Below are 56,228 nucleotides of genomic sequence, written 5' to 3'. Positions count from 1 at the left end.
GCTTGGCCAAGATCTCGTAGTGGAACAGGGTATCGGAGAAGATGGTCGGGCTAGGCCAGAACCGAATTTCGGTGCCCGTCTGATCCGAGTTACCCACCACCGCCAGGGGCGCAACCGGGTCGCCAAGACTATAGGTCTGCTCGTAGACATGCCCCTGGCGACGAATGGTCAGCAACAGCTTGTCGGACAGGGCATTCACCACCGACACCCCCACCCCGTGCAGACCACCTGAGACCTTGTAGGAGTTGTCGTCGAACTTACCGCCGGCATGCAGCACCGTCATGATGACTTCGGCCGCTGAAACCCCTTCTTCCTCGTGAATATCCACCGGGATACCCCGGCCATTGTCACGCACCGAGACGGAGCCATCGGCATGAATGGTGACGCGAATGTCCGAGCAGTAGCCGGCCAGCGCCTCGTCGATGGAGTTGTCCACCACCTCAAATACCATGTGGTGCAGACCACTGCCGTCGTCCGTATCGCCTATGTACATCCCAGGACGCTTACGTACTGCGTCCAAACCCTTCAAAACCTTGATACTCGAAGAGTCGTAAGTGTTCTCACTCATCTCTTACTCTCTCGCTCTCGCGTGTTGGATATTCGGTGATCGTGCCCTGTTTCACGTGAAACAGACGACACGCCAATTCTGACATCATGTCAGCCAAGGGTGCTTCGTCGATGGCGGTGATAAACACCTGAGAAGCACATTGCTTTAACCGCTGCGCCAACCGGCGACGCTTGTCGCCGTCAAGCTCGGAGGCAAAATCATCAATCAGGAAGATACAGCGTCGCCCCCCGGCCTGATTGAAAAACAGTCCCTGCGCCAACCGCATGGCGCAGACCAGCAGCTTGAGCTGGCCACGGGACAACAGATCCTGCACCGGCACCCCATTGGCCTTGATGCGCAGATCCGCCTTGTGCGGGCCAAGCTGGGTATGCCCCATCAACTTGTCCCGTTCAAATCCTTCCGCCAACAGCTCCACCAAGGGCCGGTTGCGATCCCAGCCCGGGTAAAAGCCAATCTGCAGCTGATACTCGGGCAGAAACTCGGCGGCCAGCTCCTGCAGCAGTGGCAGCAGGGCATCACAATAGGTCTGACGCAGCGCACTCAGCTGCTCACCCAAGCGGGACAACTCCTGATCCCAGAACTGCAGCGGGCCATACTGGCCACTCTGCCGCAGCAACGCATTGCGCTGCTTGAGCAACCGTCGCACCTGCCCCCAGAGAGGAAAAAAGGCGTGCTCCACGTGAAACACGCCCCAGTCCAGATAGGCTCGACGCTGTTGCGGGCCACCGGTGAGCAGGTTGTATCCCTCGGGGTGGATCAGTTGCAGCGGCAACAACTCCGCCAACTGGGCCAGCCGCTCGGCACTCTGGCCATTGATGCGGATATCGCCCTCGCCCCCCTTGAGCTTCTGCATCCCCACCGCCAGGCTGTCATCGCCGGCGGCGAGTCTGGCAAACAGGGTGAACTGCTTCTCCCCCTGACGGATCACCCGGCCGGTCAAGTGAGTGCGAAACGAACGCCCCAGACCGAGATAGTGAATCGCTTCCAACAAGCTGGTCTTGCCGCTGCCATTGTCGCCCAGCAGCACGTTGAGCCCGGGACTGAGTGCCAGCTGGGCACTCTCTATGTTGCGAAAATCCCGGACCGTCAGACTCTGCAGGCTCATGCTTACAGCCGCATCGGCATCACAACGTAGAGGGCATCATCGTTGGCGACATCCTCCAGCAGCGCACTGCTGTTGGCATCGGAGAGGCTGAACTTGATCTGCTCGCATTTTAACGTATTCAGCACATCCAGCACATAGGAGACGTTGAAGCCGATCTCAAGCTCGGCCCCTTGGTACTGCACATCCACCAACTCCTCGGCCTCTTCCTGCTCAGGATTGTTGGCGGTAATGCGCAACAGGTTGTTCTGCAGGTTGAGGCGCACGCCGCGGAACTTCTCATTGGAGAGGATGGCGGCCCGGGCGAATGCCTGGCGCAGCGATTCCCGCTCGGCGATCACCAGCTTGTCACTCTGGCGCGGCAGTACCCGGCGGTAATCGGGGAAGCGGCCATCCACCAGCTTGGAGGTGAAGACAAAGCCTTCGGAGATGGCCCGCAGGTTGCTGTTGCCCATCTGCAGCCGGATGGGCTTGTCGTCGTTTTCCAGCAGCCGCACCAGCTCCAGCACCCCCTTGCGCGGCAGTATCAGCTGCTGCTCCGGCAGGGCCGCTGGCAACGCGCGCCGACAGGTGGCCAGGCGGTGGCCGTCGGTGGCCACGGTGCGCAGGTGCTGGCCCTGGGTCTCGAACAGCATGCCGTTGAGGTAATAGCGCACGTCCTGACTGGCCATGGAGAACTGGCTGGACTCGATGAGCCGCTTGAGCTCCTGCTGGCTGATATCGAACTCCAGATCAAACTGCCAGTCTTCGATGTTGGGAAACTCTTCCGCCGGCAGGGTCGACAGGGAGAAACGGCTGCGACCGGAACGCAGGATCAGACGCTCGCCTTCCAGCACGAAGGCGATCTCCGCCCCCTCCGGCAAGCCCCGACAGATATCCAGCAGCTTGCGGGCCGGAACCGTGGTGCGGCCGGGCTGCGCCGGATCCAGCAGCCGAACCCGGCCAATCATCTCCACTTCCAGATCGGTGCCGGTCATGGCCAGCTCATCTTCACTGACCTGCAGCAGCACATTGCCAAGGATCGGCAGAGTCGGACGCCCGCCGAGGGAACCTGAGACCAGCTGCAGCGGACGCAGCAGCGCATCACGATTGATCGAAAACTGCATGGGCTAGCTTCCTTAGGATGACAGGGTACGGATCAGGTTGGAGTAGTCTTCCTTGATGTCATGACTCTCCTCCCGCAGGGCGGCGATCTTGCGACAGGCGTGCAGCACTGTGGTGTGGTCGCGCCCGCCGAAGGCATCGCCGATCTCCGGCAGACTGTGGTTGGTCAGCTCCTTGGCCAGGGCCATGGCCAGCTGACGTGGACGGGCCACGGAGCGGGAACGGCGCTTGGATAACAGATCCGCCACCTTGATCTTGTAGTACTCCGCCACCGTCTTCTGGATGTTGTCGATGGTGACCAGCTTCTCCTGCAGGGCCAGCAGATCCCGCAGCGCCTCTCGCACGAAGTCGATGTTGATGGCCCGACCGGTAAAGTTGGCATTGGCGATGACCCGGTTCAGGGCCCCTTCCAGCTCACGGACGTTGGAGCGTAGCCGCTTGGCGATGAAGAAGGCCACCTCATCCGGCAGATGAATGCGGTTTTCTTCGGCCTTGCGCATCAGAATGGCGACCCGGGTCTCCAGCTCCGGCGGCTCTATGGCCACCGTCAGGCCCCAGCCGAAGCGGGACTTGAGCCGATCCTCCACCCCGTTGATCTCCTTGGGGTAGCGATCCGAGGTGAGGATGATCTGCTGATTACCTTCCAGCAGCGCATTGAAGGTATGGAAGAACTCCTCCTGGGAACGCTCCTTGTTGGCGAAGAACTGGATGTCATCGATCAGCAGGGCGTCCACGCTGCGGTAGTAGCGCTTGAACTCCTCGATGGCGTTGTTCTGCAGCGCCTTGACCATGTCCTGCACGAAACGCTCGGAGTGCATGTACACCACCTTGGCGTCTGTCTTGCGCGCCTTGATGGCATTGCCCACGGCATGCAGCAGGTGGGTCTTGCCCAGGCCGGTGCCACCGTAGAGAAACAGCGGGTTGTAGGCGCTGCCCGGATTGTCTGCCACCTGCCCGGCCGCCGCGCGGGCCAGCTGGTTGGACTTACCCTCGACGAAGTTGTCGAAGGTATAGTTGGGATTGGTGTTGCTCTTGTGATTGATCTCGGGCTTGTTCTGGCTTGCCGGCGTCTCCCAGGCGGGTACCGACGGCTGAGGTGCCACGGGGGCCGCCGGTTTATGCACAGCCTGGGCCAGGGTGGCGCGACTGCCGATATCGAAGCGCAGGGCCGGGGCATCGGATCCACAAAACTCGGCGATCAGGCCGTTGATCCTCAGCAGATACTTATCGCGAACCCAGTCCAGGATGAAGCGGTTGGGCGCGTAGAGTGTCAGGGCACTATCGCTGACTTCCGCCTGTAACGGCCGGATCCACATGCTGAATTCTCCCGAAGGCAACTCATCCTGCAGCCGGTTGAGACAGTGCTGCCATAGCGACGTTGTCACGATCCACTCCAATCAAAAAAGGCAAAAGCGAAGATCCGACATTCTACTTTTTTACCCCCTGGATCTCTAGCGAGAAAGCCGGGATCCGAGCAAATATGCGGCTTGACTTTGGCCTTTTTTGTGCATAAAGACCCGAGAAAGCCCCATATTACCCACAAGTTATCAACAATGCGTCGGCTGCCACGATCCGGATCACGATCCCGCGGATCCCTCGCCGGATCCTTGGGCTTGTCTCTGTCCGCCAGCAGGGTATAATCCAGCGCCCGCGTCCTTTATATAAGGATCCGGTCCAGCCATACCCCGTGATGGACGCCCTGTGCTGTCCGCCACAATTGACGGCCCATCGGAATCTGTATAGAATTCGCCCTCTTTTATTAGAGCGGCCTCACCGATTTCGGTGCCTCGATGGTGTGGCCACCCAAACTGTACAGTCGATAAGCGGATTAATGTTATGAAACGTACTTTTCAACCTTCAGTGCTGAAGCGCAAGCGCAACCACGGTTTCCGTTCCCGCATGGCCACCAAGAATGGCCGTCTGGTGCTGGCCCGTCGTCGTGCCAAGGGTCGTGCCCGCCTGACCACTGTGAATGGCTAAGCACACCTTCCCCCGGGAGTTACGTCTGTTAACTCCCGACCAATTCAAGCGTGTCTTCTCCGATCCCGTCCGGGCTGCTTCCCCCCACCTGACCTTGCTGGCTTGTGCCAACGAACTGGGACATCCTCGTCTCGGCCTCACCGTGCCCAAAAAAGCCCTCAAGCGTGCCGTCTGGCGCAATCGCGTCAAACGCCTGGTGCGGGAAAACTTCCGCCACACCCAACACGACCTGCCGGCCATCGACATCGTCGTCATTGCCAAGGCAGGCATCGGCGGCCTGAGCAATGCCGATCTCACCCAGCTGCTGGACAAGCTATGGCGCACCCTGTCACGCCGTTGCAATGGCTAGCCGTTAAGCTGATCCGCCTCTACCAGCTGGTGGTCAGCCCCTTGCTGGGCCCCCGCTGTCGCTTCCATCCCAGCTGTTCGACCTATATGGCCGAGGCGATCTGCCTGCACGGTCTCATAAAAGGCGTTTGGTTGGGGGGGAAACGTCTATTAAAATGTCACCCTTTACATCCAGGCGGCCATGACCCGGTTCCGCATCCCAAGCGAACACAACGAAGAAACTGACTATGGAATCCCAACGTAATTTACTTTTGATCGGCCTGTTGGTCGTCAGCTTTCTGCTGTGGCAGCAATGGCAGACAGACAAGCAACCTCAACCCGTCGCGACCCAAGCGGCTCAAAGCGGTTTCGTGCCGGAGGCCAGCCAGACGGCCGCCGCCACCGCCGATGTGCCCAATGGCCAGGATAGCGCCCAGGCTCGCAGCCTGATCAAGGTGAAATCCGATCTGCTGGAGCTGACCATAGATCCGCTGGGTGGCGACATCGTCGACGCCAAGCTGCTGGCCCAGGCCAAGACTCTGGATTCTGAAGAACCCTTTACCCTGCTGGAGCAAGGTCCGGCCCACCTGTACATCGCCCAGAGCGGCCTGATCGGCCCCAATGGTCCCGATGCCGACCAGGCTGGCCGCCCCCTGTATCAGGTATCCGGTGACAGCTTTGCCCTGGCCGACGGCAGCGATGAGCTGGTGGTGCCCATGAGCTACACCAACGCCCAGGGTGACCAGTTCACCAAGCGTTTCGTGCTCAAGCGCGGCAGCTATGCGGTGCAGGTGGAGTATCAGATCCAGAATCAGCAGGCTAGCCCGCTGCAAGTACAGTTCTATGGCCAGCTCAAGCAGAGCACCGCCACCCCCGAGGGTCAGCAGAGTGGCCACATGATGGCCTCTGCCTATCGCGGTGCCGCCTACTCCTCCGACGAGCAGCGCTACAAGAAGGTCACCTTCGATGAGATGACCGAGAAGAACCTGGCCGTCACCACTCCCGGTGGCTGGGTCGGCATGCTGCAACACTACTTCGTTACCGCCTGGGCCGGTCAGCCGGAGCAGAAGAACGAATTCTACAGCCGCTCCATCAATGGCCACAAAGAGGCCATCATCGGCCTCAAAGAGCCCATGGTGACGGTAGCTGCCAACGACAAGGCCGTGGTGGGCGCCACCCTGTGGGTCGGCCCCAAGCTGCAGGATGAGATGGCCACCGTGGCCAACCACCTGGATCTGACCGTGGACTACGGCTGGCTGTGGTTCATCGCCCAACCCCTGTTCAAGCTGCTGAAGTTCCTGCACAGCCTGGTGAGCAACTGGGGCGTGGCCATCATCCTCATCACCCTGATCGTCCGTGGCGGCATGTACCCCCTCACCAAGGCCCAGTACACCTCCATGGCCAAGATGAAGCTGCTGCAACCCAAACTGACCGCCCTGCGTGAGCGCTTCGGCGACGACCGCCAGAAAATGTCCCAGGCCATGATGGAGCTGTACAAGGAAGAGAAGGTCAACCCCCTGGGCGGCTGCTTCCCCATCCTGATCCAGATGCCCATCTTCATCGCCCTGTACTGGACCCTGATGGAGTCCGTGGAGCTGCGCCACGCGCCCTTCGCCCTGTGGATCACCGACCTGTCGGTGAAGGACCCCTACTATGTGCTGCCGCTGCTGATGGGTGCCTCCATGTGGTTCATCCAGAAGATGAGCCCCAGCACGGTCACCGATCCCATGCAGCAGAAGGTGATGCAGCTGATGCCCATCGTCTTCACCTTCATGTTCCTCTGGTTCCCCGCCGGTCTGACCCTGTACTGGCTGGTCTCCAACCTGGTGACCATCACCCAGCAGACCCTGATCTACCGTCAGCTGGAGAAGAAGGGTCTGCATACCCGCAAGAAATAATCGCCCCCGGCGAGACAGCAAAAGGCGGCCAGACGGTCGCCTTTTTTATTACAATGTCCCCCTGCCCCAGCAAGCGAGCCCAAGCGATGAACAACGACACCATAGTGGCCCAGGCCACGCCTCCCGGACGCGGCGGCGTCGGCATACTGCGCGTCTCAGGTCCCCAGGCCGAAACCGTGGCCCAAGCCCTGCTGGGCCGCCTGCCCAGGGTGCGCCAGGCCGAATACCTGCCCTTCATGGATGACGCCGGCCAGGTGTTGGATCAGGGCATCGCCCTGCTGTTCAAGGCCCCCAACAGCTTCACCGGCGAAGACGTGCTGGAGCTGCAGGGCCACGGCGGCCCCTTGGTGATGGACATGCTGCTCAAGCGCATCCTGCAGCTGCCGGGCCTGCGCACCGCCCGGCCCGGCGAGTTCTCCGAGCGGGCCTTCCTCAACGACAAGCTGGATCTGGCCCAGGCCGAGGCCATCGCCGATCTCATCGAGGCCACCAGCGAGCAGGCCGCCCGCTCGGCGCTGCACTCGCTGCAGGGCGCCTTCTCCACCCGCATCACCGAGCTGGTGGAGAGCCTGACCCGGCTGCGCATCTACGTGGAGGCCGCCATCGACTTTCCCGAGGAGGAGATCGACTTCCTGTCCGACGGCAAGATTGCCGGGGATCTCTACGCCGTGATGGCCCAGCTGGGGGCCGTGAAACAGGAAGCCCGCCAGGGCGCCCTGCTCAGAGAGGGCATGAAGGTGGTGATCGCCGGGCGACCCAATGCCGGCAAGTCCAGCCTGCTCAACGCCCTGGCCGGGCGCGAGTCGGCCATCGTCACCGAGATCGCCGGCACCACCCGGGACGTGCTGCGGGAGCACATCCACATCGACGGCATGCCGCTGCACATCATAGACACCGCCGGCCTGCGGGAGACCGAGGATGCGGTGGAGAAGATCGGCATAGAGCGGGCCTGGGCCGAAATCGCCCAGGCGGATCGGGTGCTGCTGATGGTGGATGGCACCCACACCGCCTCCGCCGATCCCCATGCCATCTGGCCCGAATTTATCGACCGGCTGCCGCCCCACATCGGCCTCACCGTCATCCGCAACAAGGCGGATCTCACCGGCGAGCCCCTGACCCCCAGCGAGGAGCACGGCGTGCCCGTCTACCGGCTGGCGGCCAAGACAGGCCTGGGGCTGGAGGCCCTGCGGGATCACCTCAAGCAGTGCATGGGTTACCAGGGCAATGTGGAGGGGGGCTTCATGGCCCGCCGCCGCCACCTGGAGGCCATCGATCAGGCCAGCGCCCACCTGGAGCTGGCCCGTGAACAGCTGGAGGTCTATGCCGCCGGCGAACTGGTGGCCGAGGAGCTGCGCCTGGCTCAGGAACACCTGAGCGAGATCACCGGCGCCTTCAGCTCCGACGATCTGTTGGGCCGCATCTTCAGCTCCTTCTGTATCGGCAAGTAACCCGGCGAAGACCCTGCCTGGCGGGCAGGGTTATTCACCAAGCCGCCTGACTCAGTTAGCCGTATCCCAGCCGGCGCCATCCAGCAGCATCTTGAGCAGCGGCGATTCAAAGTGCCGCTTGGCGGTGATGGCGTAGAAGTTCTCCACCACGCCGTCGAGCACGGCATAGCGCTGCAGCTTGCCGCTCTGCAGCTCATCCTGCACTACCACCTCGGGCACCACGGCCACGCCGCCGGAATCCCGGGCCAGTAGACGCAACATGGCCATGTCATCCACCTCGGCATGGGGTTTTAGCGGCACGCCCAGCTGCTCGCACAGCAGATCGAACTGGCTGCGAATGTCGCTGCTGGGGCCCGGCACGAGCAACTTCACGCCGGCCAGATCCTGCGGAAACCGGAAGCGGCTCGCCGCCGGCCCCACGGGCCCCACCAGGCAGACGCTCTGCTGGGCGATGCGCTGGCAGCGCCAGGCCATGGCCGAATCGGACGCCACAGGGCGGTTGGACAGGATCAGATCCAGCTTGTGTACCTTGAGCTGCTCCAGCAGCTCCGCCAGGCTGGCGGACTCAATCACCAGGGTGACGCCCTCCGCCCCGATGACAGGGCGCAGAAAATTTTCCTGGAAATTCCGAGACAGGGTCGCCACGGCACCGATGCGCAGCCGTTGCACCCGCTGCCGTTCACCACTGGCGACGGTGGCCAGCAGCTCACTACCCAGATTAAAAATGCTTTCCGCATACTGCAGCACCAGGTGCCCCACCTCGGTGAGGCGCAGAGTGCGGCCATCCCGCTTGAACAGCGGGTTGCCCAGCTGCTCCTCCAGCTGACGGATCTGGGAGGAGAGGGCCGACTGGGCGACATGCAGCTGCTGCGCCGCGCGGGTCAGGTGCCCCTCTTTGGCGACCACCCAGAAGTAATAGAGGTGATGGAAATTGAGGTTTCTCATGGTTTGTTCTTTTTTTTAGAACAGATAATTAAGATATATATATTTTACTAAATACTCCAAGCACAGCAACATGCGCCCCATCGACCACGCAACACCAAGCCATCTTGGGAGGCAAAGGAATGATGGGGCTACTCAACGGCTGGCTACTGCCAGCCTGCTACATGACAGGCTTTGCCCTGGCCTGCTTACTGCCGCGACAGCATTGGACGGTCGCCCGCATCACGGCCGGCCTTGGCCTGGCCAGCACCCTGGTCGCGGCCAGCGCCGCCGGGCTCGCCGCCGGGTTGGCAGACCGCCAGGTCGATAAGCCGGGCCTGACGGTGGCGCTGCTCATCGCCCTGCTTGGCTGGGTCATCGTCCGTTATTCGGCGCGCTATCTTGAGGGCGAAGCCCAGCAACCGCGCTTTGTGAAGGCCCTGCTGTTCACCCTGGCCTGTGTCAGCCTGCTGGTGGTCAGCCAGCACCTGGTGCTGCTGGTGCTGGGCTGGAGCTGCACCAGCCTGGGCCTGCATTACCTGCTGACCTTCTACCGGGAGCGCCGGACGGCCCAAGTCGTCGCCCACAAAAAATTCATCGTCAGCCGGCTGGCCGACCTCAGCCTGCTGGCGGCCCTGGTGCTGATCTACCAGGCCGCCGGCACCCTCAGCCTGAGGGGCTTGTCTGACTACCTGGCCCACCTGGACGCCCTGCCGGCGGGCCTGCACTGGGCCGCCGGCCTGTTTGCCCTGGCCGCCATCCTCAAATCGGCGCAGCTGCCGCTGCACGGCTGGTTGATCCAGGTGATGGAGGCTCCCACCCCGGTATCGGCCCTGCTGCACGCCGGAGTGGTCAACGTCGGTGGCTTTGTCCTGATCCGCCTGGCTGAGCTGCTGGCCCTGGCCCCCGCCAGTCAGATGCTGCTGGTGCTGGTGGGCAGTCTCACCGCCGTGCTGGCGAGCCTGGTGATGATGACGCGCATCAGCATCAAGGTGCGGCTGGCCTGGTCCACCTGCGCCCAGATGGGCTTCATGCTGGTGGAGGTGGGCCTGGGGCTCTACGAACTGGCGTTGCTGCACCTGGTGGCCCACTCCTTCTACAAGGCTCATGCCTTCCTGGCGGCCGGCGAAACGGTCTCCGAGACCAGGGCGCTGGCCTTGCTCGGCACCCAAGGCGCACGGCGCTCCCTGGTCCGCTACCTGCTCAGCCCCGTGGTGAGCGGCATGCTGGTGGCCGGCTCCCTCGCCGGCTGGCAATGGCTGTTGCCCGCCGCTGGGCTGACCCTGCCAACCGCCGCCGCCCTGGTGCTTGCCCTCGGCCTCGCCCCCCTGCTGTGGCTGGAGCAGGGCCGCTCGGCGGCCCTGGTGGCCCACGCCGGGCTGCGGGTGCTGCTGCTAATCCAGCTCTATTTCGTCTGGCACTGGCTGTTCGCCGGCCTGGCGCCGGCCGCCAGCGGCACGGCCCCCTGGCTGATGGCCTGGGTCTGCGTCGCCTTCGTACTGCTCTATGGCCTCCAGATCTGGCTGCGTCGGCACCCCCAGGGGCGGCTGGCCCAGCGACTCTACCCCTGGGCCTACTGCGGCTTTTACCTGGACGAGACCTTTACCCGACTCACCTTTGCCCTCTGGCCGGCCCGGCTGGGCAAGCTCCAGCCCACGATGCGCCCTGACACCACCCCACTGGGAGAGACGGTATGAACGCCCTGACCTGCCCCAAGCAGACCACCAAGGCATGGCTGGACCACGCCATCCGGGCCGCCTGTGACGGCATAGCGCCCAACTGGCCGCTGGATCGCCTGATTGCCGTCAACCCCTACTGGCAGCACACCCACAGCCCCTTTGCCGAGGTGGCGGCCAACCTGGCGCAGCTGGCCGGCTCGCCCATGACCCTGCCCCTGTCCTATTACCGCACCCGCTGGCAGAACGGCCAAATCCAGCCTGAGCACTTGGCCCGCGCCGTCGCGGAACAGGGTGGCGACATCACGCTGGCGGCCATGCTGGCCACCCTGCAGCAGGAGGATCAGGCGCCACTCGCGCCCCCCCTGCTGTGCGACGCCCTCGACCAGCAGCGGGATCTGCAGCATCAGCCCAGCTGGCGCCACACCATCACCCAGCAGATAGGCCAGTTCTGTGCCGCCTACTTCGATCAGGCCCAGGCCGACTGGCGGCCGGATCAGAACCAGAACCTCTACGCCAGCTGGCGCCACGGCCTCAGCCAGGATCACAGTGTGGCGCTGCTGATGAAGGCACCGGCCCTGCCCGGCAAGGCCGCGCAACTGGCCAGCTGCGCCGAGGCGCAAATCGAATCGGCACTCCAGCAGCTGGGCCTGGTGCCGGAAGACTGGGCCGCCTATCTGCAGGCCGTCATGCTGCGGGTGAGCGGCTGGGCCGCCTGGTGCGCCTATCGTCGCTGGCAGGCCAAGCTGGTAGGGTCGGATGAAAACAGCCTGGTGGACTTGCTCGCCATCCGCCTGAGCTGGGAGACCCTGCTCGATGACGGCGCGCGTCAGCGTGGCGCCGTCTGGCAGCAGTGGCAGCAGGCGTGGCGTCGCCATCTTGACTCGCCCCACCCCAGATCCCTGCAGCGCCTGGCCATCTGGCAGCGGGCCCATGAGCTCAGCTATCAGGCATCGCTGGTGCGCCAGCTGCTGGACCGCCCGGCCGACGCCGCCCCCCTGCCGCCGCCCAAGGTGCAGGCGGTGTTCTGTATCGATGTGCGCTCGGAACTCTTGCGGCGTCATCTGGAGGCACAATCCAGCACCATCCAGACCCTGGGATTTGCCGGCTTCTTCGGCCTGCCCATCCGCTACACCCCCTTGGGCACAGAGGCCAGCCGCCCCCAGCTGCCGGGCCTGCTGGCGCCGTCCCTGGCCATCAGCGACACCACAGGCTGCCGCCACACGGATGCGGCTGTGTCCCGTCGCCGACAAGGCGCCCTGCAGACGCTGTTCGGCTGGCGGCCGTGGCAGACCATGCCCGCCTCGGGTTTCACCCTGGTGGAGACACTAGGCCTGGGCTACGCCAGCAAGCTGATCAAGCGCAGCCTGCCCGCTACGGACTCGGCACCGGCGGAAAACCGCCTGGGGCTGACCGGCCATACCCCGCTGCGTCCCTCGCTGAAAACCGCCCTGGGCGCCGATCTCGCCGCGCAAACCGCTATCGCGGAACAGGTGCTGACCGGCATGGGGCTCAAGGCGGGGCTGGCGCCCCTGGTGCTGCTGGTGGGTCACGGCAGCCAGAACCGCAACAATCCGCAACGGGCGGGCCTGGACTGCGGCGCCTGCTGCGGCCAAACCGGCGAGGTGAACGCCCGCGCTCTGGCGGCCCTGCTGAACGATGACGAAGTCAGAGCCGCCCTGGCCGAACGGCAGATCCTGGTGCCCGCGAGCACCTGGTTTGTGGCCGCCCTGCACAACACCACCACGGATGAGGTGACCCTGTTCGATACCGATCTGCTGCCAGAGGGCCATCGGGGCCAGGTAGAGGAGGTGACCGGCCAGTTGGCCGCGGCCGGCCTCGCCGCCCGGCGGGAGCGCGCCCCCCGCCTGGGGCTGGCGGCTCTGTGCGACCAGCCGGCGAAACTCACCCGCACCATCAAGCAACGGGCCAACGACTGGGCACAAACCCGGCCGGAGTGGGGGCTGGCCAACAATGCGGCCTTCATCATAGCCCCGCGGGCCCGCACCCGCGGCCTCAACCTGGCGGGCCGCAGTTTTCTCCACGAATACGACCCCCGGCAGGATGAGGATGGCCGCTGGCTGACCCAGATCATGACGGCCCCCATGATAGTCGCCCATTGGATCAACCTGCAGTACTACGCCTCCACGGTAGACAACCACCGCTACGGCAGCGGCAACAAGACGCTGCATAACGTGGTGGGCGGACATCTGGGGGTGTTCGAAGGCAATGGCGGCGATCTGCGCATCGGCCTGGCATGGCAATCGGTGCACGATGGTCATGACTGGCAGCATGAGCCCCTGCGCCTCACTGTGGTGATCGATGCGCCCCGGGCCATCCTGAGCCGCATCATCCAGCAACACGAGAAGGTGCGGCAACTGCTGGATAACCAGTGGCTCTACCTGCTGCGGCTGGATGACGGCGGCGTGGAAACCTACCACCAGGGGCAGTGGCAGCCCTGGCAGGCGAACGACCCAAGGTACGCTTCATGAACACCCTCTTATTACAGGCCGAGCGCGCCGATCACCTGGCGCAGGCCGGCCACTTGCTCAAGGCCGGCCAGTTGGTGGCGGTACCGACAGAAACCGTCTACGGTCTGGCGGCCGATGCCAGCAACCCCGAGGCGGTGGCGGCGATCTTTGCCGCCAAGCAACGCCCCAGAAACCACCCCCTGATACTGCATATCGGCGATCTTCAGCAGCTGGATCAGTGGGTCAAGGCGGTGCCAGACTGGGTCGAACCCCTGGCACGCCAGTTCTGGCCTGGCCCCCTCACCCTGTTGCTGGACAAACACCCCAGGGTCTCCGACGTGGTGACCGGCGGCCTGCCCACCATAGGGGTGCGCATCCCCCAGCACCCCACCCTGCTGAGCCTGCTCAGGCAACATCAGCTGGCGGTAGCCGCCCCCTCGGCCAACCCCTACCAGAAGCTCAGCCCCACCCGGGCAGAGCATGTGATGGCCGGCCTCAATGGCAGGATTGCCGCCGTGCTGGACGGCGGCCCGTGCCAGGTGGGGACCGAATCCACCATTCTCAGGGTGACGCCCGAGGGAGCTGAGATACTGCGCGCCGGGCCTATCACCGCCAGCGCCCTGCAACGCCACCTGGCGGTCCCGGTGCGCGACTTCGCCCCCCACAGGGTGGCGGTCTCCGGCAATCACAAGGTGCATTACCGGCCAAACTGTCCGCTGAGTCTCCTCACCCGGGCCGAACTCCAGGCCCAATGGCCCAGGGTGGACGATACCACGGGTCTGCTGCTGCACGCCGCCGATTGGCCGGCCCAGGGCGGCCACAGGATCGCCATGCCCGCCGATCATCAGGGTTACCGCCAGGCGCTCTATGGGGCCCTCTATCGGCTGGATCAGACCCCGGGGGTGGCGCGCATCTGGGTGGAGGCGCCGCCTTCAGGGCCGGAATGGCTGGATATTTGGGATCGACTCCAGCGGGCCGCCGGCACCTAAGATTGAATCTGACAGCCAAGACGTCTCATACTGTCGGCACTGGCGACAACCTTTATCCACCCGTTGAGATGAGTTCATGACACAGATTACGATTACCGCGCCCGACGACTGGCATCTGCATTTTCGCGATGGCGACATGCTGGCAGAAACCGTGCCCGCCACCGCCCGCTGCTTCGGCCGGGCCATCGTCATGCCCAACCTGGTCCCTCCGGTGCGCACTGCGGCCGAGGCCATGGCCTACAAGGCGCGGATCCTGGCCGCCAGACCTGCAGGCTCAGGCTTTGAACCTCTGATGACCCTGTATTTAACCGACAACACCACCCCGGCCGACATTGCTGAAGCGGCCCGGTGTGGCGTCACCGCGGTGAAACTCTATCCGGCCGGCGCCACCACCAACTCGGATGCGGCGGTCACCCGTCTGGATGGCCTGTATCCGGTGCTGGAGGCCCTGGTGGAACACCGGATGCCATTGCTGGTACATGGCGAGGTCACCGAGTCCCACGTGGATATCTTTGACCGGGAGAAGGTGTTCATCGACCAGCGGCTGCGTCCCATCACGGAGCGCCTGCCGGAGTTACGCCTGGTGTTCGAACACATCACCACCCAGGATGCCGCTGACTTCGTCATGGCTGCGGGCGACAACATCGCCGCCACCATCACCCCCCAGCACCTGCTGTTAAACCGCAACGACATGCTGGTGGGCGGCATCCGGCCGCACAATTACTGCCTGCCGGTGTTGAAGCGCAACATCCACCAGCAGGCCCTGCGGGCCGCGGTGGCCAGCGGCTCGAAGAAATTCTTCCTGGGTAGCGACTCGGCCCCCCACCCCCAGTCAAAGAAAGAGTCCGCCTGCGGCTGTGCCGGCTGCTACAGCGCCTGGGCCGCCCTCGAGCTGTACGCGCAAGTCTTCGACGAGCTCCATGCCCTGGACAAGCTGGAAGGCTTTGCCAGCCAGCATGGTGCCGACTTCTATGGCCTGCCCCGCAATCAAGGCACTGTCACCCTGGAGAAAAAGCCCTGGCAGATCCCGGAGACCATCACCTTGCCCAACGGCAGCCCCATCATCCCCTTCATGGCGGGCGCCACCCTGCAGTGGCAGGTCACCGGGGTCAAGCTGCCCCAAGCCTGATCTGAAGCAGAATCCGGGAGCGGTGTGATCCACCGCTCCTGGTTGTACTCCCCCTCGACCGCCCTACCGCCTCCCCCGTACCGACGCAGGCCAATCCTTCGCCGTAGTGAGATATCAGCCACAGGTTTTTTGCCTCAGACGCGAGACCCTTTGCCTACCATTACTAAGCACCAGCACGGATTGGGAGAAAGGCATGACAGACGCGATGCAACCGGAAGGACGCCACCAGCAACGCCTGGCCGCCCTGACGCGAACCCTGACCCTGGCGGATCTGCCCCAGGAGGAGTACCAGAAGATCAGCCGCACCGCTCAGACCCTGTGCCAGGCCGAGTGTGCCTGGATCAGCCTGCTGGCCGAGGAGGGGGATCTGCTGGTGGTGGGCGAGGATCTGCCACCCGGTTCGCCGCCCCCCCTCTGCCAGCATCTGCTGGAAGAGGAGAGCCTCGCCCTGTGCCACGCCTGTGAGGATCCCGAGCTCAGACCCCACCCCTGGATGCAACGTCTGGGGGTGGTGGCCACCTGTCCGTTCCGCAACGCCGAAGGCCATCGCATCGGCCTGCTATGCGTCGGCCTCAAGGCCGGCGGCGAGCTCAGTGCCGATCAGAAGCTGGGGCTCACCGACCTGGCCAGCCTGTTGGAGGCGCAGCTGCTGTTGCGCTTTCTGGCCAGCTCCCATCCCCAGGCCCTGCGCCGTCTGATGCTGGCCCCGCAAACCGATCAGGATCCCTTGACCGGCCTGCCGAACAAGCAGGGCATCCTGGCCCTGCTGCACCACAGCCACACCCGCTGCCGGCTGGAGCAGCGCCCCTTTGCCTTGGCGCTGGTGGAGCTGGATCCCATCGCCACCGAGTCCCTCAGCGTGGAGGAGGCCCAGGGCATGCTGCAGGCCGCTGCGGCCCGGCTCAAGGCCACCCTGCGCACCGGCGATCTGCTGGGCCGCTGGCAACAGGATCGCCTGCTGGTGCTGCTGCCGGGCCTGGGAGTGGATGAACTGCTGGGGGTGGGTGACAAGCTGGTGCAGACCCTGTACGGCACCGTGGATCAGGCCGGGCAAAGTTATCAGCTCTCCGCCAGCCTGGGTCTGGTGGGGCTGCAGAGCCTGGAGGCCAGGCTGGATGCCGCCGCCCTGCTGCATGCGGCCGAAACCGCGCTGCAACAAGCCTGCGAGGCGGGCCGTAACCGCGCCCGACTAAGCCCGGTACAGCGGATCCACAGCCTGACGGATTAGTGCAGCAGGGGCTGCAGCTGGCCGGCCAAGGCATGGGCCTGCTGCAACCAGCCCTTCTGCAGGGCCCGCACCAGGGCCGGATAGCCATCCTCACTCAAGGGCTCCAGCTGGTTGAAGCGACCGCTATGTCGCTCCCCCTGGGGCCCTTGCAGCACCCAACGGCCAGCGATCACCGCCTGGCCATCGAAGCGCCCCTGAAAGGCATCGACAAACAGATTCAACCGCCACTGCTGGCCACTCTCCTGCGGCCCCTGCAACTGCACCTGGGGCAGGTCTTGCTCCAGCTTGGCCAGCAGCAGGGCACCCAGCTGACGATCCAGCGGCTCGGCCCAGCGGGCCTGATTGGCCAGGGTCAGCTGGATGTCATCCTGCTGAAAGGCGATGCCCGCCTGAGCCAGATAATCCGGCAGGGTCAGGCTCTGCACCTGCAGCAGGGGGCCCTGACGGGCCGGACTGCTGACCACCGGCTCACTGGGCAGGGTCAGGGCGTAATACTGGGGGCCAGGCTGGGCGGCACAGCCCACCAGCAGCCAGGGCAGCAAAAACCTAAGGCTGCGTCGCATCATTGGGCTCTCCTGGGTTGGGGATCCTGCCCCGGGTTCGGGGAGAAGATCAGGGCATTGGGCTGCTCGCTCAGGGTGCGGGCCACCGGCTTGAGCTCGTTGAGCAGGCGATTGAGGTTGTCTATGGTCTGATTGAGCTGCTGATAGGCCGGCGCCTCGGCGGAGAAGCCCGCCAGGGTCTGCTGCAGCTGCTGCATGGCCTTGAGGGTCTCATCCGGTAGCTGCTGGGTGGCCGGTTGACCCGCCAGCCGGTTGAGGGTCTGACTCAACTGGCCGATGGCCGCCACGCTCTGGCTGGATTGGCTCAGCAGCTCGTCCAGCTTGGTCAGCGTCTGCTCCACCGGCAGATCGTTGATCTTCTTCAGCACCGCCAGGCTCTGTTGCTCCAGGTTATACAGCCCGCCCTTGGCTGTGGGCAGCAGAGGGTAGCCATTGAAGGTGCCGAGCGACCGGGCCTGAGGTTGATCCGGATGGTAGGCCAACTCCACCACCATGCCGCCGGTGAGCAGGTTGCCGGTGCGCAGGCTGGCCCGCAGGCCACGCCTCACCTCGGCCCTCAGCACCTGCACCATGCGTTGCAGTGCCGCCTCGGAATCGATGCCGTTGATGCGCCCGGGCTCCAGTCGGATCAGCACCGCCACCTCCCGGGGAGCCTGCTCCATCAGCACCTGGTCCTCCTGCATGAAGGGCACCTGCAGTACCGAGCCCACCCGCACCCCGAGAAACTCTACCGGGGCCCCGATGTTCAGCCCCCGGATGGACTCGCCGAACTTGAGCACATAGTCCTGGTGAAAATTGAACTCCTGGGTGCGGCTGCTCTCCTCGTCGGCATACAGGTTGAATACTTCGCCGCTCTTCACCTTGCGCCCCAGAGGCCAGCCCTCCGGCACGTCGAAGGTCACGCCGCCACGCAACAGGCTCTCCAGGGTACCCGTCTCCAGGCTGATGCCCTCGGAGGAGGCGCTGACGCGCATGCCGTTATTGGTCCAGAAACGCACATTGCTGGTCACCAGCGCATCGTAAGGCGCATGGATGAACAGCTGGTATTCCAGGCGGCGGTGCTCGATGGAGAAGCTGGCCTTCTCCACCCGGCCCACGGTGAAACCGCGGTAGATGACGGGATCGCTGGCCACCAGACCACGGTTCTTCTCGCTGTAGAGCATCACCTTGATCCCCTGCTCCTCGGCGCGAGCCAGCGGTGGCTCATCCAGCACCTTGTAGCTGTCCGCCGCTTTGTCCGCCTTGCCCGGCAGCAGCTCTATGTAGGCGCCGGACAGCAAGGTGCCCAGCCCGGAGATACCCTGGCGACCGACCCTGGGTTTCACCACCCAGAACTGACTGTCCTGCTTGAGCATCTCCTCGGTATCCACCGCCATGCGGGCGGTGAGGATCACATGGCTGAGATCCTTGCTCATCTTCACCGTCTGCACAGTGCCCACATCCACGCTCAGGGCCTTGATCATGGTCTTGCCGGCCACTATGCCATCGGCATCCTTGATGTAGAGGGTGATCAGAGGCCCCTGATTGGTGAAGGAGACATAGAGCAGCCACAAGCCCACCAGTGCGGCAATGATGGGCACCAGCCAGATGGGCGACAGATGCCGGATGGCGCGCAGCTGCGCCTGGCTACCGAAAGACGAACCGATTTTCACTCGGGTTTCCTCACTGTGGATGGGGGCAGATCCCAGATCAGCCGTGAATCAAAGGCCATGGCGGAGAGCATGGTGATCAGCACCACGCCGGCAAAGGCCACCGCCGCATCGCCGGGGTAGATGGACATCAGCTTGCCCATGCGGATCAGGGCCGCCAGCACCGCCACCACGAACACATCCACCATGGACCAGCGACCGACAAATTCGGTCAGATGATACAGGCGGGTGCGGCCGCGCCTGTGGGTGGGGTTGCCGCTATGGGTGCTGTAACAGAGCCACAACAGGGCCAGTATCTTGGCAATGGGGATCATGATGCTGGCAAAGAAGATCACCATGGCCACCGGGTAATCCCCCATCTTCCACAGCACCACCACCCCCTGCAATATGGTGGAGTTCATCACGGAGCCGAGGGTCTCGGTGACCATCATGGGCAAGGCATTGGCCGGCACATAGAGGATGATGGCCGCCAGCAGCAGGGCGAAGCAGCGCTGCAGGCTCTGGGGCTGGCGGGCGTGCAAGCGGCTTTGGCAACGGGGGCAGTAGCCCCTATCCAGCGGCACGGTGGCATGGCAAAGGTGACACAGGGCCAGATCCAGCTCCCGGGCCGAACAGGGCGCTATGGGCTCTACCTGCAAGGGCACGGGCCCCACCAGCTGCTGCCACAGGCGATTGCGATCCAGGTGCATGAAACTCTTGAGGTAAGCCAGGCTGAAGGCCACGTAGCACCAGAAGCCGGAGCCCACCTGCACCTCCGCCAAGGCGGCGATCTTGATGAGGCTCACCAGGGTGCCCAGCATGAACACCTCCACCATGCCCCAGGGCTGCAACCAGAACAGCCAGCGCAGGGCCAGCCGGCTTAAGTCCAAGGGGCCATGCCAGCGCAGGCGCAGCATCACATAGCCCAGCAACAGCAGACAGCATAGCGGCAGCAGCTGCATCACCAGGTAAATCAGCATCCCCAGGCTGGCATAGTCCTCACTGAACAGGGTGGTGGCTGCCTGGTAGAGCAGTATCTTGTTACCCAAGCCCTGGGTGGAGACAGACAAGAAGGGTAACAGGTTGGCACACAGCAGCATGATGAGGCTGGTGAGGGCATACACCAGGGGACGCTGCTGGGCAAAACGGGGGCGGCTGGCTATCGGTTGGCCGCAACGGGGGCAGCAGGCCGCCTCCCCCTCCGCCAGGGACGGGATCTGCACCAGCCAGTCACAGCTGTGACAGGCCTGATAGTGTTCGCTGGATGCCACCTCGCTGGCGCACATGGACTCTCTTCCGTTACTTTTTCGCCGGTATCATCACCTGAGACGCAGGTGGAGACAATAGAAAACCCTTTGTGATTCAGCAGTTGGCAAGCGGGCCGCCATGGATAGAATGGCAGCAGGAATCGGCCATCTGGCCATCAGGGAAGAGTCTGTGTCATTTGACGCTTTCGCGCATTCACCAATCAGGACCGACAGATGAGAAGCATCCGTGTTGTAAGTACCCTGTTGATCACCAGCCTCGGGCTGGCCGGCTGTAGCACAGTGAACCCCTATACCGGCGAACAGCAAACGGCCAAGGCCACCACAGGCACCGCCATCGGCGCCGCCGCCGGCGCCCTGGTGGGCGTCCTCTCCTCCTCCAAGCACGATAGAGGCAAGGGTGCCCTGATCGGCGCCGCCGCCGGGGCCGCCGTGGGCGGTGGCGTGGGCTATTACATGGACCAACAGGAGGCCAAGCTGCGGCAACAGATGCAGGGCACCGGGGTCTCCGTCACCCGCCAGGGGGATCAAATTCTGCTGAACATGCCCAACAGCATCACCTTCGACAGCAGCTCCAGCCAGCTGAAGCCCGCCGGAGCCAATGCCCTCACCGGCGTGGCCCAGGTACTCAAGGAGTACCCGGAGACCCAGGTCAACGTGGTGGGCCATACCGACAGCACAGGGGGACGCGAGATGAACATGCGTCTGTCCCAGCAGCGGGCCGAATCTGTGGGCAGTGCCCTGATACTGCAAGGGGTCGCTCAGGGCCGCATCAGCATGGCCGGGGTTGGCCCGGATCAGCCGGTGGCCAGCAATGAGACGGTGGAAGGGCGCGCCCAGAATCGTCGGGTGACCCTGACCCTGTCCGCCCAATAAGCCCTAACCGGCCAGGGCCCGATACCGGTAGCCCTGGCCATAGACGGTCTCCACCGGCTCATCCGCCAGCTGCAACTGCCGCAGCTTCTTGCGCAGCCGCTTGATGTGGCTGTCCACGGTTCTGGGCTCCACCACCCGGTGATCCCGGTACAGCACACCGCTCAATGTCTCCCGACTGAAGATGACCCCGGACGTCTGATACAGGGTCAGCAGCAGGCGCCACTCCACCTCGGTGAGCCGCACCCTATGTTCACGCCACTGCACCTCCATGCGGATGCCATCCAGCACCAGGGGCGTCCCCCCGGAGACCGGCTTGCTGGTCACCGCCGGTAAACCACAACGATAGGGCACCCCCAGCGAGCGTAACTGCGCCAGTAACTCAGGGCAGTAGGCCTGTGCCTCCTCGGGCAACACCACCTGGCTCACATGCCGCTCCAGGCAGCAGCGCAGCAGGCTGTCCGCATCCGTCACGGTAACAGGCACCGGCCAGTCCGCCGGCCAATGCTCGGGCTCCTGGCTGCCCAACAAGAGGATCATCGGCTCGCCTCCTCCCGCCCCAGCAGGGGTAAACGTAACCGCCAGGCACGACGCCCCTCTCCTGCCTTGACACTCACCTGCCACCCCGCCGCCAACAAGGGAGCGAGACTGCCATTGAGGCGCTGATGCAGACGGGGAAACGCCAGCAACGACTGCCACTGCCCCGGGATGGCCTCACCCTGCCAGCACAGCCAGGCCCAGCGTTCGTTGGCCTCCAGCTCGAGCTGCAACAGGGGATAGCGCCTGGGATGCCGCAGCGTCTGCTGCCAGAGTCGCTCAAGTTGAGACTGCAATGCCGCCGGTTCACCCTGTACCCAGAGCCCGCTCTTCACTCGGCACTCCAGCTGGACACCCAACAGCGCGGCCTGTTGGCGCCGCTGGGCGGCAAAGTGTTGCAGCAGGCGGCTAAGATTGAACGGCTCTGCCGGTTCCCGCGCCACCGCGGGGGGCCGGCGGGCACGTTGCCGTGCTGGCCACCAGGCACCGAGGCCGGTTACGGCCACCAGCAGCCCCACCAGAGCGAGCAGGTGACCATATTTTAAAAACCAGGGATTCAGCAGTCGGTTTGCCAAAGATTCCGAGCTTAGAACCAAGCCGAGAGCGACCGAACAAAATAGCAACAGCATCAGCGCAAGACAAACGAACAAGGGGTTATCAAGCGTTTTTGACATAAAGGATAATTATTTGGCGAACCGATCGGACGGGATTGACAATATTTTGACTAAAGTATCACGGGGCTAACGCGCGATATTTTATAACAGGCAATTATTTGCAAGGTTGCGTAAAGATGCGTGTTGATTTCGTTTAAATAAGGCCTTTGTTTTTCGACCATTTAGGCAAAGGGATTGCTTTATATTCACCACATCAAGTTTCCTGTGGGTAAAATGGTCTCAATTATGTCTTTTTATTTACTGCTTCGCCAAACCGCCGTCAGTTTGACCCTCTGCTGCCTGGTGGCCTGTAGCGCCCAGACTGGTGCCCCGCCCACCAAGGATTCCGAGGTCAACCGCGAGCCCCTGCCCGCCACCCCGCTGAACAAGAAGATGGAGGATGCCACCGAGGACGATCCCTACTTTGCCATGTTGGAGCCCGAACCCGATCCGGCCCACACCCAGCCCACCGGCTCTCTGTTCAATGACGATATTCAGAACAGCATCTTCGACGAACAGACCCGGCTGCGAGTGGGGGACATCATTTCCATCAAACTCAAGGAAGCCACTTCGGCCACCAAGAAGCAGTCCAGCAGCCTGAGTAAATCCAACGCCTTCAATCTGGATCCCATCACGGTACCCGGCGGCAACCTCAAGCTGGCAGGCCGGGAGATCGAGCTGGGGCTGAACCAGAGCCAGGACTTCAGCGGCGACGGTGATGCCAGCCAGAGTAACAACTTCAGCGGGGAGATCAGCGTGGCGGTGATCCGGGTCATGCGCAATGGCAACCTGGTGGTGCGCGGTGATAAATGGATACTGATCAACAATGGCAAGGAATATATTCGTCTGACCGGTATTTTGCGGGCAAAAGATGTTGCCGACGACAATACCGTCTTATCGACCAAATTGGCCAACGCCCGAATGGAATACAGCGGCAATGGTGATTTGGCTAATGTTCAGGAACAGGGATGGTTGGTCAAGAAAATATCTGATCCCACCATATGGCCATTTTAAAAAATTACCCGTTCCGGTTAATTGGCTTGTTATTAGCCGTGTTGGGTCTGCCGGCCTGTCAAAGCCCAATCAAGCTGCAGCCGGCGGCGACAGCGCCGGCCATCACAGCCGTGGGCTATGCCTACCTGGATAACCAGCCCGGCCCCAGCGAGGGCGAACGCCGGCTGCAAGCCATGAACGCCAGCAAGCTACAGGCTTACCGGCAACTGACCGAGCAACTGTACGGTGTTGAGCTCAGCAGCCCGCAGCCAGACCAGCGCTGGCATGGCATCAGCCGCGGCACCATTGTGGGTGCGCAAGTCGTCCGCCAGGAGCAGGACGGTAATCTCTTCATCACGGAGCTGAAATTGGACAAGGCAGATTTCAATCGGTTGGCGGAGATGCCCGCCCCTATCAATCGCACCAAGTGGTGGGAGTAACCCCATGCAAAAATACCTGTTTCCCCTGATTTGGCTGCTGGTGCTGCTGGGCATGTTTGCCATGAGCCACTCGGCGAAGGCCGCCTGGTACTCAGGCACCGGCTCCGCCCCCATCGTCGATGACAATCTGGAGATGGCCCGCTACTTTGCCGCCCGTGCCGCCATCCATGATGCCGTGGCCAAGAGTGGTTACTCCCTGTCGGTGATGGATCAGGTCACCCCGGATACCCTCAAGTTCCAGCCCGGCTCCAAGTTCCGTTTCCTCAACGACAAGATGACCCTGATCGGCCAGCTGCCACCGGCCCTCAGTCAGCTGGAGCTGATTGAGGAGATCAGCCGGGATGAGCGGCTGGATGTGACCCTGCGCGTCAACCTGTGGCCCGGCGCCCCCGTCTGCCCTCGTCAGCCCTTCTACAGCAAGAGCCTGACCCTGGCGCGCCTGGTACTGCGAGATCCCGCCCAAGCCTCCCTCGGCCAGCTGTACAACCTGTCCGAAGCGGTGACCGATCGCCTCTATCGCCTGGCCCAGGCGGCCCAGGGGGATTTCATCGTCCGCGGTCTGCAGACAGAACCCCTGGCCATCGGCTTTGACGGCATCGACGCCGATGACCAGCAGGAGCTCACCTCCCTGGCCTATCGCACCAATAGCCAGTACCTGCTGGATGGCGAGATCACCGACATCTCCACCAGCAAACAGGAGAACCTGCTGAGCAGCGACCAGCTGGTGCGTCAGTTTGAACTTACCCTGCGTCTGATGGACGGCCTCACCGGCCAGCCTATCTCCATCCGCCACTATGACTTCCGCACCTTCTGGCCCTTCGGCCAGACGGAGGCCGTGTCGGTCACCAGTTCTGAATTCTGGGATTCGGCCTATGGCCTGGAGATACAGCGCCAGCTGCGCGAAGGGCTGCAGGATATCAGTAACGACCTCAAATGCGTCCAACCACGCGCCTTCATAGTGCGGGTGGATGGCCAGGACGTGATGGTTAACATCGGCAGCCGGCAGGGCATCAAGGTGGGGGATGCCTTCAGCATCCAGCAGACCCGCCGCCTGCGGGGTGCCGATGGCCACCTCTATCTCTCCCACCCCAGATCCAGCACCCAGCTGGTGGCCCAGGAGGTCTATCCCGACCACAGCCTGCTGACCACCCGGCAAGGCTTCCTGCCGGGCAACCTGCAGGATCAGGATCTGGTTCAACTGGATAACAGCAAGGAGTCAGCACCATGAACGGATACCGCGCCGTCGCCGCCAGCGGCACCACAACCCCAGTGACCAAGACCACCAGCACGTCGCAGGATCAGAGCCAGACCAGCGCGACGGCCACCGACAGCGACTTCTCCGATCTGCTGCAGGATCAGATGAGCAACCTGCTGGAAGCCAAACCGGTGGAGAAGACCCTCAGCGAAGACGACGACCCGCTGGAGCTAAGCAACATGGTGACCCAGTTTGGCCTGGATGGCTGGATGCCCACCAGCCTCTCCAGCTTCCTGGACAACGTGGCGGAACAGCAGGAAGCCAGCAAGACAGGCGAACAGAAGATTGCCGAGACGGTGGACAGCATCGACGACAACCTGTTTGTCGACAAGGAGGCCTCCTGGCTGGATGCCGTCGATGCCCTCAACCCGTTGCAACACATCCCCCTGGTGAGCGACTACTACCAGGAGATGACGGGTGACGAGATCGGTTACATGCCCAAGGTCGTCGGCGACACCCTGCTGAGCAGCCTCACAGGCGCGGGGGCCATCTATGGCCTGGCCACCGGCGTGCTGGATGTGGGGGTCAACGAGGCCACAGGTCAAAGCACCCTGGATGTGGTGAAGAGCAAGGTCGGTGACCTCCTCTCAAGCGACGACGGCACGAGTTCGGGGCAGTCCTAGGCAGAACAGGCTGGCCCCCAGCAGCAGGCCTGTGGTGACCCACAGGCACAGAGGCAGGCCGCCCAGGCCGAACAGCCAGCCGGAGAGCAATGTGCCCAGCAGGCGGCCCAGGGCGTTGGCCATGTAGTAGAAGCCCACATCCAGGGAGACGCCATCCGCCTTGGCATAGCTGACGATGAGGTAGCTGTGCAGGGAGGAGTTCACCGCGAACAGGGCGCCGAACACCGCCAGCCCCAGCAGCACCCAGGCCGCCGCCGGCAGACCGGCGGCCAGCCCCAAGGGGATCAGCAGGCTGACCAGGGTCAGGGCCAGGCCCCAACCCAGGGCCTGACCACCATCCGGCAAGCGGCCGCTGCGCTTGCCGGTCACCCGGGGCGCCAGGGCCTGCACCAGGCCGTAACCCATGACCCACAGGGCCATCACCCCCCCCACCTGCCAGACGCTCCAGCCCAGCTGACCGCTCAGAAACAGCGGCAAGGCCACCACGAACCAGACGTCCCTGGCGCCGAACAGCAGCAAGCGGGCCGCCGACAGCACATTGATGGCCGGGCTCTTGGAGAGCAGATCCTTGAACTTGGGCTTGCTCTTGGCCTTGCCCAGCTCCTGCTTCAGGGTCAGCAGGCTGATAAGCCCCACCGCCAGCAGACCGGCCAGCATGGCCCACATGGCCCCCTGAAAACCCCACAGCGCCAGCAGGGCGCCACCCAGAAAGAAGCCCAGCCCCTTCATGGCATTCTTCGAGCCGGTGAGCAGGGCCACCCAGCGGTAGAGGGCCCCCTGCGCCTCCGCCGGCACCAGCGTCTTGATGGCGCTCTTGGCACTCATCTTGTTGAGATCCTTGGCGATGCCCGACAGGGCCTGGGCAGCCATCACCCAGGGCACCGTCAGCCAGGCATCCGGCAGGGTCAGCATCCCCAAGGCCAGCAGCTGCAGCCCCAGCCCCAGCTGCATGGTGCGGTTGAGCCCCAACCGCGCCCCCAGCCAGCCGCCCAGCAGGTTGGTCACCACGCCGAACAGCTCGTAGAACAGGAACAGGCTGGCGATGGCCAGGGCCGAGTAGCCCAGCTGGTAGAAGTAGAGCACCACCAGCATGCGCAGGGCGCCGTCGGTGAGGGTGAAGGCCCAGTAGTTGGCGGTGATCAACAGGTACTGGCGCCCCCCCTGGCTGAGGCCGTGCCACCGGGCCAGCAGACTCATGCCTGGCCCACCAGACGGGCCAGCTCCACGGTGCGGTTGGCGTAGCCCCACTCGTTGTCGTACCAGGCATAGATCTTCACCTGGGTGCCACCGATCACCAGGGTGGAGAGGGCATCCACCACGCTGGAGCGGGGATCACCCTTGTAATCTATGGAGACCAATGGCCGGCTCTCGTAGCCCAGGATGCCCGCCAGGGGCCCCTCGGCCGCCGCCTGCAACAGGCCGTTGACCTCCTCCACCGTGGTGGACCGCGCCACCTCGAACACGCAGTCGGTGAGGGAGGCATTGGCCAGCGGCACCCGCACCGCATGGCCGTTGAGGCGGCCGGTCAGCTCGGGGAAGATGGCGGTGATGGCGGTGGCCGAGCCGGTGCTGGTGGGGATCAGACTCATGCCGCAGGCCCGCGCCCGGCGCAGATCCTTGTGGGGCGCATCCAGTATGGTCTGGGTGTTGGTGAGATCATGGATGGTGGTCATGGAGCCATGGCGGATGCCCAGCCCCTCGTGGATCACCTTGACCACGGGGGCCAGGCAGTTGGTGGTGCAGGAGGCGGCGGTGACGATGCGATGGCGGGCCGGCTCGAAACGCTCCTGGTTTACCCCCATCACCACGTTGAGGATATCGTCGCCCTTCACCGGGGCGCTCACCACCACCCGCTTCACCCCCTGATCCAGATAGGCCTGCAGCAGGGCCGGCTCCCGCATCACCCCGGAACACTCCAGCACCAGATCGCAGTCAGACCAGTCGGTGTCACCGATGGCCTTGTTACGGCTGACCTGGATGCTCTGCTGGCCTATGATCAGCCGCTCGCCATCGGCCCGCGCCTCGTGCTGCCAGCGGCCCTGCACCGAATCGAAGTTGAGCAGATGAGCCAGGGTGGCGGCATCACCTGCCGGATCATTGATCCGCACGAAGCGAAATTCCGGCCAGTCGAAGGCGGCGCGCAGGGCCAGGCGGCCGATCCGGCCGAAGCCGTTGATGCCAATATTGAGGGGCATGGGGGAGTCTCCTTGATGTGTCCCGAAGCAACGATTGCCAAGCGGTCTGTTACCAGGCCGCTTGAGATCCGGCCTCAGGCAAACCAGCTGCGCACCAGCTCAGGCGCCGGCACTGAGCCGAAGTGGATGATGCGGCCATCCAGCCCCACCCCCGGGGTCTTCATCACCCCGGCCAGAGCGATGCTCTTCATGTCGGTGACCTTCTCCAGGGCAATCTCCTCGCCCTGTTCGGCGGCCGCCTGGGCAATGAGCTCGGCGGTCTTCACGCAGTTGCTGCAACCCGAGCCATAGACTTTGAACTGTTTCATATCCTCTCCTTGTTGGATTTAACCCACGGCGTTCAGCAGCCAGCCCACCAGGGTGAAAGCCACCAGTATGTAAGCCAGCAACCAGGCCAGCAGACGCCACTGCATGACCTGTTTCAACATCACGAATTCCGGAATGCTCACCGCCACCGTGCTCATGCACAGCGCCAGGGTCGTGCCCAAGGGCAGCCCCTTGGCCAGCAGGCTCTCCATCACCGGGATCACCCCGGTGGCGTTGGCATACAGACCCGACCCCAGGGCCACGGCGGCGGGCACCGACCACCACTGGCCACCGCCCAGATGACGGTGGAAGAAATCCTCCGGCAGGTAGCCGTGCAACCCGGCCCCCAGGGCCACCCCCAGCAGCACCCAGGGCCAGACCCGCAGGAAGATGCTGAGGGTCTCCTGCTTGGCAAAGCCGTGGCGCTCCCGCCAGCCCAGCTGGATCGCCTCTCTGGCCTGGGTTTCTGCCACCGGCGCGGCCAGCACCTCCTGCACCAGGGGTTGCAGCCAGCGCTCGGCCTTCAGCCCATCCATCAGGAGCCCACCCAGCATGCCGGCCAGCAGGCCCACCACCACATAGGTCAGGGTCAGCTGCCAGCCGATGAGGCCCCACAGCAGCACCACCGCCACCTCGTTGATGAGGGGTGAGGTGATGAGGAAGGCCATGGTCACCCCCACCGGGATGCGGGCATAGGTGAAGCCGAGAAACAGCGGGATGCTGGAGCAGGAGCAAAACGGCGTGATGGCGCCGAACAGGCTGGCCAGGCCGTAGCCCAGCAGACGATGGCGCCGGGCCAGGGCATCCCGCACCCGCTCCACGTCCAGCCCGGCTCGCAGCCAGGCGATGACGTAAATCATCACCAGCAGCAGCACCAGTATCTTGCTGACATCCTCGACGAAGAAATGCAGCGCCAGGCCCAGGCGGCTGGCGGGCGCCAGCCCCAGGCCGCCATAGACCAGCCAATCTGCCAACCAGGTAAACAGCTGCAAGGGATTCATGATGACCTCTTATTCAAGCCTGTTGTGCCAACCACTGGCAATGCACCGGTAGGCTCAGGGCCTTGGGCCGCAGCGCCTTGACCGCCGCCACCGCCTCGGCTTCCGGCCAGCCCAGGGCCAGCAGCAGACGGGCGGCGATGAGACCGGTGCGGCCCGTGCCCCCCCGGCAGTGCAGCGCCAGCTTGCCACCGCCTTGCAGCAGGGCCAGGATCGCCGGTCCCTGCTGGGCCCAGGCGGTGGCAAAAGCCGCCTCGGGGGCATGGTCGTCCTCTATGGGCAAGTGGAACCAGGTCAGCCCCAAGGCCTGCACCTGATGGCCCAGCTCCCCGACCCCGTGCTGCACCAGCTCATCGGGCTCCATCAGGGTCAGCACCGCCTGGGCGCCCCAGGCCTTGACCTGCTGCAGGGCCGCCACCAGGGCCAGGCTCTGGGTGCCCGGACAGGGCATCAGCCCCAGGGCCCCGCCCTGGGCCAGGGGTAATTCGAACAAGGGATGGGAGGAGGACGACATATCAAGATTCCTGTTGTGGGGGAAACCAGTGACGGGTGCGGTTGGCCAGGGCCACCAGGGAGAGCATGACAGGCACCTCCACCAGCACGCCGACCACGGTGGCCAGCGCGGCCCCCGAATGCAGGCCAAACAGCGAGATGGCCACCGCCACCGCCAGTTCGAAGAAGTTGGAGGTGCCGATGAGGCAGGCCGGTGCAGCTATGGGGTGCGGCAGCCGCAGCCAGCGGGCGGCACCGTAGGCCAGGGCAAAGATGCCGTAGGACTGGATGATGAGGGGCACGGCGATCAGGGCGATGGCCAGGGGATTGTCCAGTATGACCCCGGCCTGGAAGCCGAACAGCAGCATCACGGTGGCCAGCAGCCCGACCATGGACCAGGGCTTGAGCCGTGCCACCCAGTGGGCCACCGCCGCCGTTCCGCCCCGGGCCAGCAGATGGCGGCGGGTCAGGATCCCGGCCACCAGGGGCAGCACCACATACAGCAGGGTGGACAGCAACAGGGTCTGCCAGGGCACCTGCAGATCCGTCACCCCCAGCAGCAGGCCGGCGATGGGGGCAAAGGCCACCACCATGATGAGGTCGTTGATGGCCACCTGCACCAGGGTGTAGTTGGGATCGCCACGGGTCAGCTGGCTCCAGACAAACACCATGGCGGTACAGGGGGCCACCCCCAGCAAGATCATGCCGGCGATGTACTGCTCGGCACTCTGGGCATCCACCCAGGGGGCGAACAGGTAGCGGAAGAACAGCCAGCCCAGCAGGGCCATGGTGAAGGGCTTGACCAGCCAGTTCACCACCAGGGTCAGCAGCAGCCCCTTGGGCCGCCGCCCCACCGCTTTAATCGCCGAGAATTCGATCTGCACCATCATGGGATAGATCATCAGCCAGATGAGCAGGGCCACCACCAGGTTGACGTGGGCCCACTCCAGGGCCGCCACCCCGGCAAACAGATCAGGCAAATAGCTGCCCAGCAGCACGCCGGCTCCCATGGCCAGCGCCACCCAGAGGCTCAGGCCCCGTTCAAACACCCCCAATGGACTGCTCATGCCGACTCCTTGCTCAGGTTAGATAGACCGCAGACTCCCTCCCGGGAGGGACGGTTCTGCATGGCGGCCAGCCGGCGGAGATCGCCGTGCTGGGGGCCGGGCAGCGCCTGGGCCGCCAGGCGCAAGACACTGTCGGCCCAGCTGGGCAGGCTGTCGTCCAGCCGATAGAAGATCCACTGCCCCTGGCGCCGGTCCTGTACCAGGCCGGCATGGCGCAGCTGCTTGAGGTGGCGGGAGATCTTGGGCTGCAGATCGTCCAGCGCCTCGGTCAGCTCGCAGACGCACAGCTCCCCCTCCTGCAACAGCAGCAGCATCAGGCGCAGTCGGGTCTCGTCCGCCAGGGCGCGAAACAGCTCGGCGGGGGCCAACTCCCGGCTGCTGGGCAGCGGGTCCGAGCCCACCACCTGCAGGAACAGCTCGATGCGGCTGCGGATGGCCTGCAGGCAGGCGACAAAGGGCGCCTCGCCGGGCTCGGCCTTGGGATCCGGCAGGTTCCAGTGCAGTACCCGCCCCTTATGGGGGATCTGCTGGCACTCCAGGCTCGCCTTGTCACACAGGGAGATGACGAAATCAAACCGCTGATCGGACACCGCATCCAGCCCCTTGCTGACCAGCCCCTCAGTGCCGATACCGGCCTGCCCCAGCACCGTCAGGGCTCGGGGATCCACGGATTCCGGCCGACTGCCGGCGCTGTACACCGCAAAGCGATCGCCGGCCAGCTGGCGCAGCAGCGCCTCGGCCAGGATGGAGCGGGCCGAGTTGGCGGTACAGAGGAACAGCACGCGGGATTGGCTCATGACACCTCCAGATTCACATATACGGATTAGCATATATGTAAGAAAAAAAAATGACCAGCCTTAGCCGGTCATCTTGCTCAGGCGGGTTGTGCCGCCTGGCCGCTGGGCCAACGCACCTGGGAGAGCAGCATGCCGCCCAGCATCAGGCCACAGCCGATCCAGGCCCGCAGCGACAGGCTCTCGTCCAGCAGCCAGACCCCGCCGATGGCGGCAAACACCGCCTCCAGGCTCAGCAGTATGGCGGCATGGGCCGGGTTGGCCTTCTGTTGCCCCACCACCTGCAGGGTATAGGCCACCCCCACGCTCACCAGGCCGGCATACAGCAGCGGCTGCCAGCCACTCTGGATGCCCGCCAGGGTCGGGGTTTCGATAACAAACGAGACTCCCATGCTCAGCAGGCCGCAGAACAGGAACTGGCTGGCCGCCAGACGCAGGGCGTTGACCTTGCCGCTGTAATGGTCGATCACCAGTATGTGCATGGCCCAGAACAGGGCGCCGATAAACTGCAGCAGATCGCCAAACGACATGCTGAAGTCATCGTTGATGCTCAGCAGATAGAGCCCCACCACCGCCAGCACGGCGCCAATCCAGGTGGTGATGCCGGTGGTGTGCTTGAGCAGCAGGCCGAAGATGGGCACCAGGATGAGATAGAGCCCGGTGATGAAGCCGGCCTTGGCCGCCGTGGTATACAACAGGCCCACCTGCTGCAGGGTGGCGGCGATAAACAGCATGCAGCCGGCCAGACAGCCGGCCTTGAGCAGGGAACCTTGATCCGCCTGGCCCTGGCCGCGGCGGGCGAAGAACCAGATGAGCGGCAGCAGGGAGAGGCTGCCCAGCAGGAAGCGCAAGCCATTGAAGGCAAACGGCTCCAGGTGATCCATTCCCAGACGCTGGGCAACGAAACCAAACCCCCAGATGGCGGCGGCAGACAACAACATCAGATTGGCAGGCATGACGACTCTTCAACAACGGCAGGATAAAGTTCGCCATTATAGCCAGTTTTTTAGCCACTCCTAGCCGATCCGGCGCTGGTGAGCGACGCCGGGATCCGGTATAACCGCGCCGACACAAGACAAGGGGCACAGGCAGGGCAAGATGCACAAACGGCACTGGGATATCTTCTGCACCGTGGTGGACAACTACGGCGACATCGGCGTCACCTGGCGGCTGGCCCGCCAGCTGGTGGCGGAATTCGGCCAATCGGTACGCCTCTGGGTGGACGATCTGGCCAGCTTCGCCCGCCTCTGCCCGGATCTGGATCCAGCCTTGCCTCAGCAGACCCGACAAGGCGTGGCGATCTGCCGCTGGGATCCCGAGTTCGATCCCGCCTGGCAGCCCGGCGAGCTGGTGATCGAGGCCTTCGCCTGCCAGCTGCCCGATTCGGCCCTCAGGGCCATGGCCCAGGCCAGCCCCCGCCCCCTGTGGCTCAACCTCGAGTACCTGAGCGCCGAGGCGTGGATCGACGACTGTCACGGCCTGCCCTCGCTGCAAAGCAATGGCCTGGCCAAGTACTTCTTCTTTCCGGGCTTCAGCCCCCGCAGTGGCGGTCTACTGTGTGAAGGATCACTCACCGCCCAGCGTCAGGCCTGGCAGGCGGATCCGACCCGGCGCCAGGCACTGTTTGCCCAGTTGGGGGTGCCAGCCCAACCATCCAACTGTCGCTACGTCAGCCTGTTCACCTACGAGACTGCCGCCCTGCCCGGCCTGCTGCAGGCCTGGGCAGATGGCGAGGATCCCATCTGCCTGCTGGTGCCGGAGGGTCGGGTGCTGGCCAGCCTGCAACCCTGGCTGGACCAGCCCCTCAAGGCGGGAGACAGCGCCCGCCGAGGTCAACTGCAGCTGGTGGGTCTGCCCATGACGGATCAGGCCGGCTACGATCGCCTGCTGTGGTCCTGCGATCTCAACCTGGTTCGGGGAGAAGACTCCTTCCTGCGGGCCCAATGGGCCGCCCGCCCCTTCCTCTGGCACATCTACCAGCAGGAAGATGACATCCACCTGGAGAAGCTGCAAGCCTTCATGGCGCGTTATATGACGGGGCTGAGTGTCGAAGCCCGCCAGGCCCTGCTGGATTTTCATCTGGCCTATGACAGAGGCGAGGCCGAGCAGATGGCCATTCAGTGGCCGCAATGGTGCCAGCACAGCACCGAATACCTGGACTGGGCGCAGCGCTGGCCAGCGCAGGTGTTATCTGGAGGAGATTTAGCCAGCCGTCTGGTGCAATGGGTGGAAAACCGGCTAGAATACGGCGTTTAATCACACCTCTCTGTTCAATACAGGAAACTGATCCAATGAAAACCGCACAGGAACTCCGCGCCGGCAACGTAGTGATGATCGGCAGCGACCCCATGGTCGTTCTGAAGACCGAATTCAACAAATCCGGCCGTAACGCCGCCGTGGTGAAGATGAAGCTGAAGAACCTGCTCACCGGCGCCGGTACCGAAACCGTGTACAAGGCCGATGAGAAGATGGAAGTCGTGCTGCTGGAGCGTAAGGAATGTACCTTCTCCTACTTCGCCGACCCCATGTATGTCTTCATGGACACAGAGTACAACCAGTACGACGTGGAAAAGGAAAACCTGGGCGACATGCTGGACTACCTGATCGACGGCATGGAAGACGTTTGTGAAGTGACCTTCTACAACGACAAGGCCATCTCCGTCGAACTGCCCATCACCATCGTGCGTGAAGTGGAATACACAGAGCCGTCCGTCCGTGGCGACACCTCCGGCAAGGTGATGAAGCCGGCCCGTCTGAAGGGCACCGGCGCCACCATCTCCGTAGCCGACTTCGTCAAGATCGGCGACAAGATCGAAATCGACACCCGTACCGGCGAATTCAAGCGTCGCGTCTAGTCCGCCGCTGCCGCGACCCGGTCGATATCCGGTATATAAAGAAGGAGCCCTCGCGGCTCCTTTTTGTTATCCCTCTCCCTTCACCCGGCTTTGGCTACACCTAAGCCCCCACACCTAAGGAGAAAGAAACATGGCGCAGATCCATCTGCTGGTGGGATCCACCCTGGGTGCCGCCGAATACCTGGCGGATCACCTGGCCGATCGCCTGAATGAGGCCGGTCACCAGACCCGGATCCACAACCCGGCCAGTCTGGCCGAACTGGGCGATACAGCAGGACAACTGCTGCTGGCGGTGACCTCCACCCATGGCGCCGGCGAGATCCCGGACAACCTGCAGCCCTTCGCCCGGGAACTGGCCCTGCAGCAACCCAACCTGGGCCGGAGCCACTACGCCGTGGTGGCCCTGGGTGACAGCAACTACGACACCTTCTGTGCCGCCGGCCATCAGATGCAGGCCCTGCTGGAGGGCTGTGGCGCCCAGCCGGTGGGGACGCCTTGCCTCATCGACGTCACGGCTCAGGATCTGCCGGAAGATGCCGCCGATCTTTGGCTGGTGACCTGGTTACCCCTGCTGTCCGGGCTCTGATCCCCAATCGATCCGCGGCGGTGAGCGCCTCCCTGCCGCGGTTTGTTCACATCTTCCCAGACTTGACACCCAGCCCATCCACAGGAAAGATCCAGCTTTACCATCACTGTGGATAAGATCCTGAATATCTTCTGTTGATCCCCTGGTTATCCTTTGATCAACCGAAGGGGCCGCCTGGAGCTGTGCATAAAAGGCGATCTTGTACAGAGGATCCCGCCGGCTGGATCCCGGGAAGATCACAGGCTGTGATCAGATCCAAGATCCTGTTTTATTGGTGAAAAAAACTCATATCCACACAAGTGGCGGATCCTAATAAAAGATCCAATAAGAGATCGATCTAAAAGATCCTTATATAACTAGCCGGGATCCTGATGCCGGTGTAAGCACAAACTCGTCGTTTATCCGCACGGCCTAACCGGATAGAATGATCCGCCTTTTTCCAGGCGGAAGATCCTGACCAGCCAATCGAGGTGATCCTTATGCAATATCACGAGCAGTTTGACGTGATCGTCGTGGGCGGTGGCCATGCCGGTACCGAAGCGGCGGGCGCCGCAGCACGCATGGGCATGAAGACCCTGCTACTAACCCATAACGTGGATACGCTAGGGCAGATGTCCTGCAACCCCGCCATTGGTGGCATTGGCAAGGGTCACCTGGTCAAGGAGGTGGATGCTCTGGGCGGCATCATGGCCGAAGCCATCGATCATGCCGGGATCCAGTTCCGCACCCTCAACTCCTCCAAGGGCCCGGCGGTGCGTGCCACCCGCGCCCAGGCGGATCGTCTGCTGTACAAGCAAGAGATCCGGCACCGACTGGAAAACCAGATCAACCTGCAGATCTTCCAGCAAGCCTGCGAGGATCTGATCCTGGACGGCGATACCGTGGTGGGGGTCGTCACTCAGGCCGGGATCCGCATCCTGGCCAAAACCGTGGTGCTGACCGCCGGCACCTTCCTGAACGGTCTGATCCACATCGGCATGGAGCACTATGCCGGTGGCCGCGCCGGGGATCCGGCTTCCATCGGGCTGGGTCAACGGCTGCGCGAGTTACCCTTGCGGGTGGGTCGTCTGAAGACAGGCACACCGCCGCGCATCGATGCCCGTTCCGTGAACTTCGCCCTGTTGCAGACCCAGCCCGGTGACGATCCGGTTCCCGTATTCTCCTTCTTGGGAAAACCAGAGCAGCATCCCCGCCAGGTGCCTTGCTACATCACCCATACCAACGAGCGCACCCATGAGGTGATCCGGCAAAACCTGCACCGCAGTCCCATGTATGCCGGGGTGATCGAGGGCATTGGCCCCCGTTACTGCCCCTCCATCGAAGACAAGGTGATGCGTTTTGCCGACAAGAACGCCCACCAGATCTTTATCGAGCCCGAGAGCCTCAGCTCCCACGAGCTCTATCCCAATGGCGTCTCCACCAGCCTGCCGTTCGATGTGCAGGTGCAGATCGTCCGCTCCATGCTGGGCTTCGAGCAGGCCCACATAGTGCGACCCGGCTACGCCATCGAATACGACTATTTCGATCCGCGGGATCTCAAGGCCAACATGGAGAACAAGTGTTTGAAAAACTTGTTCTTCGCCGGGCAGATCAACGGCACGACCGGGTACGAGGAAGCCGCGGCCCAGGGCCTGTTGGCCGGGATCAACGCCGCCCTGCGGGCCCAGGACAAGGATCCTTGGGCGCCGCGCCGGGATCAGGCCTATATCGGCGTCATGATGGATGATCTCTCCACCCTGGGCACCAAGGAGCCCTATCGCATGTTTACCAGCCGGGCGGAATATCGCCTGCTGCTGCGGGAGGACAACGCGGATCTGCGCCTGACCCCGGTGGGCCGCGAGCTGGGCCTGGTGGACGATATCCGCTGGGCGGCTTTCAACGACAAGCTGGAGCAGATCGAGCGGGAGCGGCAGCGCCTGCGGGAGACCTGGGTGCATCTCAACCACCCGTCCCTGGCTACCCTCAACGACCTGCTCAAGGCACCGCTGAACCGCGAGCACAACCTGGAAGAGCTGCTGCGCCGTCCCGAGGTGACCTACCAGGCCCTGATGGCGGTGGACGGCCTGGGGCCGCGCGTGGACAACGCCCAGGCTGCCGAACAGGTGGAGATCCAGGTCAAATACGCCGGTTACATCGATCGCCAGCAGGACGAAATCGACAAGCAGCTGCGCAACGAGAACACCCTGCTGCCGCTGGATCTGGATTATGCCGAGGTGCCGGGCCTCTCCAACGAGGTGAAGGCCAAGCTCAACGATGCCAAGCCCCAGACCATAGGTCAGGCGGCGCGGATCCCGGGGATCACGCCGGCCGCCATCTCCATCCTGCTGGTTCACCTGAAAAAGCGCGGCCTGCTGCGCAAGAGCGCCTGAGGTGAGCATGCTGGCACAACGTCTGGATGACTTGCTGGCTCAGACCAGCCTGGTGGTGACCGATCCGCAGAAGCAGCAGCTGCTGGCGCTCGTCGGGTTGCTGCACAAGTGGAACAAGGCTTACAATCTGACCTCGGTGCGCGAGCCTGGCGACATGCTGGTCAAGCACATTCTCGACAGCCTGGTGGTGAGTCCCTGGTTACAGGGGCGCCGATTCATCGATGTGGGCACGGGCCCGGGCTTGCCCGGTCTGCCGCTGGCCATCCTCAATCCGGACAAAGAGTTTGTCCTGTTGGACAGCCTGGGCAAGCGGATCCGCTTCATCCGCCAGGTCATTCATGAGCTGGGGTTGACCAATGTCACCCCGGTGCAGTCTCGTGTGGAAGAGTATCAGCCAGAGCAGGGCTTTGACGGCGTACTGAGCCGGGCATTCGCCTCCTTGCTGGACATGTTGGACTGGTGCCAGCACCTGCCCTCCGCCGAGGGGCGTTTCCTGGCCCTCAAGGGGGTTTGTCCGGACGAGGAGCTGACCAGCCTGCCGGCCGGTTTGAGTGTGGAGGCCGTCCAGCCGTTGCATGTGCCGGAACTGGGTGCCGAACGCCATCTGATTATCATCAAAAAACAGTAATTTGCAGGGGATGCCGTGGGACGAGTCATTGCCATAGCCAACCAGAAGGGCGGAGTGGGGAAAACCACCACCTGCGTCAACCTGGCCGCCTCCATGGCCGCCACCCGACGCAAGGTGCTGGTGATCGATCTGGATCCCCAGGGCAATGCCACCATGGCCAGCGGGGTGGACAAGTACGAGGTGCCTCGAACCGCCTACGAGTTGTTGGTGGACGAGGTGCCCTTTGCCCAGGTGGTGGTCAGTGAGACCAGCGGTGGCTATGACCTGATCGCCGCCAACTCCGATGTGACCGCCGCCGAGATCCGCCTGATGGAGGTCTTCGCCCGGGAGAGCCGGCTACGCACCGCCCTGGCGGGGGTGCGGGAGCAATACGATTACATCTTCATCGACTGTCCGCCCTCTTTGAACCTGCTGACGGTCAATGCCATGTCGGCGGCCGATTCCGTGCTGGTGCCCATGCAGTGCGAGTACTTTGCCCTGGAGGGGCTCACCGCCCTGGTGGACACCATCAGCAAGCTGGCGGCGGTGGTGAATCCGGCCCTATGCATCGAGGGCATTCTCAGAACCATGTACGATCACCGCAATCGACTGGCCAATGAGGTGTCCGATCAGCTGAAACAGCATTTTGGGGACAAGGTGTACCGCACCATCATCCCCCGTAACGTGCGGCTGGCCGAGGCGCCCAGCTTCGGTGCGCCGGCCATGTATTACGACAAGAGTTCCCTGGGTGCCAAGGCCTACCTGGCGTTGGCCGGCGAAATCCTCAGACGGGAAGAACAACTGGCCACACCGGCCTGAGACCACTATGACACCAGCCAAGAAACGTGGATTGGGCAAGGGACTGGATGCCTTGCTGGGTACCAGCCAGGCGGCCCGCCACAAGCAGCTTATCGATGACATCAAGACCGACCAGGTGCGTCAACGCAGCGAGTTGACCCAGGGCGAGTTGCGCCGCCTGCCGGTGGCCTGGCTCAAGCCGGGCAAATACCAGCCGCGCAAGGACATGTCCCAGGAGGCGCTGGAGGATCTGGCTAACTCGATCCGCGCCCAGGGGGTGATCCAGCCCATCGTTGTGCGGCCCCTGGGTGAGCAGCAGTTTGAAATCATCGCCGGCGAGCGTCGCTGGCGAGCCTGTCAGCTGGTGCGGCTCCACGAGGTGCCCTGTCTGGTGAAGGATGTGCCGGATGAGGCGGCGGTGGCCATCGCCCTCATCGAGAACATCCAGCGTGAGGATCTCAATGCCATCGAAGAAGCGGTGGCCCTGCAGCGGTTGCTGGAGGAATTCGGTCTGACCCACCAGGCCCTGGCAGAAGCCGTCGGCAAGTCCCGCAGTGCCGTCTCCAACCTGCTGCGCCTCAATCAGCTCAACGATGACGTCAAGCGTCTGGTGGAGCATGGCGATCTGGAGATGGGTCATGCCCGCGCCCTGCTGGCACTGGAGGGGGAACAGCAGTCCGAGCTGGCCCGCAACGTGGTGCAGAAGGGACTGACGGTGCGCGACACCGAAAAGTGGGTAAAAAAGGCGCTTCAGCCCAAGACGGAAAAACCGCAGCCGGAGCCAGATCCTCGGGGTCAGGATTGGCAACAGTTGGCCAGTGAGCGGTTGGGGCTCGGCGTGCAGTGGCAACATCACCAGGCTGGCCGTGGCAAGGTGGTACTGAGTTACCAAAATGCCGAAGAGCTGAGCCGTCTGCTGAGAAGTTTGGGGCTAGAATAGTGCGGAAGAGAGACCAGATTGCTATCCAATCTGGTTTTTTTTCAAGTATGGTTTTTTAAGCAGAGCTGGGCTATTGTGTTCAAAGTCACAAAAATACTTTGTTTGATAAATAGTTACGGTTATCACAATTTGCAACCTTTGTGATAAATGTGACGGTAGCAAAGTTAATTTTGTGTTAAAAAGGACGCCCTTTTTACCTTGACCGGATTGGAGAAGCGGGTGGGTCAGAATCGCCAACTGAGTGTGCAAGCACTCGCCTGGGTTGTTTTGATTTATCAGCTTGTCCTGATAGCAGTCTGTGCATTTGCCTGGTACCTGGGCAAGGGCGGGGCTGCGGCATATTCCGCCCTCGTAGGGGGCGGAATATACTGGGTGCCACAAATGCTGTTCAGCTGGATCGGTACCTCCCGCAAAGCGGAGGAATTGAACGTTGGACTGGTGTTGTGGGACGTCTATTGCGGAGCCGGGATCAAGCTGGTGGCAACACTGGCATTGTTCTTGATTGCCTTTAAGTGGCTGGCGGTGGTGCATCTTCCGCTGTTTGTCACCTACGGGGTGCTCTTGTGCTCCCAATGGATTATTTCGTTAACACTCAACAACCGTTACTAGGAAAACTCATGGCTGCAACAGGAGAAATGCTTACTCCTCAGGAGTATATCTCCCACCACCTCCATCACTGGCAGGTTGGATCGGGCTTCTGGGCGGTAAATATCGACTCCATGATCTTTTCTGTGGGTTTGGGTCTGCTCTTCCTCTGGTTATTCCGTTCCGTGGCTGTCAAGGCCAGAAGCGGTGTGCCGGGTAAGCTGCAGTGCTTCGTTGAGATGGTCGTGTTGTTCGTGGATGACTCCGTACGCGGTATCTTCCACGGCAAGAGCAAGCTGATTGCGCCCCTGGCGCTCACCATATTCGTCTGGGTCCTGCTGATGAACGTGATGGACTTGCTGCCTATCGACTATCTGCCCCAACTGGCACAGCTGATTGCTGGGGATCATGCCCAGAAATTGCGAGTCGTTCCTTCCGCTGATGTGAATATCACCCTGTCCATGGCGTTTGGTGTCTTCTTCTTGATCCTGTTCTACAGCATCAAGATGAAGGGGGTCTCCGGCTTCATCAAGGAGCTGACCCTGCAACCTTTCAACCATTGGGCGTTTGTGCCAATCAACCTGATACTCGAGACCGTTACCCTGATCGCCAAGCCCATCTCCCTGGGCCTGCGGTTGTTCGGCAACATGTACGCCGGTGAGATGATCTTCATCCTCATCGCCGCCATGCTGCCCTGGTGGTCTCAATGGTTCCTCAATGTGCCCTGGGCTATCTTCCACATCCTGATCGTGACGCTGCAGGCGTTCATCTTCATGGTGTTGACGATCGTTTACATGTCGATGGCCAGTGAAGAACACTGATTTTTTCACATTAACCCTTGTTGTTTTAATTAACTAAATTCGGAGAGAAATCATGGAGATGCTGTTTATCGCTGCTGGTCTGATGATGGGTTTGGCTGCTATCGGTGCCGCCATCGGTATCGGTGTATTGGGTGGTAAGTTCCTGGAAGGTGCCGCTCGTCAACCCGACCTGCTGCCCCTGCTGCGTACCCAATTCTTCATCGTCATGGGTCTGGTGGACGCTATCCCGATGATCGCCGTGGGTCTGGGCATGTACGTGATGTTTGCCGTGGCCGGCTAAGCCTGCCACTTCCTTCCGACCTACGTTTAACCATCAAAGAGGAAGCGTGCTGTGGATATCAATATGACCATCCTCGGCCAGACGATTGCCTTCATTCTCTTTGTCTGGTTCTGCATGAAGTTCGTATGGCCGCCCCTGATGGCTGCCATCGAAAAGCGTCAGAAAGAGATAGCTGACGGACTGGCTTCTGCAGAACGGGCCAAGAAAGATCTGGAGTTGGCGCAAAACAACTCAATGGAGCAGATCAAAGAGGCGAAGCGTCAGGCGACCGAGATCATTGAGCAGGCCAACAAGCGCCGGTCTCAAATCATGGATGAAGCCACTCAAGACGCCATGGCTGAGCGGGAGAAGATCCTGACCCAGGCTCGCGCCGAAATTGAAGCTGAGCGCAACCGCGCCAAAGAGGAACTGCGTAAGCAGGTGGCGGCCCTGGCCGTTGCTGGTGCCGAGAAGATCCTCGAACGCCAAATCGACAAGGCCGCCAACAGCGAGCTGGTCGATAAACTGATTGCAGACCTGTAAGGGGGCCCGGGGCTATGTCTGAATTGACAACCATCGCTCGCCCCTACGCCAAGGCTGCGTTCGAATATGCCGTTGAACAGCAGGCTGTCGATAGCTGGCTGGCCATGATCACCTTTGCTGCCGAAGTCTCCACGAACGAGGTCATGCAAGCGCTGGTCAACAGCCCGGCGGCCGGACCCAGACTGTCTGAGCTTTTCATCCAGATCTGTGGCGAGCAACTCAACGAGCAAGGCCAGAACTTTATCAAGGTGATGGCCGAAAACGGACGATTGAGTGTGTTGCCTGCCGTATTGGCGGAGTTTGTGGCATTGAAGTCCGAGTGGGAAAAACAACTCGAGGCGTATGTCCGCTCGGCCAGTGCGTTGAGCCAGGCAGAACAGGACAAGATCCGTACCTCACTGGAGCAGCGTTATGGCTGTACCGTGAAGCTGCACTGCAGCGTCGATCCGACGCTGATTGCGGGTCTGGTCATCAAGGCCGGTGACGAAGTCATCGACGCCACTGTTCGTAGCAAACTCAACCGCTTGGCGGAAGCATTGCAATCTTGATTGGGGATTAGAGCATGCAACTGAATTCCACTGAAATTGCCGAGCTGATTAAAAAGCGTATCGAGCAATTTGAAGTCGTCACCGAGGCGCGTAACGAAGGGACCATCGTCTCCGTAAGCGACGGTATCGTTCGCATCCACGGCCTGGCCGACGTGATGCAGGGCGAAATGATTGAACTGCCGGGCAACCGTTATGGCCTGGCACTAAACCTGGAGCGTGACTCCGTGGGTGCCATCGTCATGGGCCCCTACGCCGATCTGGCCGAAGGTGAGAAGGTCACTGGCACAGGCCGCATCCTGGAAGTACCTGTGGGTACCGGTCTGCTGGGGCGGGTGGTGAACACCCTGGGTCAACCCATCGATGGTAAGGGTCCGATCGACAACGACGGTTTCTCTCCGGTCGAAGTGATCGCCCCCGGCGTTATCGCCCGTAAGTCCGTGTCCCAGCCGGTACAAACCGGCTACAAGGCCGTGGACTCCATGATCCCCATCGGCCGTGGCCAACGGGAATTGATCATTGGTGACCGTCAGACCGGTAAGACCGCCCTGGCCATCGACACCATCATCAACCAGAAAGACTCCGGCATTAAGTGTGTGTACGTGGCCATCGGCCAGAAGGCCTCCACCATTGCCAACGTGGTCCGCAAGCTGGAAGAACACGGCGCCCTGGCCAACACCATAGTCGTGGTAGCCTCCGCGTCCGAGTCTGCCTCCCTGCAATACCTGGCCCCCTATGCCGGTTGCGCCATGGGTGAGTACTTCCGTGACCGCGGTGAAGACGCCCTCATCATCTATGATGACCTGTCCAAGCATGCCGTGGCCTACCGTCAGATCTCCCTGCTGCTGCGTCGTCCGCCAGGACGGGAAGCCTACCCAGGCGACGTCTTCTATCTCCACTCCCGTCTGCTGGAGCGTGCCGCTCGGGTTAACGAAGAGTATGTGGAAGAGTTCACCAAGGGTGCCGTGAAGGGCCAGACCGGTTCACTGACCGCGCTGCCGATCATCGAAACCCAGGCCGGTGACGTATCCGCCTTCGTTCCGACCAACGTAATCTCCATCACCGACGGTCAGATCTTCCTGACCACCCAGCTGTTCAACGCCGGTGTGCGTCCGGCGGTGGATCCCGGTATCTCCGTATCCCGGGTCGGTGGTGCCGCCCAGACCAAGATCATGAAGAAGCTCTCTGGTGGTATCCGGACCGCATTGGCCCAGTACCGCGAGCTGGCGGCCTTCGCCCAGTTCTCCTCCGATCTGGACGATGCCACCCGCAAGCAGCTGAGCCATGGTCAGAAGGTGACCGAGCTGATGAAGCAGAAGCAGTATGCCCCGATGAGCGTGGCTGGCCAGTCTCTGGTGCTGTTTGCTGCCGAACGCGGCTACCTGGATGACGTCGAGCTGGAAAAGATCACCGCGTTCGAAGCGGCGCTGCTCGCCTTTGCCAACACCGAGCACGGGGACCTGATGGCGGAAATCAACGCCAAGGCGGATTACAACGATGACATCGTTGCCCGTCTGAGCGCGCTGCTGGACGCCTTCAAGGCCACCCAGACCTGGTAACCCAAGGTGGCCGTCGTGAGGCGGCCACAGACGAGGAGGGTCTAAGATGGCCGGCGCTAAAGAGATACGAAACAAGATCGCGAGTGTGAAGAACACTCAGAAGATCACCGGCGCAATGCAAATGGTGGCGGCGTCCAAGATGCGCAAGGCGCAGGATCGCATGGCTGCCAGCCGTCCGTATGCAGTCACCATGCGCAAGGTGATCGGTCACATCGCCCTGGGGAGCTTGGAGTACAAGCATCCTTACCTGGAAGAACGTGACGTCAAGCGGGTAGGTTACATCATCATCTCTACCGACCGTGGTCTGTGCGGTGGTCTGAACATCAACCTGTTCAAGGCCGTGCTGGGTTCCATGAACGAGTGGCGTGAGCAAGGGGTCGAGAGCTCTCTCGCCCTGGTGGGTTCCAAGGCCAGTAGCTTCTTCGGGCGCTACGGTAAGGCGGTCCTGGCTCAGGTGGCCGGTTTCGGCGACAACCCCAGCGTCAGCGAGTTGGTGGGGCCGGTGAGGGTGATGTTGCAGGCGTTCGATAACGGTGAAATCGACCGCCTGTACCTGGTGTACAACAAGTTTGTTAACACCATGGTGCAACAACCCAAGGTCGAACAGCTGCTGCCGCTGCCCAAGTCAGATGATGACAAGGTTGCCAAGCATCACTGGGACTACCTGTATGAGCCGGATCCCAAGCATCTGCTGGATAAACTGCTCAGTCGTTACATAGAGTCACAAGTTTACCAGGGCGTGGTTGAGAACCTGGCCAGTGAACAGTCCGCCCGTATGGTGGCCATGAAGTCAGCGACCGAAAACGCCGACACACTGATCAACGATCTGCAACTGGTGTACAACAAGGCCCGTCAGGCCGGTATCACCCAAGAGCTGACCGAGATCGTGGGCGGTGCTGCGGCGGTTTAGGGCTAAGGTATTCATAGGTTTAGAGGATTTGACATGAGTAACGGTATCATCGTTCAAGTCATCGGTGCCGTGGTGGACGTCCAGTTCCCGCAGGACGCCGTACCAAAGGTGTACGATGCACTGAAGATTGTGAGCGAAGGCCAGACCCAGGGTCTGGTACTGGAAGTTCAGCAACAAATCGGCGGCGGTGTCGTCCGCTGTATCGCCATGGGTACCTCAGACGGTGTGCGTCGCGGTGCCGAAGTGGCCAACACGGGTGAGGCCATCAAGGTGCCGGTCGGTACCGCCACCCTGGGCCGCATCATGAACGTGCTGGGTGAGCCGGTGGACGAACAGGGTCCCATCGGTGAAGACGACCGTTGGGTTATCCACCGTGAGGCCCCCAGCTACGAAGATCAGTCCAACACCACCGAGCTGCTGGAAACCGGCATCAAGGTAATCGACCTGATCTGTCCCTTCGCCAAGGGCGGTAAGGTCGGTCTGTTCGGCGGCGCCGGTGTGGGCAAGACCGTCAACATGATGGAACTGATCAACAACATCGCCAAGGCGCACTCCGGTCTGTCCGTGTTCGCCGGTGTGGGTGAACGGACCCGGGAAGGTAACGACTTCTACTACGAAATGAAGGAGTCTAACGTTCTGGACAAGGTGGCCATGGTGTATGGCCAGATGAACGAGCCGCCTGGAAACCGTCTGCGGGTGGCCCTGACCGGTCTGACCATGGCCGAGAAGTTCCGTGACGAGGGTCGTGACGTGCTGTTGTTCATCGACAACATCTACCGTTACACCCTAGCCGGTACCGAAGTATCCGCCCTGCTGGGCCGGATGCCGTCCGCGGTAGGTTATCAGCCGACCCTGGCCGAAGAAATGGGCGCCCTGCAAGAGCGGATCACCTCCACCAAGTCCGGCTCCATCACCTCCATCCAGGCGGTGTATGTACCGGCGGATGACTTGACCGACCCGAGCCCGGCCACCACCTTCGCTCACTTGGACTCCACCGTCACCCTGAGCCGTCAGATCGCTGCCCTGGGTATCTACCCGGCCGTGGATCCGCTGGACTCTACCTCCCGTCAGCTGGATCCGCTGGTGGTGGGTCAGGAGCACTACGAAGTGGCCCGTGGCGTGCAATCCGTGCTGCAACGCTACAAGGAGCTCAAGGACATCATCGCCATCCTGGGGATGGACGAACTGTCCGAGAACGACAAGCTGGTGGTGGCCCGTGCCCGTAAGATCGAACGTTTCCTGTCCCAGCCGTTCAGCGTGGCGGAAGTGTTCACCGGCTCCCCGGGTAAGTATGTTTCCCTGAAGGACACCATCCGTGGCTTCAAGGGCATTCTGGACGGCGAGTACGACGATCTGCCCGAGCAGGCGTTCTACATGGTTGGCTCCATCGACGAAGTGGTCGAGAAGGCCAAGAAACTCTAATCCGAGGCAGGAGGTTCTATGGCCGAGATTACCTTCCACCTGGACGTGGTCAGCGCCGAGGAGATGCTGTTCTCCGGTAGGGTTGAGTCCGTTCAGGTTTCCGGTGCGGAAGGGGAACTGGGTATCCGCCATGGCCACGCGCCCTTGCTGACGTCCATCAAGCCCGGCATTGTGCGGCTGATCAAGCTGCACGGAGCCGAAGAGCTGATGTACATCTCCGGCGGTATGCTGGAGGTGCAGCCGGAGAACGTGACCGTGCTGGCGGACACCGCCATTCGTGCCGAGGACATAGACGAGGCCAAGGCGCAGGAAGCCAAGCGGGCGGCGGAAGCCAAGATGAACGGCAAGTCTGGCGATGTGGACTATGCCGAGGCGATTGCCGAGCTGGCCAAGGCCATGGCTCAGCTGCGCGTGGTGGAGTTGACCCGCAAGAACTACCGTTAAGGCGTTCTTGGCAGACAAAAAGCGGCTTTCGAGCCGCTTTTTTTATTGGCGGGCGGTACACTAGCGCCAGCGAACACAACATAGAGATGAGTGGTTATGTCCCTACAGGTGGTGATATTGGCGGCGGGCAAAGGAACCCGCATGCGTTCTTCCTTGCCCAAGGTGTTGCATCCGGTGGCGGGGCGACCCATGGTCAGCCATGTGATCGAGACGGCCCAGCAGCTGGGTGCGGCCCAGGTGCACCTGGTCTACGGTCACGGCGGCGAGCTGCTACAGCAACGGCTCGACGCCCAGGTGAACTGGGTGCTGCAGGCCGAGCAGCTGGGCACCGGTCATGCGGTGGCCCAGGCCATGCCGGCCATTGCCGATGGCGACAATGTGCTGGTGCTGTACGGCGACACGCCATTGATAAGCCAAGCCACGCTGGAGCGGCTGCTGGCGGTACAACCCCAGGGTGGCATCGGCCTGTTGACGGTGAACCTGGCCAATCCCACCGGCTATGGCCGCATCCTGCGCCAGCAGGGCGCCGTGGTGGGTATCGTCGAGCAGAAGGATGCCTCGGCCGAGCAACTGGCCATCAATGAGGTCAATACTGGTGTGCTGGTGGCGCCGGCCGCCCAGCTCAAGGCCTGGCTGGCGGGGCTCACCTGCCAGAACGCCCAGGGCGAGTATTACCTCACCGATGTCATCGCCGCGGCCCATGCCGCCGGCGCGCCCATCGCCACCGCCCAGCCGGAACAGGCCTGGGAGACCGAAGGGGCCAACAATCGGCTGCAGCTGGCGCAGCTTGAGCGCCATTATCAGCGCCGGGCCGCCGAGCAGCTGATGCTCGACGGCGTCACCCTGCTGGATCCGGCTCGCTTCGATCTGCGCGGCACCCTCACCTGTGGCGAGGACGTCATCATAGATGCCAACGTCATCATCGAGGGGGACGTCAGCCTGGGCAACCGGGTGCAGATCGGCGCCGGTTGTGTGCTCAAGTCCTGCCATATAGGTGATGACAGCATCATCAGCCCCTATACGGTGATCGAGTCATCCAAACTGGCTACCGGTACCACTATCGGACCCTTTGCCCGGCTGCGGCCGGGCTGCGAGCTGGCGGCGGATGTGCATGTGGGCAACTTCGTCGAGGTGAAAAATGCGCGCCTTGGCGTGGGTACCAAGGCCGGCCATCTCTCTTATCTGGGGGACAGCGAGATCGGGGCCAATGTCAATGTGGGGGCGGGCACCATCACCTGTAACTACGACGGTGCCAACAAGCACAAGACCATCATCGAAGATGACGTCTTCGTCGGCTCTGATACCCAGCTGGTGGCACCGGTGACGGTGCGCAAGGGCGCCACCATAGGTGCGGGCACCACGGTTACCCGCGAGGTGGGGGAGAACGAGCTGGTGATCACCCGAGTGCCGCAACGGCATATCCAAGGCTGGCAGCGGCCGGTCAAGATCAAGAAGTGATGGACTCGGTCAGTCAACGGCGCCTCAGGGCGCCGTTGGTTTTTCTGCCGTGGGTATGGGGTGGATCAGCCGCATCACCAGCAGGCAATAGAGACCCGTGATCAGTACCGTCAACACCCGATCACTCAGTATCCAGAAGCCTTGGTCCAGCTTGGGCAGGGCCGAGCCAATCAGCGCCAGATAGACGGTCAGGGCGGTCTGGATGAGGGGTTTGGCTGTGCCCAGTGCCAGGCGCCCGGTCAGCCACAGGCTGCCACACAGGCAGAGCAGGGTGGCGATGACGGGGTGAAAGAAGATACCACACAGCAGCACCACCGGCAGGGCCACCAGGGCCCCCAGCAGGTTGGAGTAGAGCAACTGATTACCCTGCTGGCGCACCAGGCTGGCATCACTGGCCCGCAGCAAGTTGGCCAGGGTCGCCCCGATGAGCACGGCGCTGTTGTCCTTGAGCAGGAGGGCCAACCAGAGGGCCAGCAGCAGGGCCAGGGTCTTGGCCAGCACACTCCAGGCCGAGCCCTGCACCTGCGTCGCTGCCTCGGTTTGGCTCATGGGCAGCGGCCCGGGCCAGAGGGCATGGGCCAGCAGGCACCAGAGATAGGCTTCGGCGAAGGCGCCGCCCATCAGCCAGGCAATGTGGGTGGGCAAAGAGACATCCAGCTGCACCAGCACCATGCTCAGGCTGGCCACCAGCAATATCAACATGCCGGGCAGATCTGCCTGATTGCGGGCCAGGCGGGCAAAGGCGGTGGCACACAGGGCTGCCATGGCAAGCCAGAAGGCCACCGGTTGGTTGCCGGTGATGCGCGCCAGCAGTGCCACCAGCAGACTGGTGGCCAGCACCAGCAACAACAGCTTGAGCAGCAAGGCCAGAGGCGGCCGACCGGGGAACATCATCAGCAGCAGGATGACGAAGATGCCCACCAGAAAGGGCAGGGGCTGCCCCAGGGTGAATCCCAGTCCCATGGCGGCCAGCGGCGCTATGGCCAGTCGCAGGCAGGGGGCGCGCCAGTGGGCGGCGGTCGAACTCATAGGATGTAGGAGAGCCAGCTATACACCCGGATCCAGCCGGCGGCGATCCAGTCCATGGGACGCACCTTGTGGGTGTAGAGGATCACCGAGGCCCGGGAGCCATAGCGCAGGCCTCTAGGTAGGGGCTCACTCAGAACCATGTTCACCGGGAAGGCGCGATCCTGATTGCCGGGCCCGTCGCTGGTGAGCAGCCCAGTGGTGGGATCCGTGGTGCCGGACAGGGCACTGCCCCAACCCAGGCTTTCCACCTTGGCCTGGAAGACCCGGCCGGGCAGCACATCAAACACCACCTCGGCCTCGGTCCCGGGCTTGAGGTACTCCAGGGCGTTCTCCGGCAGCATGGCGTTGATCCAGATCGCATGGGTGTCGATGAAGGTCATGGCCGGGGTGCCAACGGCGGCGTACTGGCCGGTAGCCAGCTGTACGTTGGTGATGACACCATCGCTAGGCGCGGACACTGTGGTGCGCATCAGATCCAGTCGGGCGCGGGAGAGGGTGGCCATGGCCTCCTGCAGTCTGGGGTTGGCCTCTCCGCTGGGGCCCAGATTCTGCTTGGCCCGCTCCAGCTCCGCCTTGGTAGCCGAGAGGGTGGCCTCGGCCTGTTGCAGGGCGGCTGTCGCCTGATCCTTTTGCGACTGAGACATGACGCCGCGCCGCACCAGCTCCATCACCCGAGCCGATTGATCCCGGGCGTTGTTGTAGGCCGCCGTCGCTTGCAGCACCTTGGCCTGGGCAGACTGCACCGCCGCCGTGTCGGCGCCCAGGCTCTGGCCCACATTAGCCACCCTGGCTTCCGCCTGGGTCAGGGCAATCTGATAGGGCTCAGGATCCAGCATGAACAAGGGTTCGCCTTCCTTGACCACCTGATTATCGCTGACCGCCACCTCCGACACCCGCCCAGCTACCTCCGGCGCCAGCCGGATGAGGAAGGCCTGCACACTGCCGCTGGTGGTCATGGGGGTGAGGCGCTGGGCAAACAGCACATAGATCAGCAGCAGCAGCGCCAGCCCCGCCAGCCGCAGGGTCAATTGGCGCACCGGATCCTGGCCGGTTTGGGTGGCGGTTTCCTGGTCAGTCATGGTTCATCCTTGAGTTGTTGATGAGTCTATCTTGGCTGGTTGCGGCGCCGGTTGATCTACCCAGTTCATAAATAATTGATAGCCCATGGCCAGCAGGGTGGCCCCCAGGAACATCCCCAGGATGCCGCCGTTGACCATGCCCCCCAGGGCGCCCAGCAATACCACCGGCATGGGGGCTTCCACACCACGGCCCAGCATCATGGGCTTGAGCACGTTATCCACCATGCCGCCCACCAGCAGCAGTACGGTGAAGATCACCGCGCTCAGGGTGCCGTGCTCACCGCCCATCCACAGCCAGAGGATCACCGGCAGGGTCACCAGACTGGCAGGGATCTGGGCAATGCCCAGGATCAGCACCAGCAGGGCCAGCATACCCGCCAGCGGTACGCCGGCCAGCATCATCAGCAGACCGATGAGCAGGGCTTGGATAACGGCGACCCCCAGTATGCCCATGGCCACCGCCTGTATGGTGCGACTGGAGAGCTGGATAAAACCGGGGCCTCGTACCGGATCCAGCAGGCGGTCGGCAATCCGACCCATGGCGGCGGCACCGGGGGCACTGAAGGCCAGCATGATGCCGGCGATGACAAAGGAGAGCAAGAAGCTCAGCAGGCTGCCGCCCATGCTGGCGGCGGTGCTGAGCAGGGTCTTGAGGATGGAGCCTAGCTCGGGGGCTTTCTGCTGCAGCAGGCTGGGCAGGTCATTAGCGGCCTGTTGCCAGAAGCCATAGAGCTTGTCCCCCACCAAGGGCCACTCCGCCACCTTGGCAGAGGGAGCCGGCACCTGCCAGCTGCCGGTGGCCACGTCCTTCAGGGTATCGGCCATGGAGCCCACCAGCAGGGCGCTGGGCACCAGCAACAGCAGTACCCCCAGCAGCACCATCAGGGTGGCGGCCAGTCCTTGACGGTTGCCCAGCCGGCGGCTGAGTTTCTGATGGCTGGGATGCAGGGTGATGGCCATCACCAGCGCCCAGAGCATCAGGGCCAGGAAGGGTGAAAAGATGAGGTAACAGACATAAACCAGCAACAACAACAGGCCGCCCTTGATCAGGGCCTCCAGCACGGCATTGCGCAGCTGTTGTTCGGATGGGGTGGCGGTCATGATGGCTCCTATTGAGTGGCGGTGTGGCTTGTTTGCTTACTATGGCACCAGTGCAGTTGGGTGCCAAGTGATGCTTTTTGTTGCCATTAACGGGCGCAATGAAACCTAAGTTGCGCTTTTGTTTCGCTTGATCTTTCGTTTTGAAAGTATAAACTGCCATTACTTTCTTCGGTCTGAACAACGACACCCTCATGCAGAAGCGCAACACCCAGCAGCGCCGCCACGCCATCATTCGCCTGCTTGCCGACAAGGGCGAGGTGAGTGTGGACTCACTGTCCCGGCTGTTTGACACCTCTGAGGTCACCATCCGCAAGGATCTGGCCGAGCTGGAGAGAAACGGTCTGCTATTGCGCCGCTACGGCGGCGCCGTGCCCGTGCCCAGCGAGCTGGTGCCGCCGGTGCAGGAAGAAGAACAAGTTTCGAAACGAAAGATAGCCATCGCCCGCTGTGCCGCCGGCCTGATCCGGGATCACTACCGTCTCATCATCGACTCCGGCAGCACCACGGCCGCCTTGATCCCTGAGCTGGCCCAGCGCCGTGGTCTGGTGGTGATGACCAACTCCCTGGTGGTGGCCGCCGCCCTGCGGGAACTGGAAAATGAGCCCACCCTGCTGATGACGGGGGGCACCTGGGATCCCCATTCCGAATCCTTCCAGGGCCAGGTGGCGGAGCAGGTGCTGCGCTCCTACGATTTTGACCAGCTGTTTATCGGTGCCGCCGGCATCGATCCGGCGCGAGGCACCACCACCTTTAACGAGTTGATCGGCCTGTCCCGCGTGATGGCCGAGGTCTCCCGGGAGGTGATAGTGCTTGCCGAGTCCCACAAGGTGGGCCGCCGTATCCCCAACCTGGAGCTGCCCTGGACCAGTATAGATGTGCTGGTGACCGACAGCGGCCTGGCGGGCGACGTGCAACAACAGATTGAACAACAGGGCGTGCAGGTGATCTGCGCGCCGGACAACCTCGAATAGCAAACGAAAATAAGGAACAAGAGCATGTGCGGAATTGTCGGGGCCGTGGCCCAACGGGATGTGGTGGATATTCTGGTGGAAGGCCTGCGTCGTCTGGAGTACCGGGGCTATGACTCCGCCGGGGTGGCGGTGATCAAGGATCATCAACTGCAGCGGGTACGCCGCCTGGGCAAGGTTCAGGAGCTGGCCGACGCCCTGGCCGCCACTCCCCTGTCCGGCGGTACCGGCATCGCCCACACCCGCTGGGCCACCCATGGCGAACCCTCAGAGACCAATGCCCACCCTCATGTCTCCGGCAATCTGGCGGTAGTGCACAACGGCATCATAGAAAACCACGAGGAGCTGCGCGCCAAGCTCAAGGGACTGGGCTACACGTTTGTCTCCCAGACCGACACCGAGGTGATAGTCCACCTGGTGCACCACTACCGCAAGACCTGCCCCAGCCTGTTGGCCGCCCTGCAGGCGGCGGTCAAGGAGCTGAGGGGCGCCTACGGTACCGTGGTGGTGGACAGTGCCGATCCCGAACGCCTGGTGGTGGCTCGCTCCGGCTCACCCCTGGTGATCGGTCGGGGGATCGGTGAGAACTTCATCGCCTCCGACCAACTGGCCCTGCTGCCGGTGACCCGTCGCTTCCAGTTCCTGGAGGAGGGGGATGTGGCCGAGGTGACCCGTCGTGAGGTGCGGATATTTGACGCCAACGGCCAGCCCGTGGTGCGTGCCGAGCAGGAGTCCGAGCTGTCCCATGATGCCGGTGACAAGGGCGAATACCGCCACTACATGCTGAAAGAGATCTACGAGCAGCCCGCCGCCCTCCTCAACACACTGGAAGGTCGCCTCACCGACAGCCACCTGGTGCCGGAGGCCTTCGGCAACGGTGCTCGGGAGATCTTCGAGCAGGTGCAGCACGTGCAGATCGTCGCCTGTGGCACCTCCTATCACTCCGGCATGGTGGCCCGCTACTGGTTCGAGGCGCTGGCCGGCGTCACCTGCAACGTGGAGATCGCCTCCGAGTTCCGTTATCGCAAGTCGGTGACCCGTCCCGGCAGCCTGTTGGTGACCCTGTCCCAGTCCGGTGAGACCGCCGATACCCTGGCGGCCCTGCGCCTGGCCAAGGAGTCCGGCTACATGGCCAGCCTGGCCATCTGCAACGTGCCGGGGTCGTCTCTGGTGCGGGAGTCTGACCTGGCCTTCATGACCCGGGCCGGCGCCGAGATCGGCGTGGCCTCCACCAAGGCCTTCACCACCCAGCTGGCCGGCCTGCTGATGCTGGTGGGCAGCATAGGTCGTTGCCGTGGCGCGCTGAGCCCGGCGGCCGAAACCCAGTTGGTGAGCGCACTGCGCGGCCTGCCGGCGCAGATCCGCCAGACCCTGAGCCTGGACAAGCGCATCCAGTCCCTGGCCGAAGAGTTTGCCAACAAGCACCACAGCCTGTTCCTGGGCCGTGGCAGCCAGTACCCCATCGCCATGGAAGGGGCACTGAAGATGAAGGAGATCAGCTACATCCACGCCGAGGCCTATGCCGCCGGCGAGTTGAAGCACGGTCCCCTGGCGCTGATCGATGCCGACATGCCGATCATAGTGGTGGCGCCCAACAACGAGCTGCTGGAGAAGCTCAAGTCCAACGTGGAAGAGGTGCGGGCCCGCGGCGGCATCCTCTACGTGTTTGCCGACGAGCAGGCCGGCTTTGCCTCCGATGCCACCATGCGGGTGATGCCCATGCCCAAGGTGGATGAGATCATCGCCCCCATCGTCTACACACTGCCGATGCAGCTGCTCTCCTACCATGTGGCCATCATCAAGGGCACGGACGTGGATCAGCCCCGCAACCTGGCCAAGAGCGTGACGGTGGAATAAGCGGCCCGATCAGCGCATTGCCACATGTATCCGAGTAATAAGGTTGGATACCAAAACCGCCCAGCTAAGCTTAACTTTGAGCAATGGCTGGGCGGTTTTTTCATGGCTTGGAAAAAGAACGTCAATATCGAGTTGCAGAATCAGAAGTGGCTATGTGAAGGGCGAGGTAGTGGCCATGGTTCTGATTACAAACCATGGTTAACCATTAGAGACCTATCCTCTCAGGTCGCTCACATCGTGTTGAATCGCCATCAGTGATCTAGATCAGTGGTGGCGATTCAAGCAGTGCTACAAATTATCTTTTAGTGCCAAAAGACAGAAGTAACAAATGGATTTAGCGACCATGAATTATGGTTTTAACATCATGAAAGGATTGTATATGAGACATATAGGAAAACTTGCGGCCATTTTACTTCCCTCCTTGGTGTGTTCGGTTAGCGCCAGTGCCGAGCCGGAGCAACCCGTTGCCACCTTGATCCAAAACGCCACCATTTTTGACGGCAAGCATGAAGCGCTTGCCCAGAATATGAGTGTCTTGATCGAAGGCAACAGCATCACCAAAATCGCCAAATCGATCCCGGCACCCGCCGGTGCTGCAGTGATCGACGCCAAGGGCAAGGTGTTGATGCCGGGACTGACGGACGTTCATTGGCATGTCATGTTCAACTCCCCCTCCATCCCCACCCTGATGAATGCGGACATGAGCTACCTGACCCTGTTGGGAGCCAAATCGGCGGAAGAGACTCTGATGCGGGGTTTTACCACGGTGCGTGATGTGGGGGGTAACCCCTTTGGCATCAAGCGAGCGATTGATGAAGGCCAGTATATCGGCCCCCGGATTTATCCTTCCGGTCCCATGATCAGCCAGACATCCGGCCATTCGGATAACCGGCCCAGTAATGAACCGGAACATGCCACCTATCTGGAAAATAACTATTTGCTGACGGTTGCCGATGGCGTGCCGGATGTGATGGTTGCGGCACGAAGAAACCTGCGCATGGGCGCCACCCAGATCAAGATTGCGGCCGGTGGCGGGGTATCGAGCAACTACGATCCGCTGGATGTGACCGAATATACCTTCGAGGAGATGAAGGCCGCGGTTGATGTGGCGAAGACATGGAATACCTATGTGGCGATTCATGCCAACACGGATGAGGCCATTCAGATGGCCATCAAGGCGGGCATTCGTTCGGTAGAGCATGGCTTCCTGATGAGCGAAGAAACGCTCAAGATGATGGCGAAAAATGACGTGTGGTTCAGCATGGAGCCGCTGCTCAATGATGAGGATGCCATTCCCTTCCCGCCAGGTTCGGAAAATGAGAGAAAGTGGATCCAGGTCACCGACGGCACGGACAAGGTCATCAAGCTGGCCAAAAAATACAAGGTCAAGACCGCGTTCGGTACCGATATCCTGTTCGATGCCAAGCTGGGCCAGAAACACGGCAAGATGTTAGCCAAGCTCAAGCGCTGGTATACCCCCTATGAAATTCTCAAGATGGCGACTTACGATAATGCCCAGCTGATCAAGTTGTGCGGCCCGCGGGATCCGTACAAAGGAAAGCTGGGGGTTGTGGAAGAGGGCGCCCTGGCGGATCTGATCCTGGTGGATGGCAATCCGTTGCAGAATATTGATCTGGTTTCGGATCCGGCCAAGAACTTCGTGGTCATCATGAAGGACGGGGTTGTGTATAAAAACAACTCGTAAGCGGGTTCACGGAACCATGGCATCCACGGCGGTCGCCTCGGGTGCCAGAAGCGGACGGGGCACTGAATGTGCCCCGTTTTTTATGGTTCACTGCATTCTGCCGGGGAAGGCAGTCGCCTTGATTTTATGCTTGTTCGCCAGCCAGTGAATGGAGTGGTTCCGACGGGTTGGTTAACGGCTATCCAGCTGCGGATTTGTGAATCGCCACCAGTGATTTAGACACTTCCCAGCCGTTCCCGATAGCGGGATTCAAACTCTACTGGAC

The 56,228-nt window shown here is 62.4% G+C and carries 56 protein-coding genes (1 of these 56 running past the window's edge); 35 read left to right on the top strand and 21 right to left on the bottom strand.

What is annotated here, in order from left to right:
* The 4 genes in view from gyrB to dnaA are tightly spaced (at most 12 nt apart) and all read right to left on the bottom strand, a layout consistent with a single transcriptional unit that may run on beyond the window.
* On the bottom strand, positions 1 to 568 hold the beginning of the coding sequence (gene gyrB / locus ABD847_RS15435) for a DNA topoisomerase (ATP-hydrolyzing) subunit B (protein WP_345014615.1). The gene continues 1,847 nt to the left of window position 1, outside the view; 568 of the gene's 2,415 nt are visible here — the first part of the coding sequence; its start codon is at positions 566 to 568; the stop codon falls past the left edge of the window.
* Entirely contained in the window at positions 561 to 1,673 is a 1,113-nt protein-coding gene (gene recF, locus ABD847_RS15430) for a DNA replication/repair protein RecF (protein ID WP_345014613.1), read from the bottom strand. The genes gyrB and recF overlap by 8 nt, the downstream gene beginning before the upstream one ends.
* A 2-nt stretch (positions 1,674 to 1,675) precedes the next feature.
* A complete protein-coding gene (dnaN, locus tag ABD847_RS15425; RefSeq protein ID WP_345014611.1) occupies positions 1,676 to 2,776 on the bottom strand; it encodes a DNA polymerase III subunit beta in 1,101 nt (366 codons plus the stop codon).
* Positions 2,777 to 2,788: 12 nt separating this feature from the next.
* Positions 2,789 to 4,159: a chromosomal replication initiator protein DnaA gene (dnaA, locus tag ABD847_RS15420; RefSeq protein WP_345014609.1), complete on the bottom strand. Its 1,371-nt coding sequence runs from the start codon at positions 4,157 to 4,159 to the stop codon at positions 2,789 to 2,791.
* A gap of 451 nt (positions 4,160 to 4,610) precedes the next feature.
* Here dnaA and rpmH point away from each other — a divergent pair, with 451 nt between their 5' ends.
* The 5 genes from rpmH (at position 4,611) to mnmE (ending at position 8,427) form a co-directional block, all read left to right on the top strand.
* Complete coding sequence (gene rpmH, locus ABD847_RS15415; RefSeq protein WP_345014607.1) at positions 4,611 to 4,754, top strand: 50S ribosomal protein L34; 144 nt, start codon at positions 4,611 to 4,613, stop codon at positions 4,752 to 4,754.
* Positions 4,747 to 5,103, top strand: a complete 357-nt coding sequence (gene rnpA / locus ABD847_RS15410) for a ribonuclease P protein component (RefSeq protein ID WP_345014605.1) — start codon at positions 4,747 to 4,749, stop codon at positions 5,101 to 5,103. The genes rpmH and rnpA overlap by 8 nt, the downstream gene beginning before the upstream one ends.
* The gene (yidD, locus tag ABD847_RS15405; RefSeq protein ID WP_345014603.1) at positions 5,070 to 5,327 is read left to right on the top strand and encodes a membrane protein insertion efficiency factor YidD; all 258 of its coding nucleotides are present in this window, start codon (positions 5,070 to 5,072) and stop codon (positions 5,325 to 5,327) included. The genes rnpA and yidD overlap by 34 nt, the downstream gene beginning before the upstream one ends.
* 2 nt (positions 5,328 to 5,329) lie before the next feature.
* Positions 5,330 to 6,979 (top strand): membrane protein insertase YidC, encoded by a 1,650-nt coding sequence (yidC, locus tag ABD847_RS15400; RefSeq protein WP_345014601.1) that lies wholly within the window; start codon positions 5,330 to 5,332, stop codon positions 6,977 to 6,979.
* An 86-nt stretch (positions 6,980 to 7,065) separates the two neighbouring features.
* A complete protein-coding gene (gene mnmE / locus ABD847_RS15395) occupies positions 7,066 to 8,427 on the top strand; it encodes a tRNA uridine-5-carboxymethylaminomethyl(34) synthesis GTPase MnmE (protein WP_345014599.1) in 1,362 nt (453 codons plus the stop codon).
* 51 nt (positions 8,428 to 8,478) lie between these two features.
* Here mnmE and ABD847_RS15390 read toward each other — a convergent pair whose 3' ends face one another.
* Positions 8,479 to 9,372 carry a LysR substrate-binding domain-containing protein gene (locus ABD847_RS15390; RefSeq protein ID WP_345014597.1) on the bottom strand — a complete coding sequence of 298 codons (894 nt, stop codon included), beginning with the start codon at positions 9,370 to 9,372 and terminating at the stop codon, positions 8,479 to 8,481.
* A 119-nt stretch (positions 9,373 to 9,491) separates the two neighbouring features.
* Between ABD847_RS15390 and ABD847_RS15385 the strand changes: the two genes are divergently transcribed.
* From ABD847_RS15385 to ABD847_RS15365, 5 genes are all read left to right on the top strand, one after another.
* Positions 9,492 to 11,045 (top strand): NADH-quinone oxidoreductase subunit L, encoded by a 1,554-nt coding sequence (locus ABD847_RS15385; protein ID WP_345014595.1) that lies wholly within the window; start codon positions 9,492 to 9,494, stop codon positions 11,043 to 11,045.
* The gene (locus ABD847_RS15380; protein ID WP_345014593.1) at positions 11,042 to 13,516 is read left to right on the top strand and encodes a YbcC family protein; all 2,475 of its coding nucleotides are present in this window, start codon (positions 11,042 to 11,044) and stop codon (positions 13,514 to 13,516) included. Before ABD847_RS15385 ends, ABD847_RS15380 begins: the two co-directional genes overlap by 4 nt.
* Positions 13,513 to 14,484 (top strand): L-threonylcarbamoyladenylate synthase, encoded by a 972-nt coding sequence (locus ABD847_RS15375; RefSeq protein WP_345014591.1) that lies wholly within the window; start codon positions 13,513 to 13,515, stop codon positions 14,482 to 14,484. Before ABD847_RS15380 ends, ABD847_RS15375 begins: the two co-directional genes overlap by 4 nt.
* Before the next feature lie 76 nt (positions 14,485 to 14,560).
* A complete protein-coding gene (gene pyrC / locus ABD847_RS15370) occupies positions 14,561 to 15,613 on the top strand; it encodes a dihydroorotase (RefSeq protein ID WP_345014589.1) in 1,053 nt (350 codons plus the stop codon).
* Between the two features lie 193 nt (positions 15,614 to 15,806).
* Positions 15,807 to 16,841 carry a diguanylate cyclase domain-containing protein gene (locus ABD847_RS15365; protein ID WP_345014588.1) on the top strand — a complete coding sequence of 345 codons (1,035 nt, stop codon included), beginning with the start codon at positions 15,807 to 15,809 and terminating at the stop codon, positions 16,839 to 16,841.
* On the opposite strand, the gene ABD847_RS15360 is transcribed toward ABD847_RS15365, so the two are convergent.
* From ABD847_RS15360 to ABD847_RS15350, 3 genes are read right to left on the bottom strand one after another with little or no spacing between them, the layout of a single operon-like run.
* Positions 16,838 to 17,407, bottom strand: a complete 570-nt coding sequence (locus tag ABD847_RS15360; RefSeq protein WP_345014587.1) for a PqiC family protein — start codon at positions 17,405 to 17,407, stop codon at positions 16,838 to 16,840. The two genes, ABD847_RS15365 and ABD847_RS15360, sit on opposite strands and share 4 nt — an antisense overlap.
* Positions 17,404 to 19,056, bottom strand: a complete 1,653-nt coding sequence (pqiB, locus tag ABD847_RS15355; RefSeq protein WP_345014586.1) for an intermembrane transport protein PqiB — start codon at positions 19,054 to 19,056, stop codon at positions 17,404 to 17,406. Before pqiB ends, ABD847_RS15360 begins: the two co-directional genes overlap by 4 nt.
* Positions 19,053 to 20,318, bottom strand: a complete 1,266-nt coding sequence (locus tag ABD847_RS15350) for a PqiA/YebS family transporter subunit (protein WP_345014585.1) — start codon at positions 20,316 to 20,318, stop codon at positions 19,053 to 19,055. Before ABD847_RS15350 ends, pqiB begins: the two co-directional genes overlap by 4 nt.
* A 195-nt stretch (positions 20,319 to 20,513) precedes the next feature.
* Between ABD847_RS15350 and ABD847_RS15345 the strand changes: the two genes are divergently transcribed.
* Entirely contained in the window at positions 20,514 to 21,173 is a 660-nt protein-coding gene (locus ABD847_RS15345) for an OmpA family lipoprotein (RefSeq protein ID WP_345014584.1), read from the top strand.
* A gap of 3 nt (positions 21,174 to 21,176) precedes the next feature.
* On the opposite strand, the gene ABD847_RS15340 is transcribed toward ABD847_RS15345, so the two are convergent.
* Positions 21,177 to 21,710 (bottom strand): winged helix-turn-helix domain-containing protein, encoded by a 534-nt coding sequence (locus ABD847_RS15340; protein WP_345014582.1) that lies wholly within the window; start codon positions 21,708 to 21,710, stop codon positions 21,177 to 21,179.
* The gene (locus ABD847_RS15335) at positions 21,707 to 22,282 is read right to left on the bottom strand and encodes a hypothetical protein (RefSeq protein WP_345014580.1); all 576 of its coding nucleotides are present in this window, start codon (positions 22,280 to 22,282) and stop codon (positions 21,707 to 21,709) included. Before ABD847_RS15335 ends, ABD847_RS15340 begins: the two co-directional genes overlap by 4 nt.
* A gap of 324 nt (positions 22,283 to 22,606) precedes the next feature.
* Between ABD847_RS15335 and ABD847_RS15330 the strand changes: the two genes are divergently transcribed.
* From ABD847_RS15330 to ABD847_RS15315, 4 genes are read left to right on the top strand one after another with little or no spacing between them, the layout of a single operon-like run.
* Entirely contained in the window at positions 22,607 to 23,374 is a 768-nt protein-coding gene (locus ABD847_RS15330; RefSeq protein WP_345014578.1) for a flagellar basal body L-ring protein FlgH, read from the top strand.
* Positions 23,375 to 23,400: 26 nt separating this feature from the next.
* Positions 23,401 to 23,793 carry a hypothetical protein gene (locus ABD847_RS15325; RefSeq protein WP_345014576.1) on the top strand — a complete coding sequence of 131 codons (393 nt, stop codon included), beginning with the start codon at positions 23,401 to 23,403 and terminating at the stop codon, positions 23,791 to 23,793.
* 4 nt (positions 23,794 to 23,797) lie between these two features.
* A complete protein-coding gene (locus ABD847_RS15320) occupies positions 23,798 to 25,021 on the top strand; it encodes a flagellar assembly protein T N-terminal domain-containing protein (protein ID WP_345014573.1) in 1,224 nt (407 codons plus the stop codon).
* Complete coding sequence (locus ABD847_RS15315; RefSeq protein ID WP_345014572.1) at positions 25,018 to 25,671, top strand: hypothetical protein; 654 nt, start codon at positions 25,018 to 25,020, stop codon at positions 25,669 to 25,671. Before ABD847_RS15320 ends, ABD847_RS15315 begins: the two co-directional genes overlap by 4 nt.
* Here the strand turns inward: ABD847_RS15315 and arsJ are convergent.
* The 8 genes from arsJ to ABD847_RS15275 form a co-directional block, all read right to left on the bottom strand.
* Positions 25,636 to 26,868 (bottom strand): organoarsenical effux MFS transporter ArsJ, encoded by a 1,233-nt coding sequence (gene arsJ / locus ABD847_RS15310; protein ID WP_345014570.1) that lies wholly within the window; start codon positions 26,866 to 26,868, stop codon positions 25,636 to 25,638. The genes ABD847_RS15315 and arsJ overlap by 36 nt on opposite strands.
* Positions 26,865 to 27,866: an ArsJ-associated glyceraldehyde-3-phosphate dehydrogenase gene (locus ABD847_RS15305; RefSeq protein WP_345014569.1), complete on the bottom strand. Its 1,002-nt coding sequence runs from the start codon at positions 27,864 to 27,866 to the stop codon at positions 26,865 to 26,867. The genes arsJ and ABD847_RS15305 overlap by 4 nt, the downstream gene beginning before the upstream one ends.
* Before the next feature lie 74 nt (positions 27,867 to 27,940).
* A complete protein-coding gene (locus ABD847_RS15300) occupies positions 27,941 to 28,174 on the bottom strand; it encodes a thioredoxin family protein (RefSeq protein ID WP_345014567.1) in 234 nt (77 codons plus the stop codon).
* An 18-nt stretch (positions 28,175 to 28,192) separates the two neighbouring features.
* Complete coding sequence (locus ABD847_RS15295; protein WP_345014565.1) at positions 28,193 to 29,173, bottom strand: permease; 981 nt, start codon at positions 29,171 to 29,173, stop codon at positions 28,193 to 28,195.
* Positions 29,174 to 29,186: 13 nt separating this feature from the next.
* Positions 29,187 to 29,684: a phosphatase domain-containing putative toxin gene (locus ABD847_RS15290; protein ID WP_345014564.1), complete on the bottom strand. Its 498-nt coding sequence runs from the start codon at positions 29,682 to 29,684 to the stop codon at positions 29,187 to 29,189.
* Position 29,685: 1 nt separating this feature from the next.
* Positions 29,686 to 30,729, bottom strand: coding sequence for an ACR3 family arsenite efflux transporter (arsB, locus tag ABD847_RS15285; protein WP_345014562.1), 1,044 nt, complete (start codon positions 30,727 to 30,729; stop codon positions 29,686 to 29,688).
* Positions 30,726 to 31,526, bottom strand: a complete 801-nt coding sequence (locus tag ABD847_RS15280) for a metalloregulator ArsR/SmtB family transcription factor (RefSeq protein ID WP_345014561.1) — start codon at positions 31,524 to 31,526, stop codon at positions 30,726 to 30,728. The genes arsB and ABD847_RS15280 overlap by 4 nt, the downstream gene beginning before the upstream one ends.
* A gap of 77 nt (positions 31,527 to 31,603) precedes the next feature.
* Positions 31,604 to 32,479, bottom strand: coding sequence for a DMT family transporter (locus ABD847_RS15275; protein WP_345014559.1), 876 nt, complete (start codon positions 32,477 to 32,479; stop codon positions 31,604 to 31,606).
* A gap of 142 nt (positions 32,480 to 32,621) precedes the next feature.
* Between ABD847_RS15275 and earP the strand changes: the two genes are divergently transcribed.
* The 17 genes from earP (at position 32,622) to glmU (ending at position 48,224) form a co-directional block, all read left to right on the top strand.
* Positions 32,622 to 33,779: an elongation factor P maturation arginine rhamnosyltransferase EarP gene (gene earP, locus ABD847_RS15270; RefSeq protein ID WP_345014558.1), complete on the top strand. Its 1,158-nt coding sequence runs from the start codon at positions 32,622 to 32,624 to the stop codon at positions 33,777 to 33,779.
* A gap of 35 nt (positions 33,780 to 33,814) precedes the next feature.
* Positions 33,815 to 34,378, top strand: coding sequence for an elongation factor P (efp, locus tag ABD847_RS15265; RefSeq protein WP_345014556.1), 564 nt, complete (start codon positions 33,815 to 33,817; stop codon positions 34,376 to 34,378).
* 130 nt (positions 34,379 to 34,508) lie between these two features.
* Positions 34,509 to 34,964 (top strand): FMN-binding protein MioC, encoded by a 456-nt coding sequence (gene mioC / locus ABD847_RS15260; protein WP_345014555.1) that lies wholly within the window; start codon positions 34,509 to 34,511, stop codon positions 34,962 to 34,964.
* A 479-nt stretch (positions 34,965 to 35,443) separates the two neighbouring features.
* The gene (gene mnmG, locus ABD847_RS15255; RefSeq protein ID WP_345014554.1) at positions 35,444 to 37,333 is read left to right on the top strand and encodes a tRNA uridine-5-carboxymethylaminomethyl(34) synthesis enzyme MnmG; all 1,890 of its coding nucleotides are present in this window, start codon (positions 35,444 to 35,446) and stop codon (positions 37,331 to 37,333) included.
* A gap of 7 nt (positions 37,334 to 37,340) precedes the next feature.
* Positions 37,341 to 37,961, top strand: a complete 621-nt coding sequence (gene rsmG, locus ABD847_RS15250) for a 16S rRNA (guanine(527)-N(7))-methyltransferase RsmG (RefSeq protein WP_425568472.1) — start codon at positions 37,341 to 37,343, stop codon at positions 37,959 to 37,961.
* A gap of 15 nt (positions 37,962 to 37,976) precedes the next feature.
* Entirely contained in the window at positions 37,977 to 38,759 is a 783-nt protein-coding gene (locus ABD847_RS15245; RefSeq protein ID WP_345014553.1) for a ParA family protein, read from the top strand.
* A gap of 7 nt (positions 38,760 to 38,766) precedes the next feature.
* Positions 38,767 to 39,678: a ParB/RepB/Spo0J family partition protein gene (locus ABD847_RS15240; protein ID WP_345014551.1), complete on the top strand. Its 912-nt coding sequence runs from the start codon at positions 38,767 to 38,769 to the stop codon at positions 39,676 to 39,678.
* Positions 39,679 to 39,897: 219 nt separating this feature from the next.
* Positions 39,898 to 40,287 (top strand): ATP synthase subunit I, encoded by a 390-nt coding sequence (locus ABD847_RS15235; protein WP_345014550.1) that lies wholly within the window; start codon positions 39,898 to 39,900, stop codon positions 40,285 to 40,287.
* A gap of 8 nt (positions 40,288 to 40,295) precedes the next feature.
* A complete protein-coding gene (gene atpB / locus ABD847_RS15230) occupies positions 40,296 to 41,084 on the top strand; it encodes a F0F1 ATP synthase subunit A (protein ID WP_345014548.1) in 789 nt (262 codons plus the stop codon).
* A 52-nt stretch (positions 41,085 to 41,136) separates the two neighbouring features.
* Positions 41,137 to 41,364 (top strand): F0F1 ATP synthase subunit C, encoded by a 228-nt coding sequence (gene atpE, locus ABD847_RS15225; RefSeq protein WP_345014546.1) that lies wholly within the window; start codon positions 41,137 to 41,139, stop codon positions 41,362 to 41,364.
* 51 nt (positions 41,365 to 41,415) lie between these two features.
* A complete protein-coding gene (atpF, locus tag ABD847_RS15220) occupies positions 41,416 to 41,886 on the top strand; it encodes a F0F1 ATP synthase subunit B (protein WP_345014545.1) in 471 nt (156 codons plus the stop codon).
* Positions 41,887 to 41,900: 14 nt separating this feature from the next.
* Positions 41,901 to 42,434, top strand: coding sequence for a F0F1 ATP synthase subunit delta (gene atpH / locus ABD847_RS15215; protein ID WP_345014543.1), 534 nt, complete (start codon positions 41,901 to 41,903; stop codon positions 42,432 to 42,434).
* 14 nt (positions 42,435 to 42,448) lie between these two features.
* Complete coding sequence (atpA, locus tag ABD847_RS15210) at positions 42,449 to 43,990, top strand: F0F1 ATP synthase subunit alpha (RefSeq protein ID WP_345014541.1); 1,542 nt, start codon at positions 42,449 to 42,451, stop codon at positions 43,988 to 43,990.
* Positions 43,991 to 44,036: 46 nt separating this feature from the next.
* Entirely contained in the window at positions 44,037 to 44,900 is an 864-nt protein-coding gene (gene atpG / locus ABD847_RS15205) for a F0F1 ATP synthase subunit gamma (protein WP_345014539.1), read from the top strand.
* A 33-nt stretch (positions 44,901 to 44,933) separates the two neighbouring features.
* Positions 44,934 to 46,322 (top strand): F0F1 ATP synthase subunit beta, encoded by a 1,389-nt coding sequence (atpD, locus tag ABD847_RS15200; RefSeq protein WP_345014537.1) that lies wholly within the window; start codon positions 44,934 to 44,936, stop codon positions 46,320 to 46,322.
* Between the two features lie 18 nt (positions 46,323 to 46,340).
* Positions 46,341 to 46,766 carry a F0F1 ATP synthase subunit epsilon gene (locus ABD847_RS15195; RefSeq protein WP_345014535.1) on the top strand — a complete coding sequence of 142 codons (426 nt, stop codon included), beginning with the start codon at positions 46,341 to 46,343 and terminating at the stop codon, positions 46,764 to 46,766.
* A gap of 96 nt (positions 46,767 to 46,862) precedes the next feature.
* The gene (glmU, locus tag ABD847_RS15190) at positions 46,863 to 48,224 is read left to right on the top strand and encodes a bifunctional UDP-N-acetylglucosamine diphosphorylase/glucosamine-1-phosphate N-acetyltransferase GlmU (protein ID WP_345014534.1); all 1,362 of its coding nucleotides are present in this window, start codon (positions 46,863 to 46,865) and stop codon (positions 48,222 to 48,224) included.
* Positions 48,225 to 48,248: 24 nt separating this feature from the next.
* Here glmU and ABD847_RS15185 read toward each other — a convergent pair whose 3' ends face one another.
* Genes ABD847_RS15185 through ABD847_RS15175 form a run of 3 tightly spaced genes read right to left on the bottom strand, consistent with a single transcriptional unit; the run spans position 48,249 to position 51,433 of the window.
* Positions 48,249 to 49,253: a DUF2955 domain-containing protein gene (locus ABD847_RS15185; protein WP_345014532.1), complete on the bottom strand. Its 1,005-nt coding sequence runs from the start codon at positions 49,251 to 49,253 to the stop codon at positions 48,249 to 48,251.
* Positions 49,250 to 50,332 (bottom strand): HlyD family secretion protein, encoded by a 1,083-nt coding sequence (locus ABD847_RS15180; RefSeq protein WP_345014530.1) that lies wholly within the window; start codon positions 50,330 to 50,332, stop codon positions 49,250 to 49,252. The genes ABD847_RS15185 and ABD847_RS15180 overlap by 4 nt, the downstream gene beginning before the upstream one ends.
* A gap of 3 nt (positions 50,333 to 50,335) precedes the next feature.
* Positions 50,336 to 51,433: an AI-2E family transporter gene (locus ABD847_RS15175; protein WP_345014528.1), complete on the bottom strand. Its 1,098-nt coding sequence runs from the start codon at positions 51,431 to 51,433 to the stop codon at positions 50,336 to 50,338.
* Positions 51,434 to 51,624: 191 nt separating this feature from the next.
* On the opposite strand from ABD847_RS15175, the gene ABD847_RS15170 reads away from it, so the two are divergent.
* From ABD847_RS15170 to ABD847_RS15160, 3 genes are all read left to right on the top strand, one after another.
* Positions 51,625 to 52,404, top strand: a complete 780-nt coding sequence (locus tag ABD847_RS15170; RefSeq protein WP_345014526.1) for a DeoR/GlpR family DNA-binding transcription regulator — start codon at positions 51,625 to 51,627, stop codon at positions 52,402 to 52,404.
* A 24-nt stretch (positions 52,405 to 52,428) separates the two neighbouring features.
* A complete protein-coding gene (glmS, locus tag ABD847_RS15165; RefSeq protein ID WP_345014524.1) occupies positions 52,429 to 54,258 on the top strand; it encodes a glutamine--fructose-6-phosphate transaminase (isomerizing) in 1,830 nt (609 codons plus the stop codon).
* Between the two features lie 328 nt (positions 54,259 to 54,586).
* Positions 54,587 to 55,963 carry a metal-dependent hydrolase family protein gene (locus ABD847_RS15160; RefSeq protein WP_345014523.1) on the top strand — a complete coding sequence of 459 codons (1,377 nt, stop codon included), beginning with the start codon at positions 54,587 to 54,589 and terminating at the stop codon, positions 55,961 to 55,963.
* Positions 55,964 to 56,228 lie beyond the last annotated feature (265 nt).

The sequence above is a fragment of the Pseudaeromonas paramecii genome (genome assembly GCF_039540575.1).
Classification (GTDB): Bacteria; Pseudomonadota; Gammaproteobacteria; order Enterobacterales; family Aeromonadaceae; genus Pseudaeromonas; species Pseudaeromonas paramecii.
This window is presented reverse-complemented; position numbering and strand designations above follow the sequence as displayed.

Bases quoted from the DNA above. Each gene is read 5' to 3' on its own strand.
- ABD847_RS15345 (WP_345014584.1), top strand. From the start codon at position 20,514: ATGAGAAGCATCCGTGTTGTAAGTACCCTGTTGATCACCAGCCTCGGG.
- mnmG (WP_345014554.1), top strand. From the start codon at position 35,444: ATGCAATATCACGAGCAGTTTGACGTGATCGTCGTGGGCGGTGGCCAT.
- arsB (WP_345014562.1), bottom strand. From the start codon at position 30,729: ATGAGCAGTCCATTGGGGGTGTTTGAACGGGGCCTGAGCCTCTGGGTG.
- atpD (WP_345014537.1), top strand. From the start codon at position 44,934: ATGAGTAACGGTATCATCGTTCAAGTCATCGGTGCCGTGGTGGACGTC.
- ABD847_RS15275 (WP_345014559.1), bottom strand. From the start codon at position 32,479: ATGCCTGCCAATCTGATGTTGTTGTCTGCCGCCGCCATCTGGGGGTTT.
- pyrC (WP_345014589.1), top strand. From the start codon at position 14,561: ATGACACAGATTACGATTACCGCGCCCGACGACTGGCATCTGCATTTT.
- ABD847_RS15280 (WP_345014561.1), bottom strand. From the start codon at position 31,526: ATGAGCCAATCCCGCGTGCTGTTCCTCTGTACCGCCAACTCGGCCCGC.
- ABD847_RS15300 (WP_345014567.1), bottom strand. From the start codon at position 28,174: ATGAAACAGTTCAAAGTCTATGGCTCGGGTTGCAGCAACTGCGTGAAG.
- atpE (WP_345014546.1), top strand. From the start codon at position 41,137: ATGGAGATGCTGTTTATCGCTGCTGGTCTGATGATGGGTTTGGCTGCT.
- glmS (WP_345014524.1), top strand. From the start codon at position 52,429: ATGTGCGGAATTGTCGGGGCCGTGGCCCAACGGGATGTGGTGGATATT.
- ABD847_RS15185 (WP_345014532.1), bottom strand. From the start codon at position 49,253: ATGAGTTCGACCGCCGCCCACTGGCGCGCCCCCTGCCTGCGACTGGCC.
- ABD847_RS15175 (WP_345014528.1), bottom strand. From the start codon at position 51,433: ATGACCGCCACCCCATCCGAACAACAGCTGCGCAATGCCGTGCTGGAG.
- ABD847_RS15380 (WP_345014593.1), top strand. From the start codon at position 11,042: ATGAACGCCCTGACCTGCCCCAAGCAGACCACCAAGGCATGGCTGGAC.
- ABD847_RS15365 (WP_345014588.1), top strand. From the start codon at position 15,807: ATGACAGACGCGATGCAACCGGAAGGACGCCACCAGCAACGCCTGGCC.
- yidC (WP_345014601.1), top strand. From the start codon at position 5,330: ATGGAATCCCAACGTAATTTACTTTTGATCGGCCTGTTGGTCGTCAGC.
- arsJ (WP_345014570.1), bottom strand. From the start codon at position 26,868: ATGAGTCTGCTGGCCCGGTGGCACGGCCTCAGCCAGGGGGGGCGCCAG.
- ABD847_RS15350 (WP_345014585.1), bottom strand. From the start codon at position 20,318: ATGTGCGCCAGCGAGGTGGCATCCAGCGAACACTATCAGGCCTGTCAC.
- dnaN (WP_345014611.1), bottom strand. From the start codon at position 2,776: ATGCAGTTTTCGATCAATCGTGATGCGCTGCTGCGTCCGCTGCAGCTG.
- ABD847_RS15180 (WP_345014530.1), bottom strand. From the start codon at position 50,332: ATGACTGACCAGGAAACCGCCACCCAAACCGGCCAGGATCCGGTGCGC.
- atpG (WP_345014539.1), top strand. From the start codon at position 44,037: ATGGCCGGCGCTAAAGAGATACGAAACAAGATCGCGAGTGTGAAGAAC.
- rsmG (WP_425568472.1), top strand. From the start codon at position 37,341: ATGCTGGCACAACGTCTGGATGACTTGCTGGCTCAGACCAGCCTGGTG.
- recF (WP_345014613.1), bottom strand. From the start codon at position 1,673: ATGAGCCTGCAGAGTCTGACGGTCCGGGATTTTCGCAACATAGAGAGT.
- mnmE (WP_345014599.1), top strand. From the start codon at position 7,066: ATGAACAACGACACCATAGTGGCCCAGGCCACGCCTCCCGGACGCGGC.
- ABD847_RS15290 (WP_345014564.1), bottom strand. From the start codon at position 29,684: ATGTCGTCCTCCTCCCATCCCTTGTTCGAATTACCCCTGGCCCAGGGC.
- atpB (WP_345014548.1), top strand. From the start codon at position 40,296: ATGGCTGCAACAGGAGAAATGCTTACTCCTCAGGAGTATATCTCCCAC.
- ABD847_RS15315 (WP_345014572.1), top strand. From the start codon at position 25,018: ATGAACGGATACCGCGCCGTCGCCGCCAGCGGCACCACAACCCCAGTG.
- ABD847_RS15385 (WP_345014595.1), top strand. From the start codon at position 9,492: ATGATGGGGCTACTCAACGGCTGGCTACTGCCAGCCTGCTACATGACA.
- ABD847_RS15330 (WP_345014578.1), top strand. From the start codon at position 22,607: ATGTCTTTTTATTTACTGCTTCGCCAAACCGCCGTCAGTTTGACCCTC.
- mioC (WP_345014555.1), top strand. From the start codon at position 34,509: ATGGCGCAGATCCATCTGCTGGTGGGATCCACCCTGGGTGCCGCCGAA.
- glmU (WP_345014534.1), top strand. From the start codon at position 46,863: ATGTCCCTACAGGTGGTGATATTGGCGGCGGGCAAAGGAACCCGCATG.
- ABD847_RS15340 (WP_345014582.1), bottom strand. From the start codon at position 21,710: ATGATCCTCTTGTTGGGCAGCCAGGAGCCCGAGCATTGGCCGGCGGAC.
- ABD847_RS15320 (WP_345014573.1), top strand. From the start codon at position 23,798: ATGCAAAAATACCTGTTTCCCCTGATTTGGCTGCTGGTGCTGCTGGGC.
- efp (WP_345014556.1), top strand. From the start codon at position 33,815: ATGAAAACCGCACAGGAACTCCGCGCCGGCAACGTAGTGATGATCGGC.
- yidD (WP_345014603.1), top strand. From the start codon at position 5,070: ATGGCGCACCCTGTCACGCCGTTGCAATGGCTAGCCGTTAAGCTGATC.
- ABD847_RS15305 (WP_345014569.1), bottom strand. From the start codon at position 27,866: ATGCCCCTCAATATTGGCATCAACGGCTTCGGCCGGATCGGCCGCCTG.
- rpmH (WP_345014607.1), top strand. From the start codon at position 4,611: ATGAAACGTACTTTTCAACCTTCAGTGCTGAAGCGCAAGCGCAACCAC.
- ABD847_RS15195 (WP_345014535.1), top strand. From the start codon at position 46,341: ATGGCCGAGATTACCTTCCACCTGGACGTGGTCAGCGCCGAGGAGATG.
- ABD847_RS15240 (WP_345014551.1), top strand. From the start codon at position 38,767: ATGACACCAGCCAAGAAACGTGGATTGGGCAAGGGACTGGATGCCTTG.
- ABD847_RS15295 (WP_345014565.1), bottom strand. From the start codon at position 29,173: ATGAATCCCTTGCAGCTGTTTACCTGGTTGGCAGATTGGCTGGTCTAT.
- ABD847_RS15170 (WP_345014526.1), top strand. From the start codon at position 51,625: ATGCAGAAGCGCAACACCCAGCAGCGCCGCCACGCCATCATTCGCCTG.
- rnpA (WP_345014605.1), top strand. From the start codon at position 4,747: ATGGCTAAGCACACCTTCCCCCGGGAGTTACGTCTGTTAACTCCCGAC.
- ABD847_RS15160 (WP_345014523.1), top strand. From the start codon at position 54,587: ATGGATTTAGCGACCATGAATTATGGTTTTAACATCATGAAAGGATTG.
- earP (WP_345014558.1), top strand. From the start codon at position 32,622: ATGCACAAACGGCACTGGGATATCTTCTGCACCGTGGTGGACAACTAC.
- ABD847_RS15360 (WP_345014587.1), bottom strand. From the start codon at position 17,407: ATGATGCGACGCAGCCTTAGGTTTTTGCTGCCCTGGCTGCTGGTGGGC.
- atpH (WP_345014543.1), top strand. From the start codon at position 41,901: ATGTCTGAATTGACAACCATCGCTCGCCCCTACGCCAAGGCTGCGTTC.
- ABD847_RS15375 (WP_345014591.1), top strand. From the start codon at position 13,513: ATGAACACCCTCTTATTACAGGCCGAGCGCGCCGATCACCTGGCGCAG.
- ABD847_RS15390 (WP_345014597.1), bottom strand. From the start codon at position 9,372: ATGAGAAACCTCAATTTCCATCACCTCTATTACTTCTGGGTGGTCGCC.
- atpA (WP_345014541.1), top strand. From the start codon at position 42,449: ATGCAACTGAATTCCACTGAAATTGCCGAGCTGATTAAAAAGCGTATC.